Raw genomic sequence first — 57671 nt, forward strand, 5'->3', positions numbered from 1 at the left:
CGCCCCCGACGGCTTCCGCGATCCGCCCGCACGCCTCGATGTCCGCGTCCGGGCCGATGCCGATCGCGATCAGGCCCACCGGCCGCTCCGGGTCCGCGGTCTTCCGCAGCCGCGCGGCGAGATCCGCCGCGGAGATGCTGCCCGGGTCCTCGTTGGTGCCGTCGGTGAGCAGTACGACCGCGTTGAAGCGGCCCGGCGCGTACTCCTTGACCTGCCGCTCGTACGCCGCAAGCGCCGTGTCGTACAGGCCCGTCGCGCCGTCCGGCACCGGCTGGAGGCTGCCGAAGGCGCTCGCGAGAAGCTCGCGGTGGCTGGCGCCGTCGTCGGTGCGCTGGGCCAGCCGCGTGGTGCCGGTGACCTCCTCGTAGTCCTGCTCGCCTTCGAGCCGGGTGGAGAACCGCCACAGGCCGATCTCGTCCTCGCCGGTGAACTGGGAGAGCGCCTGGATGAGTGCGTTCTTCGTGACGTCCATCCTGGTCTGCCCGGCCTCGCCCGGGACCAGCTCGCCCATCGAGCCGGAGACGTCGACGACCGTCGTCAGCCGGGCGCTCTGCACCGTGACCGTCCACATGCCGAGGACCGAGGCGACCTCGTCGGGGGCCGGCGCTTCGGCGGGCGGGGCGTCGAAGGGCTGCGGGGCGGCGCCGCCTGCGGCCATCGCCAGGTCCGCGTCGAGGCGGCCGTCGGGGGCGCGGAAGCCCTGGCGGCGCAGCTGGTCGGTGGTCTTGCCATCGGTGAGGAGCCGCTGGAAGCGGCTGGCGGCGCGGACCCGGTCCATCGCCATGGCGTCGTTGTCGACGATCGTGTACGGGTAGTCGAGCGCGACCGTGCCGCCCTCCGGGTAGAACATGTCGAGCCGCCCGCCGGTGCTCGCGCCCGCGTTGTGGCGGAAGGCGGCCTGCTCGGAGAGGAAGAGCGCGTCGTTGTCCTTCGGGTCGTCCAGACCGGAGTCCGGGAGGGACGCCAGCACCGCCGCGTCGCCGGGCTCGACGCGCTCGGAGAGCAGCTTGGCGGTCGCGGCGGTACGGGTGTCCGCGTCCTTGCCGCCGGCCCGGTGCATCGCCGTCAGCGCGAGCGCGCCGGTGGCGCTCACCGCCGGGTCCGCGGTGCCGAGGCGCAGGCCGGCGCCGTCGCCCAGCGCGGCGTCCGTCAGCTCGGCCCAGCCGTACGTCTTCTCCGGCCAGCCCAGTTTGCGGGCGCCGTCCTGGAGGGTCGCCATCCCGACGGGTGAGCTGGCCAGCCGGGTCACCTCGTCGATGCTCGCGCCCCCGCCGCCTGCGGTGACCATGCCCGTCCAGATGCTGGAGTCGGGTATCCAGACCTGGAAGCCGGGCCGGGTGTCCTTGCCGCGTAGCGCCTGCGCGACCTCGGCGGCGGGCCGCGCGCTCACCTCGACGTCCAGGCAGCGGCCGTCCGTCTTCACCCCCGTGGCGCGGGCCCGCTGTGCGGTCCTGCGGACGACGGGGGCGATGTCGGGCGAGGCGACGACGGCGAGTTCGAGGTCCGCACCCGCGCACGGGTCGTCCTGCGGCAGCAGCCCGGTCTGCACGGCGACCACCGCTCCGGCCCCGATCGCCAGGACGAGGGCGGTCGCGATGACCACCGTGCGGCCCCGTACGCTGCGCCGCAGCACGGCTTCGTCCGTTCCGTACGCATCGGGCAAGCTGTGTCGTCCCATGGTCGTCCCCCCGGACAGCCGCATATTGGTCATGTGTTTTTGCGTGACCCTAGCGACACGGTGGGTCCCATGGGGAGGGATTGACCAATTGGAGGAGCGAGTGCAGGACCAGTCCCGCCGGATGCTGAGCAGCGAAACGCTGCTGGTGCTGGCGCTGTCCCTGGGCGCGAGCGCGGTCTCGGCCCTGATCAGCTTCATCGGCTCGGTGACCAGGTCCGGCGGGCTGAAGGAACAGTCCGCCAACCTCAACTCCTCGGCCGCGCCTGGGCGTCCGTGGCTGGATCTCGCGTGGCAGCTCTTCGGGATCACGACCGCGCTGGTGCCGGTGGCGCTCGTGGCGTACCTGCTGGTGCGCGAGCGCGCGGGCGGGCTGGGCGCGGTGGGCCTCGACGGCCGGCGGCCGGGCTTCGACCTGGGCTGGGGCGCGGCCGTGGCGGCGGTGGTCGGCGGTACGGGACTGGCGTTCTACCTGGGCGCGCGGGCGGCGGGGTTCAACCTGACCGTCGTACCGGAGTCGCTGCCGGACGTCTGGTGGAAGATCCCGGTCCTGATCCTCTCCGCGGTGCAGAACTCCGTGGTGGAGGAGGTCATCGTCGTCGGCTATCTGCTGCGCCGGCTGGACCAGCTGGGCTGGACCCCGAAGGCGTCGCTGGCGGCCAGCTCGCTGCTGCGCGGCACGTACCACCTGTACCAGGGGATCGGCGGCTTCATCGGCAACGCGGTGATGGGCGTGCTGTTCGTCCTGCTGTACCGGCGGTGGGGGCGGGTCGGGCCGCTGGTGGCGGCGCACGCCTTCATCGACATCGTGGCGTTCGTGGGGTACGCGCTGCTGGCGGGGAAGGTGGGGTGGCTGCCTACGGAATGAACGGCTCCGGCCCGGTGGGCCGGTGCCGGCGGCCAATTCTCCCTGCTCCACGGTCTTGACGGTGGTCTGACAATGGATAAAGTCTAGACCAATGCCCCCCATGCAGGGAGAGACAAGATGCGCAGTCTCAAAAAGCGTGCAGCGATCGTCGCCGCGACCGTGACCCCGCTGGTCGTGCTCGCCCTCCCGGCCCCGCAGGCGAGCGCACACGGCTGGATCACCTCGCCCCCGAGCCGGCAGCAGCAGTGCAAAGCGGGCACGGTCTCGTGCGGCCAGATCCAGTGGGAGCCGCAGAGCGTCGAGGGCCCCAAGGGCCTGACGAGCTGTCACGGCGGCAACAGCCGCTTCGCCGAGCTCAACGACGACAGCAAGGGCTGGGCGGTCACCGACATCAACAGGACCCAGTCGTTCAACTGGCAGATCACCGCCAACCACCGCACGAGCACGTGGCAGTACTTCGTCGGCGGCCAGAAGGTCGCGGAGTTCAACGACGGCGGCGCGCAGCCGCCCTCGCAGTTCAGCCACACGGTCAACTTCGGCAACATCACCGGCCGTCAGAAGGTCCTGGCCGTGTGGAACGTGTACGACACGGCAAACGCCTTCTACGCCTGCATCGACGTCAACATCCGCTGACGCCGAGCAGTCCCGTAACGGCAGCAGCAGACCCCCGGGGAGCGACCGGCCCCCGGGGGTTCGGTGTGTCCGGGGTGAGCTGACCGTGACAGGGGTCGACATCCCTGGACGCAGGGCGAAGCCGGGACCTTTCCCGGCTTCGAGCCCTTCGGTCCCCTCTTCATGCGGGCCCTCGACGAGTGGGCGGGTGCAGTCCGACGCAGGTGCCGTGTGCGCGATGAGCCGGGCCGGTGGCGGCTTGCCTTGCGAGTAGTAGCGATATATCGTTGACGTGTCGCAATCGATCGTAGAAGGAATCCGGAAGAGGTGATGACCATGGGAGGGCATGGACACGGATACGGCCCGCGTGGCGGGCGGCGTTCGGCCTTCGGGGGGTTCGGGCCGCCGTTCGGGCCGCCCTTCGGGCGGGGGCGTGGGGGGCCGCGGGGGCGGGCTCGGCGGGGGGATGTGCGGGCTTCGATCCTGGCGTTGCTCAAGGACCGGGACATGCACGGGTACGAGATGATCCAGGAGATCTCCGAGCGCAGTGGCGGGGCCTGGAAACCCAGCCCAGGGTCGGTCTATCCGACGCTGCAACTGCTGGAGGACGAGGGGCTGATCGTCAGCGCCACCGAGGGCGGGAAGAAGCTGTTCTCGCTCACCGACGCCGGCCGCGAGGAGGCCGAGTCCGGGCCCGAGGCGCCCTGGGAGGACGCCGGGCGCGGGGTCGACTGGGAGGCGCTGCAGGAGGTCCGGCAGTCGGGCTTCGCGCTTGCCGAGGCGTTTCGGCAGGTGTACACCACTGGCACGCCCGAGCAGCGCCAGGAGGCGCTGGCCGTCGTCAACGACGCCCGGAAGAAGCTCTACCTGATCCTCGCCGAGGAGAGCTGAGCCCCGGCGCCCGGCCGGCCGGACCGGGCGGGCGCCGCGGCTCGGCCGCGCGCAGAGCCGTCAGCGCGCCGGGCCCGCTCCCTTCGCCAGCGGCAGGGACTCGATGCGGCCCGCGTCGCAGACCTCGCCCAGCGGCCACGCGGTGTCCGTGTGGTGGTACGTATCCGGCGGGATGACCTGCAGCTCCGCCGGCTTCGGGCGGCAGGCGCCGTTCACGTTGTCCGAGCCGCTGGCCACCACGGTCCAGTGCAGCCGGCTCCACGCCGAGGCGCCGGGTGCGAGTGTCTGCATCGACGGTGTGCGGCTGCGGTCCCGTACCACCGTGGTCGGAACCTTCGTGCCGTCGGCCCTGACGAGTTGCAGGCCGGTCCAGCCGCGGGTGCGGCAGGTGGTGTCCGAGTCGTTGGTGAGGACGAGCGCCGCGTAGCGGTTGCCCGCCGCCGAGTTGAGCGGCCGTACGGAGGCCGCCAGGTCGCCCGTACGGCACCAAGGAGCCGCCGCCGAATCGTCGGCCGCCGTCTTCGGTTCCGTCTTCGGCTCCGCCTTCAGCGGCTCCACGGCCGCGTCCTCGTCCGTCTTGCCGTCCGCCTCCGTGCCGGCTGCCTTCTCCGGTTCTGCGGCGTCCTTCGCGGGCGCGTCCTGCTCCGCCCCGTCCCCGTTCCGCGCGCTGTCGTTCCCGTCGGCGCTCTGCGCCGGCAGGGGCTTGGAGTCGCCCGCGTTGTCCGTGTTGCCGGCTGCTCCGCCGGAACTCGCGCCGCAGCCTGCGGCCAGCAGCCCCGCCGCCGCGAGGGCGGCGAGGGCGATGCGGGTGCGGGCGCGGCCGGGCTGTCGTCTCATGTCTTCCCCCTGGCTGCTCGGAGTGACCAGATCGTGGGGTGTCGGTCGTTGGACCCGTGCGGGGAGCGATCGGTTCCACCGAGTGGATGCCCGCGGGCGGAGGGCGGGATGCGCGCTCTGCGCCCGCGCGCCTCATGTCAGTAGCAACAAAGGATGACACTCATGTACGGCCGCTGACATAATCGCCCGCATGCAGCAGTCATTCGACAGGCGCGCCGGGCTCGGGCTCGCGCTGGCCTCCGCGCTCGCGTTCGGCGGTTCCGGGGTGGCGGCGAAGCCGCTCATCGAGCAGGGCGTGGACTCGCTGCACGTGGTGTGGCTGCGTATCGCGGGGGCCGCGCTGGTGCTGCTTCCGCTCGCCTGGCGGCACCGCGCGCTGGTACGGGAGCGCCCCGCGCTGCTCGCCGGGTTCGGCGTGCTCGCGGTCGCCGGCGTGCAGGCGTTCTACTTCGCGGCGATCGCCCGGATCCCGGTCGGGGTGGGGCTGCTCATCGAGTTCTTCGGTCCCGCGCTGGTGCTGGGCTGGGTGCGGTTCGTCCAGCGGCGGCCGGTCACCCGGCAGGCCGCGGTCGGGGTGCTGTTCGCGGTCACCGGGCTGGCCTGCGTCGTCGAGGTCTGGGCCGGCCTCGGCTTCGACGCGCTCGGGCTGCTCCTCGCCTTCGGCGCGGCCTGCTGCCAGTGCGCGTACTTCGTCCTCGCCGGACACGGCACCGACTCCGCCGACGGCAAGGCGCCGAACCCGCTGGGCGTCATCGCGTACGGGCTGATCGTCGGCGCCGTCGTGCTCACCCTCGTCTCCCGGCCCTGGAACCTGGAGTGGTCGCTGCTCGGCGAGCGCGCGGAACTCGGCGGCATGCGGCCGCCTGCCTGGACGCTGATCGTCTGGATCGTCCTGGTCACGACCGTGCTGGCGTATCTGTTCGGCGTCCTCGCGGTGCGCCGGCTCTCGCCGCCGGTGGCGGGGGTCGTCGCGTGTCTGGAGGCGGTCGTCGCGTCGGTGCTGGCGTGGGTGCTGCTGTCGGAGCACCTGGGCGCGGCGCAGATCGTGGGCGGCGCGCTGGTGCTGATCGGCGCGTTCACGGCGCAACTGGCGGCGCCCGCGCCGGGTCCCGGCGAGCGCGGCGAGCCGGTCGCCGGGAACGTACCGCGGCCGCGCGAGGGCGGCGAGGAGCCGTCCGGCGGCGCGCCCGCGGCATCCGCCGCCGACGCGCCGCCGCCCGGTCAGTCCGCGGGCAGATAGCCCGGCGGCTCGACGCCCGGGGCGAGGTCGGCGGCCGGTACGGGCGCGCCGTACACGGGCGCGACCGGCACCACTCCCGTCCAGTACGGCAGTTCCAGGTCCTCCGGCTCGTCCTCGGGGCCCCCGGTGCGCGTCTTCACCGACACCTCCTCGATGGCGAGCCGGAGCACCGCCGTCTTGGCCAGCTCCTTGGCGTTCGCGCGCCGGGAGTCGTCGGCCCGGCCGGGGACGATGTGGTCGACGATCGCGTCGAGGGCCATGGTCCGCTCGTCGTGGTCGGTCACGGCGTACGCGTCGCCGTGCAGCATCGCGGAGCGGTAGTTGATCGAGTGGTGGAACGCGGAGCGGGCCAGCACCAGTCCGTCCACGTGCGTGACCGTCAGGCACACCGGCAGCCCGGCGTCCTCGGCCCGCCCGGCGGTGCGCAGCGGGCGGGAGCCGGTGGAGCCGTGCACGTACACCTGCTCGCCGACGCGCGCGTAAAGCGTGGGCAGGACGACGGGGCGGCCCTCGCGGAGGAAGCCGAGGTGGCAGACGTAGCCGGCGTCGAGCACGGAGTGCACCACTGCGCGGTCGTACGACGCGCGCTCGCGGGAGCGCGTCGGCACGGTGCGGTCGGTGGGGCGGTAGGCGGCGGGGGGCGTGGCGGACACGGGCGGCTCCCTCTCTGCTCGGCGGTGCTCGGTGGTACGTGCCGCCGGCTGCGCGGCGGCGGTGTCGAGTTGCGATCCTCATTGCACTAGTGCAATATATTCTTTGTGCTAGGAGAGTATCGGATCGAAGGCCGGGGCGCAGCAGAGATCTCCGCCAGCATCGAGCGCGGCATCGGCGCCGGTGCGCTGCAGCCCGGCGCCCCGCTGCCGCCGCTGCGTGCGCTGGCGGCGGAGCTGGCGGTCAACCCGAACACGGTGGCCGCCGCGTACCGCATGCTGCGCGAGCGCGGCGTCGTCGAGACCGCGGGGCGGCGCGGCACCCGCGTGCGCGCCCGCCCCGCCACCTCGCCCCGCGAGCAGATCAGCGTCGCGGTGCCGCCCGGCGCCCGCGACCTGTCCACCGGCAACCCCGATCCCGCCCTGCTGCCCCCGCTCGCCGGCGCCCTCGCCGCCGCGGCCGCCCGGCACGCCGCGGCCCCCGTGCTCTACGGCGACGAGGGCGTCGCCCCCGAGCTGGCCCGCCTGGCCCGCGCCGACTTCGACGCCGACGGTGTCCCGCCGGGACCCGTCGCCGTCACCTCCGGCTCGCTCGATGCGATCGAGCGCGCGCTCGCCGCCCACCTGCGCCCCGGCGACGCCGTCGCGGTCGAGGACCCCGCCTGGGGCAGCCTGCTCGACCTCGTGCCCGCGCTCGGCCTGCGGCCGGTGCCGGTCGAGCTGGACGACGAAGGGCCCCTGCCGGAGCGTGCCGCGGCGGCGCTGGCCTCCGGCTCGCGCGCCCTCGTCGTGACCTCCCGCGCCCAGAACCCGACCGGCGCCGCGCTCACCCCGGCGCGCGCCGACGAACTGCGCGCCGTCCTCGCCCGGCACCCGGACGTGCTGCTCGTCGAGGACGACCACGGGCACGCGATCGTCGACCTGCCGTTCCAGCCGCTGGCCGGCGCCGCGCGGCACTGGCTCGCGGTGCGCTCCGCCGCCAAGGCGTACGGCCCCGACCTGCGGCTCGCGGTGCTCACCGGGGACCGGGTGACCGTGGACCGCGTCGAGGGCCGCCAGCGCCTCGGCCCCGGCTGGGTCAGCCGGCTGCTCCAGGACACGGTCGTCCACCTGCGCAGCAGCGGGGTCCTCGACCCGGCGGCGGTCGCCCGCTCGTACGGCGAGCGGCGCGAGGCACTGCTGGCGGCGCTGCGGGGGCGCGGGGTCGAGGCCACCGGGCGCAGCGGCATGAACGTGTGGCTGCCCGTCCCCGACGAGACCTCCGCGGTCACCCAGCTCCTGCGCTCCGGCTGGGCGGCGGCACCCGGGGCCCGCTTCCGCCTCGCCTCGCCGCCCGGGATCCGGCTGACCGTCTCGCCGCTGGCGGGCGAGGACGTGGAGCCGCTGGCGGATGCGGTGGCGGAGGCGGTTCGGCCCGGGCCCGGACGGCGGTGGGTCTGAGGGGAGTACGGCCGCCCGTCCGGCGGGCGTACGCAACGCCCGTACGGAGAACGCGCAGGCCGCTACCTCCGCTCCTCCCGCGGGCGGCTGCGCGAGAGCGCCGCGCCCGCCAGCACCACCGCCGCGCCCACCGGCGTGTTCCACGTCAGCTCCTCGCCGAGCAGCGCCACCCCCGCGGCGGTGGCGATGACGGGGATGACATACGTGACCGTGTGCGCCGTCGTCGGCCCCACGTCCGCCACCAGCCCGTGCTGCACGAGCACCGCCAGCCCCGTGCCCAGCACCCCCAGCGTCACGACCGCCAGCAGCGGTCCGGCCGGGAGCGCGGTCGGCACCGAGGTGAAGAGCACGGTGGCCACGGCCAACTGGGCGGTGCCGAGAAGCAGTTGCGTGCCCGCGACCGACAGGTGGGAGTGCCCGAGGCCGGCGAGCGTGCGGCGGACGTAGATCCAGCCCACGGCGTAGCAGGCGGCGGCGAGCAGCGCGAGCACGGTGCCCAGGGGGTCCTGGCCGGTGAACCCCCGCCACGCGCCGAGGACGGTCAGCACCCCGGCGAACCCGAGCGCGAGCCCCGCGACCCGGCGGCGCGTCGGCCGGTCCTCCCGCAGCGCGAGGAGGGCGAGCAGCATCGCCCACAGCGGCGAGGTGGCGTTGCAGATCCCGGCGAGCGAGGAGCTGATGTGCAGCTCGGCGTAGGCGAAGAGCGAGAAGGGCAGCGCGTTGATGAAGAACGCGGCCACCGCGATGTGGCCCCACGTACGGGCGCCGCGCGGCAGCGGCTCCCGGCGTATCGCGAGCGCGGCGACGAGGACGGCGGAGCCGAAGGCCATCCGGCCGAGCGTCACTTGCAGCGGGGCGAAGCCGTCGGTGCCGACCTTGATGAGCAGGAAGCTGAAGCCCCAGACGACCGACAGGGCGGCGAAGCGGACGCGCCAGTCGAGGAACGCGCGCCGCGGCGCCCGGGCCGTGCCGGCTGCCGTGTCGGTGGCTGCTGCCTGTGCCGTGGTCATGGAGCTACGGTGCGCCACGCGTTCCTCGTAGCACAAGCGAGACTTTATGGCCCCTGTCTCGTAGCATCACTTACATGTTGAACCTGGAACGCCTGCGCACCCTGGCCGCCGTCGCCCGGCACGGCTCCGTGAGCGCGGCGGCCGGAGGGCTGCACATCACCACCTCCGCCGTCTCCCAGCAACTCGCCAAGCTGGAGCGGGAGACCGGGCAGCAGTTGCTCGCCAAGAACGGCCGCGGCATCCGCCTCACCGACGCGGGCCGGCTGCTCGCCGAGCACGCCACCCGGATCCTGTCGCAGGTCGAGGCGGCGCAGTCCGAGCTGGAGGCGCACCGCGGGCGGCCCGTCGGGGAGCTGGGGCTCGCGGCCTTTCCGACCGCCGCCCGCGGGCTGTTCCCCGCCGCGCTGGCGGCGCTGCGCCGCGACCATCCCGAGCTGCGCGTACGGCTGCGGGAGCAGGAGCCGGACGAGACGGTGCCCGGCGTCATGCGCGGCGACCACGACCTCGGCGTCGTCCTGGACTGGTACAACAAGCCCCTCCCGCTGCCGCCGGGGCTCTCCCGGGCGCCGCTGCTCGACGACCTCGCGGACGTCGCCGTCCCGGAGGGGCACCCCCTCGCGGACCGCGCGGACGTAGTCCTGGAGGACTTCGCGGCCGACGACTGGATCTCCTGGCCGGAGAGCGAGTTCTGCCACGACTGGCTGGTGTTCACCCTGCGCGCCAAGGGCATCGAACCGCACATCGCGCACACCGCGGAGGAGCACCACACGCAGCTCGCGCTCATCGCCGCCGGGCTCGGCGTGGCCGTCGCGCCGCGGCTGGGCCGCGGGGCGGTGCCCGCGGGCGTACGCATCCTGCCCGTACGCGGCGCGATGCAGCGGCACATCTACGCGATCTGGCGCTCCGACGCCGACCGCCGGCCGTCCATCAGGGAGGCCGTACGTGCGCTGCAGGCGGCGGGCCGCGCCCTCTGAGCGCGGCCCGCGGGACGCCGGGAGCAGGGCGGCGCGAGCCGGGGCCCCGGGACCGGTGGCCGCCCCACCCGCGGCCGCCCGTCCCCGTACGCCCCCTGCGTTCTGCCCTCTGCCGGTGCGCCGTCAGCCCTGGCGCAGGACGTCTCCGTCCACCCGCACGTCCTCAGCCGGCAGCGGCTGCGTGGCCGGGCCCTGCGCGACGCTGCCGTCCGCGAGGGCGAACCTGCTGCCGTGGCACGCGCAGTTGATCGTGCCGTCCTCGACGCTGCTGACCAGGCAGCCCTGGTGCGTGCAGACCGCCGAGAACGCCCTGAACTCGCCCGGCTCCGGCTGCGTCACGACCACCTTCCGGTCCTTGAAGATCTTGCCGCCGCCCTCGGGCACCTCGTCCGTGGTGCCGAGCTGCGCGCCGTCGTCCTTGCCGCCTTCCTGCGGGCGCACCTCCGTGCTGCCGGAGTCGCCGGAACCGCCGTCGCCCGAGTCGTCGCCGCAGGCGGCGAGCGCGGCGGTGAGGCCGCCGGCGCCGACGGCGGCCACGACGGTGCGGCGGGCGGTGAGCCGGGCCGGATGGGGGGATCGCGTCATGGTGGGGCCCTTTCCTGGTGCGCCGGTCGTCCGCCCTGGGCCGGCGGGCCCGGCGTTCTGTTCGTGTGCCTCAGGCCCCTCATACGTATGCCGGAGGGCCGGCGTTCAGCTCCCGCCGCAGGAACTCCAGCTCAAGCCAGAGGAGATTCTCGGCGATCGCGTCGTCGGAGATCATGTGCGACGCGCCGGGCACCGGAAGGACGCTGTGCGGCTTGCCCGCGGCCAGCAGCTCGCCGGACAGCCGCAGGGTGTGGGCCGCGACGACGTTGTCGTCCGCGAGGCCGTGGACGAACAGCAGGGGCCTGCGCAGCCGGTCGCCGAGCCCCACCAGCGACGAACGGTCGTAGTTCTCCGGGTACTTCTCGGGGTGGCCGAGGAAGCGCTCCTGGTAGTGAGTGTCGTAGAGCCGGGCGTCGGTGACGGGCGCGCCCGCGATGGCGGCGTGGAAGACGTCGGGCCGGGTGAGGACCGCCGCCGCGGCGAGGAAGCCGCCGAACGACCAGCCGCGGATGCCGACCCGGTCCAGATCGAGGTCCGGATTGCCGGCCGCCGCCGCCTGCAGCCCCCGCACCTGGTCCGCGACGGCCTTGTCCCGCTTGTCCCCGGTGTTCAGCCGCTCCCACGACGGCGCCCCGGGCGTGGCCCGCCCGTCGGTGACCAGCACCGCGAAGCCCTGCTCCGCGAACCACTGCGAGACCAGCGTCCACCATCCGCGCGCCGGCACCGCCAGCCGCAGCCCCGGCCCGCCGTACGGGTTGCACAGCACCGGCAGCGGGCCGTCGCCCGGGCTGTGCCACGACGGCAGGAACAGGTCGCTGCGCAGCCCTTCCGGCCCGTCGAGGCGCTGCGGGCGCGGCCGGATCCCCGGCTCCTCGGCGCGGGAGGCCAGCGCCGCGGCCGGGCGGCCCGCGGCCAGCACCCACGTCGCCGGACCCGCGGGCGTCACGCTCTCCAGCACCGTCGTCCCGCCGCCGGCGGCCGCCGTGTGGTGGCCCTGCTCCTCGGTGAGCGGCGCGCAGCCCGGCCCCGGTTCGTACGACCACACGTGCCGCTCCGCCGGGTCCTCTGCGGCCGTGAAGAGCACCCGCTCGCCCGCGACCCCCAGCACCGCGCGCACCTGGAGCCCGGCGGGCGAGACGGGCTCACCGTCGCGCAGCAGGCGGTACGTGTCCGTGGCGGTGTCGTTCTCGACCTGGAGCAGCGCGCCGGACGCGGTCCTGGCCGGGGTCCCCGGCACCAGCCGGGTCCAGTGCGCGTCGCGCGTCTCGGCGAGCACGCGGGTGGCGCCCGTGTCCGGGTCGGCGGCGAGTGTGAGCAGGGTGCGCTGGTCGCGGCTCTGCACGCCGAGGAGCGGGCCGTGGGCGTCCCAGCGGACGGTGGCCAGATACTCGTACGCCGCCCGGTCCCACCGCACCTCCGTACGGCGGCCGTCGAGCGTGACCACGTGCAGCGAGACGTCCGCGTTGGCCGTGCCGGCGACGGGGTAGCGCACGGTCCGCGGCTCGGCCGCCGGGTCCGCGGGGTCGGAGAGGTGCCAGCGCCGCACCCCGGACTCGTCCACGCGCGCGACGAGCAGCGCGCCGCCGTCCGGTGCCCACCAGTGGCCGCGGTCGCGGTGCATCGATTCGGCGGCGACGTGCTCGGGCAGCCCGTACGTCACGTCGGGCCCCTCCGGCGCCGCCAGCAGCCGGCCGGCGCCGTCCGCGACCGCGGCGACGTGGAGCGCGCCGCCGGTGACGTACGCGACGTGCGTGCCGTCGGGGGAGAGGCGCGGGTCGACGGCGGCCCCGGCGGCCGGCACCCGGAACGGCGCCGAGCCGTCGGTTCGTACCGCCCACAGCTCGCCGCCGAGCGCGAAGACCGCGAGCCGCACGGCGGCGTCCGTGGTGTACGAGGTCACCCCCGTGGTCCGCGTCCGCGCCCGCTCCCGCCTGACCCGCTCCGCCACGGGGTCCGCCCCGCCCGGCACGAGCCCCCCAGGATCCGCCAACTCCCGCTCCGCATCCCCCTCGTACAGCCACAGCCGCGCCACGGGATCCGTGCCGCTCCCGGTGCGCAGGAACAGCACGCGCTCGCCGTCCGGCGAGACGGTCACGCCGTGCGGCAGGCCGAGCGTGAACTTGCGGGTGCGGGCGAGGTGGCGGGGGAACTCGGGCGTGGGGTTTGCGTTCATGCCGAGACCATGCCCATAGATCAGCCGCGACCACCAGGGGTTTGCCCTTTGCGGCCGCACCTCACCGCGGGCCCGGCGGGCACCCGCGGGGCGGACGGCGGCGCCGCGCGCGGCGTTCACGCCCTCCGGGGCGGGGCGGCGGGTGCGAGGAGGGTGCGGAGACGGCCCGGGGGGAGTCCGGACTCGGCGCGTACGACATGCGTCATGTGCGCCTGGTCGGCGAAGCCGAGTGCGGCCGCGAGGCCGCCGAGATCGCGCTCGCCCGCGGCCAGGCACTCCAGCGCCCGCGCGGCGCGGAGCCGGTTGCGGTAGCGGCTCAGCGTGGCGCCGGTCACCGCCCGGAACACCCGGCTCAGGTGGTGCGGCGAGCAGCCCAGTTCTGCGGCGAGGGTGAGCAGCCCGAGCCGCGGGTCCGCGGCCAGCGCCTCCCGGGCGCTGTCGGCGAGCCGCCGCCGGGCCGCGGCTGTTGCCGGAGCGCCGCTCGCCACCCGGCGCGCGTCGAGCTGCGCGAGCGCCGCGGCGGTCAGGGCGACGGCCGACTCGGCGGCGCCGAAGGCGTCCCGGGGGCCGCGGCCCGCGGACGCGCACAGCAGGCGGTGCCGCAGCGCCATCGCGGGCGTGGTGAACACCAGCCCCTCGGGTACGGCGGGATCGCCGCCCAGCAGCGAGGCGAGCAGCGGTTCCGAGGGCACCAGCTCGGTGTACCGGTCGGCGCCGCGCGGATGCGCGAACTGCTGCTCGCTGCCGAGCCGTTCGACGTACACCGACGCCGGGTCCATCGTCTGTTCCACCCCGTCCACCCGCGCCCGTACGACACCGTCGCGTACGAGGACGAGCCCGAAGACGTCCGCGGCGCGCAGGGGCGTCCACCCGGCGGGCGGATCGTCGCAGCGCACGTCGGCGACGCAGAGGTCGTCGGCGGTGAGGAGCGGGTGCCGGATCACGGCCATGCGCTTGAGCCTTGCACACGGGGGCGGGGATCGCGCACGAATTTACAAGCGCGGGCGGGCGATGGGCGGGAGGGTTGCCGCCACAGGGCCCGAGGGGCGGCCGGCGGAGGAGGGAGCGGAGATGGGACGGACGTACGACGGGGGCGCGGGACCCGGGGCCCGGGCGGACGCGGGGGCCGGTGGGGGAAGGCCCGTACCGGGCGGCGAGGCGGCCGGTGGCGCGGGGGACCCGACCGGCGACGTGCCCCGCGGGGCGGGGGGCTCGCGGGGAGGAGCGGCCGCCGCGGGCGGGTGGGGGCGCCGGCGGATGCTGCGGGGGGTGGGGGCGGTGGCCGCGGGGGCGGTCGCCGCATCGGCGACCGGGGCGGCCGCCGCCGCGCCCCGGTCGCGCCGCGTGCCTGCGGGCGGCCCGGCAGCCGGTTCCGGTGCGTCCGATGCCGCGTCGGACGACCCCGCGTCGGACGGCCCGGACAGGTCCCGCGCAGCGGCGCCCGCCTGGCCGGAGGTGGCCGGGGTGGCCGTGTGCCGGGCCGGGCAGTTCGAGGTGGTGGCGCTGCTCGACGCACACGGGACGTTCCCCCTGTCCCGTACGGACGCCTTCCCCGGCGCCTCCGCCGGTGCGTGGGCGGACGCGCGGCGCGTCGACCCGCGGGCGTTCGGGCCCGGCGACTCCTGGGAGCTGGACTTCCGCTGCTTCGCCGTACGGCGGCCCGGCGGCCGGGTCGTGCTCGTCGACTCCGGGATCGGCGCGGCCGGCAGCCCCGCCGCGAGCTGGGCGCCGGTGCCGGGACTGCTCCCCGGGCGGCTGGCCGCCGCCGGCATCGCGCCCGGGGACGTGGACGCCGTCGTCCTCAGCCACCTTCACGAGGACCACTACGGCTGGTCCGTCACCCCCGACGGCCGGCCCGCCTTCCCCCGCGCCCGCTACGTCGTCCAGGCCGCGGAACTCGCGGCCCTCGCCCCCGGCGACTCCGCGGTGAGGTACGCCGTCGACCCGCTGCGCGCCGCCGGGCGGCTCCACGTCGTCGACGGCGGCACCCGGCTGGCCGGCGACCGCGGTGGCGCGGTGACGCTCGTACCGACGCCGGGACACACCCCCGGGCACCAGTCGGTGGTCGTGGACGGCGGCCGCCGGCAGATCGTCATCGCCGGCGACGTCCTCGTCCACGCGGTGCAGCTCGCGGATCCGGCCGTACGGTACTTCTTCGAAGAAGATCCCGGCCTCGCCCACCGCACCCGGCGCCTGCTGCTGGAACGGGCCCGCGAGCGCGGCGCGGTGCTCGCCACGGCGCACCTGAACCTGCCGTTCGTCCCGCTGGGCCGACCGGGTGCGGACGGTCGCCCGCCTGCCTTCAGCCGGGGGTGACGGTGCCGTCCGCGTCCATGGTCGGATGGATCCTGCTCGGCCCGTAGTCGTCCACGTCCGAGGGGCGCGGCGTCTCAGGACCGTCGGCTCCGACGCGCATCGTCCGCTCCACCCGCGCGATCACGAACCGCCGCCCGCACACGTCGGCTTCGTTGCCCCGGCGGCGCCGGCGGTAGGCGTTCGCGGCCCGCCGGCAGGCCGCCGCATCCGCCGCGGGCGGGCCCATCGGCGGCGGGAGGCCGTGCTCGTTGGTGAGGAAGTCGGCCAGCAGGCGCCGCGCCTGCTGGGGCGTGGCGTGCTGGTTGCCGATCATCTCCCACGACGTCTCGTGCTGTTCCAGAACCCGGAACGCCGGGGGGAGCATCACCACGTCCGGGTGGGAGACGACGGCCGCCGCGGAGTCGTCGAGCACCTGGCGGGGAAAGCGGGGGGACGAGTACGCGTAGTCCTTCAGCGCCATCCGCAGCAGCGCTGCCGCCGGGCCGGTCGCGGCGTCGGGGTCGATGACGAAGCCCTCGGTGCGCGAGGGGGTGCCGTCGTCCTCCCAGCCGTCCGAGTCCGGGTCCGTCGGGCGCGGCGGCTCGGGGCGCCGGCCGTCGGTACGGGTGAACTCGTCGGCGCGCACGATGCGGTGGCGGACGTCGCCGACCCTGACCTCGTCGACCGGCTCCCGCTCCAGCACCGCCACCGCGTCCAGCAGCCGGCGGCGCTGCTCGCGGTCGCCGGCCTTGTCCCGGGCGGTGAACCACAACCGCGAGTTGAGCGCGTCGCGGGCGTCCTGCGGCATACCGGAGTCCATGTCGGAGCAGAGCCGCCAGCGCGGCGCGTCCCCGGGGCGCTGCTCGGCGACGCCGAACAGCGGGCCGCGTACCACCATGTACGGATAGCGCATCGCGTACCGCGCGGCGTCCGTTTCGGTGACGCGGCCGACCGGGTCGTCCGGGTCGGGAAGGCGGATGGTCACCCGCCGGGGCTCGCGGTCGGTGCTGTCGGGCATGTACCTCAGTGTGCCCCGCCCATCACCACAGAGTGACGATTTTCGCCCGGGCGGCCCCCAAGGAGTGCGGCCGGCTGTAGGCTTCGCGCGGCATCCGCGACGGCGCACCCTCCCGCGCAGCGAGTCCGGCGGCCCGCGGCGCCGCGGCGCGGACATGATCGTCTGCATGGACCGACTGGACGTCATCGACACCTGCACCCGGATGGCCTGGTACGCCGACCAACGTGACGGGGACCGCCTGGCCGGCGTCTTCGCCGACAACGTCACCCTCGACTACACCAGCCTCGACGGCGGCGAGCCGGCCGTCATGACCCCCGGCCAGATCGCCGACGGCTGGCGGGAGCTGCTCGGCGCGTACGAGACCACCCAGCACCTGCTCGGCAACCACCTGGTCACCGTCACCGGCGCCTCGGCCGTGTGCACCGCGTCCTTCCAGGCGACGCACCGCAGGGCGGAGGCGTACGGCGGCTCGCTGTGGACGCTGGGCGGCACCTACCGCTTCGACCTCGTACGCACCGCCGGCGGCTGGCGGATCAGCGGGATCGTCATGACCGCCCTGTGGGGCGACGGGAACCGCGGGCTGCTGTCGTGAGGGAGCCGGGCGGCCGCCTCAGCCGGGTTCCGCCGAGGCGGAGAGTATGGCGTGCACCTTCACCGCCAGGTGTGTCTGCAGCCTGTGGTCCCCGTGCCGCCACTGCGGGCCGAGCAGCGAGGTGATGCGGTCGATGCGCTGGTAGAGGGTGTTGACGTGGACGTAGAGGGCGGCCGCGGTGCGGGTGAGGTTGGCGTCGCAGGCGAAGTAGGTCGTCATGGTGCGGGCCAGGTCGCCGCTGCGGCGCTCGTCGTAGTCGAGCACCGGACCGAGCGTCCGGCGTACGAAACGGCGCAGCTCGTCGCGGCCGGTCTGGTGGAAGAGCAGGCCGTAGACGCCGAGTTCGTCGGGTGACGCGCCCTCGCCGTCGCGGTCCAGGGCGAGCAGGACGTCCAGGCAGCGCACCGCGTCCGGGTGGGCCTCCACGATCGCCTCGAGCCCGGCGGCCGCGGCCGCGGCACCGACGGTCACCGCCGCGTCCAGCGTGCGCCGCAGGTGCTCCGCGAGGGCACGGGCCTGCGCCCCCGGGTCCGTGTCGCCGTCCAGCAGCACCACGACGTCGCCGTGGTGCTCCCCGGCCAGGCCGCCGTGACGGGCCGCGTAGGGCGCCGCGGCGTCCGCGATGCGCCGGCGGGACGCGCCGTCCCGGGAGCGGGCGGTGAGCACGGTGTGCGGACGGCCGTGGGCGATGCCCATCAGGGCGGCCCTGCGGTGCAGTCCCTCCGGGTCGCGGTGGGGGGACGACAGCAGGTCGTCGAGGAACTCGCCACGCAGCCGGTGCTCCGCCTCCGCCACCGTCCGCTCGCCGAGCAGCAGCAGCGCGGTGACCATCGCCGCCCGCTCCAGCAGCCGTACGTCGTCGGCGCCGATGCGGCGGCAGAGCAGCAGCAGGACGCCCTGCACCTCGCCGCCGGCGACCACCGGGGTGGCGCAGGCGGCACCGCCGCCGTCCGCGGCCGGCAACCGGCGCGTCCTGCGCGCGTCGGTGCTCAGCACGCGTGCCTCGCGTACGGCGCGCGCCGCCGGACAGGAGTCGGGCAGCGCGCCTTCGGCGCGGGCCTGCTCGACGACCGGGTCGGTGCCGGCCGCCGCCATGGTGCGGCCGCGCGGGTCGAGCACCAGGAGGCTGCCGCCGAGCACTTCTGCGAGTGTCTCGGCCACGTCCGCGAGGCCGCCGCCGTCCAGGACGATCGTGGTCAGCCGCTCGTGCAGGGCCGCGGCCCGCTCGATGGACCGGCTGTGCGCCTGGATGACCGCGTTGGCCTCGGTCAGCTCGTCGACGGTGCGGCGCACGTCCTGGAAGAGGGTGGCGTTCTCGATGGCGATGGCCGCGTGGTTGGCCAGGGACACCAGCAGCGCCACCTCGGCCTGCGAGAAGGGGCGGGCCCTGCGGTTCGCGGCGAAGAGCACGCCGATGACCCGGTCGCCCAGCGACAGGGGCACGCCCTGGATCGCCGTGACCCCTTCGCCGCCCACGGCGTCGTCGATGGTGTGGTCGAAGCGCGGGTCGTTGAGGTAGTCGGGGGTGTGGTAGGGCACGCCCGTCTTGGCGACGAGGCCGCCGAGCCCCGCGCCCATCGCGAGCCGCACCTGCTTGAAGGAATCGGTGCGGATGCCGTCGGTGACGCGCATGTACGTGTCGCCGCGGTCGTCGTCGTTGAGCATGAGGTAGGCGGCGTCGGTGCCGATGAGCTGGCGTACGCGGCGGACGATCGCCTGCAGCACGGCCTCCAGGTCGCGCAGCGAGGACAGGTCGCCCGCCGTCTCGTACAGCGCGGCCAGCTCCGCCTCGCGCCGGCGGCGCTCCTCCAACTGCGCGCGCACCGCCAGCGCGTCGTCGACCAGGGGGCGCAGCGCCACGGCGGCCTCGCCCTGCGCGCCGGCGAGCAGCTCCTCGTACTCGCGCCTGGAGGCGCCGTCGCGCAGGAGCCGAAGCAGGCGCTCGGCCGCCATTCCTGCCGTGCCCGCGGCATGGGCGGTGGCGGGCAGGTCCGTGCCCATCGCTGCCTCCTCCCTCACGGCTCCCTTACCAGGGAGCGCTCCGGCCGGTCGCCGGCGGCGGGGTCACGCACCGTACCGTTCCCGGAGTCGGCGGACTGCATGCTCGCGGTGTCGCCGCGGGGCTGGAGCAGATGCGACACGGTGCCCCAGATGCCGCGGCGGAAGAGGAGGACGACGAGGATGAACAGGCTGCCGGTGACGATCCCGACCTCGTCGAACCCGGACGTCGACAGCCAGTCCTCCAGCCGTACGACGGCCGCCGCCCCCAGCAGGCTGCCCCACAGGGTGCCGATGCCGCCGAGCACCGTCATGACGACCACCTTCCCCGAGGTCGTCCAGTACACCTCCTGGAGCGAGGCGAACCCGTGGTTGACGGCGTACAGCCCGCCGGCGAGCCCGGAGAGGAACGCGGAGACGGTGAAGACGACCACCTTGTAGCGGTCGACGGAGTAGCCGAGCGCCCGGGCGCGGGCCGGGTTGTCCCGTACCGCGGCGACGACGCGGCCGAACGGCGAGTGCACGATGCGCCAGGCGGCAGCCAGGCCGGCGAGGACCAGGGGCAGCGCCGCGTAGTAGTAGACGAAGGAGTCCGACAGGTCGAGGCCCGGCAGTTCGCGCGGGATGCCCTGCAGCCCGTTCTCGCCGCCCGTGAGGTCACCCCACTGGTTGGCGATGAAGTAGATCATCTGCGCGAAGGCGAGGGTGACCATGGCGAAGTAGATGCCGCTGCGGCGGACCGCGAGCAGCCCGATGGGCACGGCGACGACGGCGGCGGCCACCGCGCCGCCGGCCACCGCCAGCGGGAACGGCACGCCGGCGTGGATGGCGATGAGCCCGGTGGTGTACGCCGAGGTGCCCCAGAACGCGGCGTGTCCGAAGGACAGCAGCCCGGCGTGCCCCAGCAGCAGGTCGAAGGCGACGGCGAACAGCCCCCAGCAGAGGATGTCGGCGGCCACCGGGGGATAGAGGACCCACGGCAGTCCGAGGACGGAGACGAGGCCGGCGGCCAGCAGCCCCCAGCGCAGCCAGGCGCGCCTGGCGCCGAGCCGGTCGAGCAGGGCGAGGATCATAGGGCGTGTTCCTCCTTGCCGAAGAGTCCGGCCGGCTGGACCAGCAGCACCACGGCCATCAGCAGGAAGACCGACGTCTGCGAGAGGACGGGGACGTAGAGGTTGCCGAGGGCCTGGAGCATCCCGATGGCGAAGCCGGCGAACACCGCGCCGGGGATGGAGCCGAGGCCGCCGATGACGACGACGGCGAAGACCACGATGATCAGGTCAGCGCCCATGCCCGAGTTGACCGCGCGCATCGGCGCGGCGAGCACGCCTGCCAGCGCGGCGAGCGCGACGCCGAAGCCGAACACGGGCATGACCCAGCGGGCGGTGTCGATGCCCAGCGCCCGGGTCAGCTCCGGCCGTTCGGTGGCGGCGCGCACCACCGTGCCGACGCGGGTGCGGGTCAGCAGCAGCCAGACGGCCAGGCAGACGACGGCCGCGGCGCCGAGGACGAAGACCTGGTACGCGGGGTAGTCGAAGAGCCCGAGGTCGAGGGTGCCCGGGAAAGGGCCCTCGTCGTACGGGGTGGACTGGGCGCCGTACTTCATGCGCAGCAGGTCCTGGCAGACCAGCGCGATGCCGAAGGTGAGCAGGAAGTTGTAGAGCGGGTCGAGGGCGGCGAGCCGGTGGATGAGCAGCCGCTCCAGCAGCATGCCGGCCAGCGCGGCGGCGAGCGGCACCAGCAGCAGCGCCCACCAGAACCCGAGACCCGCGGAGTCCTGCAGGGCCACCGCGCCGAACGCGCCGAGCATGTAGACGGCGCCGTGCGCGAAGTTGACGACGTGGAGCATGCCGAAGATGACGGCGAGGCCGAGGGCGAGCAGCGCGTAGAAGCCGCCGGAGACCAGGCCGTTGAACGCCTGTTGCAGGAAGGAGGTCATCGTGGTCCCGTCCGTCCGCCGCGGCCCGGGCTGGAGTTCCGCGGGCCGCGGCCGTGGGTGCGCCGGTCAGTTCATCGAGCAGTCGGGTGAGACCGGGCCGAACGCCTCGGCGGCGGGGATGGTCTCCACCTTCTCGGTGAAGTCGCCCTCGGTCTCGCTGTCGGCGGGGTCCTTCACCCGGGCCAGGTACGCGTCGTGCACGACACGGTGGTCGGCCGCGCGCACCTCGGCGTTGCGGGCGAAGAAGTCGTCGAACTTCATGCCCTCCAGCTCCTTGTTGACCTCGTCCGCGTCATCGGTCCCGGCCCGCTGCACGGCTTCGAGGTAGTGCGTGGCGGCGGAGTAGTTGGCGGCGTGGTCGAACGTCGGCCACGTGCCCGCCTTCTCCCTGAACCGCTCGGCCCACTTCCTCGACTCCTCGTCGACGTTCCAGAACCAGGGGGAGGTGAACATCGTCCCGGCGAGCTTGTCCTGCCCGATCGCCTTGATGTCGGTGTCGAACATCAGGCCGATGGCGAGCTGGATGTCCTTGTCCTTCAGTTTGAACTGCTGGTACTGCTTGACGACGTTGACCAGGTCGCCGCCCGCCTGGAGCGTGCCGAGCACGTCCGGGGCCGGCTTCTTCGCGGACGCCTTGAGCAGGAACGTGGAGAAGTTGTCGTTGGGGAACGGGGTCGGGTCCTTGCCCACCACCTCACCGCCGGCCTCCTCGATGGCGGTGCTGAACTCCTTCTCCATGTCCTGGCCGAAGGCGTAGTCCGGATAGATGAGATACCAGCTCTCGCCGCCCTGCTTCGTCACCTCGGTGCCGGTCCCGTTGGCCAGCATGTAGGTGTCGTAGGCCCAGGCGTACGTGTACGGGTTGCAGGACTCGCCGGCCAGCTCCGTGGTCGCGGCGCCGATGTTGAAGTAGAGCTTCTTCGACTGCGCGGCGACGTTCGCCACGGCGAGCGCAGCCGACGACGTCGGCACGTCGAAGACGGCGTCGGCCTTCTCGCGGTCGTACATGTCCCGCGCCTGGGTGTTGGCGACGTCCGGCTTGTTCTGGTGGTCCGCCGAGATGACCTCGATGTCGTCGGTGACCGCGTCGCCGCCGTGCTTCTTCTCGAAGTCCGCCACGGCCATCTCCACCGCCGTGACCGCGTCCTCGCCGGCCAGCTCGGCGTACACGCCGGAGAGGTCGGTGAGCACGCCGAGGGTGATCCCGCCGTCGCTGATCTTCCCGCCGCCGGACCCCGGTCCGCCGCCGCCGCAACCCGCCAGCAGCGATCCCGCCACCACCGTGGCCGTGGCGACCGCGGCTTTCGACCATGGGTGTCCCATGCTTCCTCCTTGAAGTGGTCGACGTTGCCGTGAGGGCCCTTGCGATGGCCGGGCTACAGGCCCAGGTAGCCCAGGAGTTCGTGTTCGCGCTCGCGCACGTCGTCGTTGGCCAGCGACTCGGCGATCCGGCCGCGGTCGAGCAGGTAGTGGCGGTCGGCGACGGTGGTGGCGAAGCGCAGGTTCTGCTCCACCAGCAGCACCGCGGTGCCGTGCCGCTTGGCCTCGCGCAGGATCTCGCCGATGCGCTCGACGACGATCGGCGCCAGCCCCTCGGTCGGCTCGTCGCAGAGCAGCACCCCGGCGCCGGTGCGGAGCACCCGGGCGAGGGCGAGCATCTGCTGCTCGCCGCCGGAGAGCTTGCCGCCCGCACTGCGGCGGCGCTCGGCGAGCGCCGGGAACTCCTCGTACACGCGCGCCAGCGGCCAGGCCGAATCCGCCTTCGCCGGCGGCAGGGTGAGGTTCTCCTCCACGCTGAGACCCGCGTAGATGCCGCGGTCGTCCGGGACGTAGCCGAGGCCCCGGCGGGCCCTGCGGTGCGGCGGCACCGCACCCAGGTCCCGGCCCGCCAGGCGGATCGTCCCGGTGGTGCGCCTGTGCAGGCCCATCACACAGCGCAGGAGTGTGGTCTTCCCCGCTCCGTTGCGGCCCACGAGGGTCACGACCTCGCCGGCGCCGACGGTCAGCGACACCTCGCGCAGCACCTCGGCCTCGTCGTAGTGGGCGGTCACGCCCTGCACCTCAAGCAACGCCGGCCCCCAGGTACGCCTCGACGACCCGCGGGTCGGAACGGACGGTCCGGTACGCGCCCTCGACGAGCACCCGGCCGTGCTGCAGCACCGTGACGGTGTCGGCCAGCGAGCCGACGACGCTCATGTTGTGCTCGACCAGCACCACCGTGCGGCCGGCACGGATACGGTCCACCAGCGCGACGGTGCGGTCCACGTCCTCGAGACCCATGCCGGCCGTGGGCTCGTCGAGCAGGAGCACCCGGGGGTCGAGGGCGAGGGCGAGCGCCAGTTCCAGCGCCCGCTTCTGCCCGTACGGCAGGCTGCCCGCCGGCGACTCGGCCCGCTCGGCCAGGCCCACCTGGTCCAGCAGTTCCCGCGCCCGCTCGGTGAACCGGGCCAGCAGCTTGTCCGACCGCCAGAACCGGCGTCCCAGGTCCGTGCCCGCCTGCAGCGCGAGTTCCAGATGCGCGCGTGCCGTCACGCCGGGGAAGAGGCTGGTGACCTGGAAGGAGCGGGCCACACCGAGACGCGCCACCCGCTCCGGCGGCAGCCCGGTGATGTCCTGCCCCGCCAGCTCGATCCGCCCCGCAGACGGCGGCAGGAAGCCGGTCAGCAGGTTGAACAGGGTGGTCTTCCCGGCCCCGTTGGGGCCGACAAGGGCGTGGACGGTGCCTTCCGCGACGTCCAGGTCCACGCCGTCGACGGCGCGGAAGCCCTGGAACGCCTTCGTCAGGCCACGGGTGGACAGGATGGCGCGCGGGAGCGCGGTGGTGTCACCGCTCGTCGTTCTCGTCGTGCTCGTCATGCCGACCTCGGATGCCGCGGGGTGAGTGCCGACAGGGCGTCGGCGTCGGGGAGAACGTAGAAGCGGACGGCACGCGCGACTACAGAGAAGGTCTCCACAAGAAGGCGGTCCGGAGTGTGGTCTTCCTCCGTGGTCCGGGTCCCGGACCCCGGTCAACATGTCCGCCATGGCGATGATGGACATCCCGCTCAACAGTTGGCTGCTGTTCGACCACGGGCCGCGCTACTTCCACGACACCGAGGTCGTCACCCGCTTCCCGGACGGCAGCCGGCACCGCTACACCTACGCGGACTTCGGGCGCCGGGCGCAGCAGCTCATGCACGCGCTCGACTCCCTGGCGCTGCCGCCCGGCGCCAGGGTGGCCACGCTGGCCTGGAACGGCTACCGGCACCTGGAGGCGTACTGGGCGGTGCCCTGCACCGGACGGGTGCTGCACACCCTGAACGTACGGCTGTCCGCGGACGAACTCGCCTACATCGTCAAGCACGCCGACGACCGGGTCGTGCTCGTGGACGCCGACCTGCTGCCGCTGCTGGAGCAGGTCGCGGAGCGCGGCGGCCTCGCGGGCGTCGACCACGTGGTGGTCCTCGCCGACCGGGTGCCCGCCGGCACCACGCTGCCCGGCACCCTGGCCTACGAAGAGCTCATCGCCGCGCAGCCCGTGACGTACGAGCCGCGCGAGATCGACGAGCGGGCGCCGCTCGGCCTCTGCTACACCTCCGGAACCACGGGCCGGCCCAAGGGCGTGGTCTACACCCACCGCTCGACCATGCTGCACGCCCTCGCAGGATCCTCCCGAGCCGCGATGTCCATCGGCCCCGGCGACGCCGTCCTCCCGGTGGTGCCGATGTTCCACGCCAACGCCTGGGGCCTGCCCTACACCGCCACCCCGTACGGCGCCAAGCAGGTGTTCTACGGCGGGCCGCTGGACGAGGCGGCGCTCGTGGAGCTGATGGCCGAGGAGCGCGTGACCGTCGCCGCCGGCGTGCCGACCGTGTGGATGGCCGTGGCGGATGCCCTCGCCGCCCGCGGCGGCGGGCTGCCGGACGTGCGGCACCTGCTGTGCGGCGGGGCGCGTCCTGCGCGCGCGCTCATCGACCGCTACCGCACCGAGTTCGGCATCCCGCTGGTGCAGATCTGGGGGATGACGGAGACGTCGCCGCTCGCCAGCTTCGCCTGGCCGAAGGAGCGCATGCGCGGCTGGGACGAGGAACGGCTCGCGGACGCCGTACGCGGCATGGCGGGGCTGCCCCTGCCGGGGGTGCAGACGCAGATCCGGGACGGGAACGGGCGCCCGCTGCCCTGGGACGGCGCGTCGATGGGCGAACTGCTGGTGCGCGGGCCCTGGGTGGCCGACGCGTACCTGGGGGAGGAGGGCGGCGGGCAGTTCACCGAGGACGGCTGGTTCGTCACGGGCGACATCGCGACCGGCACGCCCGACGGCTACTTCGTCATCACCGACCGCGCCAAGGACCTCGTGAAGTCGGGCGGGGAGTGGATCTCCTCGGTCGACATGGAGTCGGCGGTGATGGCGATGGACGCCGTCGCCGAGGCGGCCGTGGTCGCGGTGCCGGACGAGAGGTGGTCGGAGCGGCCGCTGGTGTGCGTCGTCGTCCGCCACGGCGCGACGGTGACCCTGGACGAGGTGCGTACGCACCTGGAGCGGAGCGGTTTCGCGCGCTGGCAACTGCCGGACCGCGTCGAACTCGTGGACGCGGTGCCCCGCACCGGCACCGGAAAGTTCGACAAGAAGGCGCTGCGCGCCCGCTTCGCGTCCTGAGCGCCGGCCGGGCACGGCGCTCTGCTACGGCACCTCCTGCCGCGGGTCCGCGGCGGCGGGGGGTGCCGCCAGCCGGATGCCCGGCCAGCGGTCCGCGGCAGCGGCTCGTAGCGGTCCGTGGCGGTGAGCACGGCGACGTGCCGGCGGAGCGCCGGGGCCACGATGTGCCGCACGCCGAGCCGGCGCGGGTCGTGGTCCGCGACCACCGGGCGCGGCAGGATCGTGCACGCCTCGCCGCCGCCATTGACGGAAATCGCGGTGGAATGCGAAGCGCCTCAGTGCTGGCCGGAACCGGGGTCGCCGTAGCGCACGACCTTCGTGGGAACGACGATACGCAGCGGTGCCGCGTCGTCCGGATCGGCATCGGACTCGTTCATGCGGCGCAGCAGCAGTTCCGCCGCCCGCCGGCCGAGTTCGCGCGGGTCGTACGCCACGATCAGCGGCACCCCGAGCACGTCGGCCAGCTCGAAGTCGTCGAAACCGGCCAGGCTGACGGGGCGCCCGAGACGGCTCGTGGCGCGGAAGGCGCCGAGGGTGTTGCGGCTGTTGGCGCAGAAGAGCGCCGTCGGGGGCCGGGGGAGTTCGAGCAGTTCCCGGGCGGCGGCCTCGGCGGCCGGGATGGTGCGCTGCCGCAGCCGCACGTACCGCTCGTCCAGCGCGACGCCCGCCTCCTCCAGCGCGACGCAGAAGCCGCGGAACCGCTCGGAACTGGTCCAGACGGACGGGGGCAGGCCCAGGAAGCCGAGCCGGGTGTGGCCGGCTGCCAGGAGGCCGGCCGTCGCCTCGCGGGCGCCGCCGAAGTCGTCCACCAGCACGCAGTCCAGCGGCACGCCGGACGGGGGGCGGGCACCCAGGACGATGGGCACCGAGCCCGGCTGTGCGGCGAGGTGGGAGTGGTCGTTGCCGGCGGGCACGACGATCATGCCGTCGACGCGGCGGGCCGTCAGCTCCTCCACGAGCCGCCGCTCGCGTTCGACGTCCTCGTCCGTGTTCGTGAGGACGACCTTCAGGCCCTGCCGGCTGACGCCCGACTCCACGCCCAGGGCGAACTGGGAGTAGAAGGGGTTCGCGAGGTTCGTGACCACGAGGCCGATCAGCCCGCTGGTCCGCCCCAGCCGGAGGTTGCGGGCGACCTCGTTGCGCCGGTAGCCGAGGGAGTCGACGGCGGCGAGCACGCGCGCCCGGGTCGCCTTGCTCACCCCGGGGTCGTCGTGCAGCACGCGGGACACCGTCATGGGACTCACCGACGCGTGCTCGGCCACGTCCCGCATCGTCGGAGGGCGACGAGATGGAGAATCCTCGGTCACCGTCTTCTCCCCCGCTGTGTCACGTCGAGGCGCCCCCGCGCCCGGCCCGCCGCACGACGACGGACGAGGAGATTCCGCGATCCTGCCGTCGACCTGCCGGGCAGCACCACGCTAGCACCGAACCCCCATGGACTGAGGCCGGAGAGCGACGCCGGGAGCACGGAACGTGTGAGGAAGCGTATCGATCTGGGTTCGACAGGGCGATGGTAACGCTATCTTCGTGCTGAGCGCGATGCCGGCGCACCGTTGAAACGCGCTCGGCGGCGGGGAGTTCGGCGGGTGCGGCGCATCGATCTTCTTGCATGCCAGGTCAGGCGAGTGCGGCTCAATCAGGAGGAGCGTACCCCCTTGACGCCGGCGCATCCGGCCCTTACGTTCCAACCGCACTGCCGCATGGTAACGATAACTCACCCAGAGCTCCGTCACTTGAAGGACCGGCGCGCCGGGCCCTTCGGCCCCGGAAACGTGCTCGCAGTCCGCTCTCCGGCGATGCTCCGTGCCGGGCCCCGAGCCGGCCGGACTGCCAGAGGCGCTGGAGCACCGGCACCACCAGGATCATCGACGCCGCAGGCGCACGGCACCGGACGGTTCCGTAGCTCCGCAATCAAAGACAAGGCAGAGACATGTCGCAGCCCGATCCGTCCACTCCGGCCCCGTCCCGCCGCCGCTTCCTGGCCTCCACCAGCGGGCTGCTCGCCGTGAGCACCCTGGGCGCGGGCGCCCGCGGAGCCACCGCCGCCGCGGCGGTGGCGGGGGATGCGCCCTCGGCCGGGCCCGCCCGCGACTACGTACGCCTGGTCGACCCGTGGGTGGAGGCAGACGTCGGCCGGTTCTTCTTCTTCCAGTCGGCGAGCAACCCCTTCGGCCTGGTCAAGCTGCGCCCCGATACCAGCACCCACTCGGTCTGGGGCACCGGTTACCGCAGGAGCGAGTCCCACGTGAAGGGCTTCAGCCATCTGCACTGCTGGCAGATCGCCGGAGTCCAGGTGATGCCGACGTCCGGGGAGGGGGTGCCGAAGCTGGAGGGTGACACCGGCTGGCAGTCGTACGTGAATCACGAAGTCGGTGAGGTGGCGGAACCGGGTTACCACAGGCTGCACTTGGACCGGTACGGCATCACGGCCGAGCTGACCTGCACCGATCGGGTCGGTCTGCACCGCTACACGTACGACGAACCGGGTCCGGGCGAGATCGTCGTCAACCTCGGCGGCGTCCTCGGTGAGGCCGAGATGCGGGACGCCCGTGTCACCAGGGTGAGCGACCGGGTGATCGAGGGATACGTGGCGCAGGTCGGCACGCTCACCGACGGCTACTACTACGGCCGGAGCGACAACAAGCACACGAAGCTCTTCTTCAGCATCCGGTTCGACCGGGCCTTCGACTCCCTGCACGGCTGGGCGGACGGTGAACTGGTCGACGGCGGGGCGGCCGTCGGCGAGGTCGAGGGTGAGGGCGCGGGCTTCTATGTCCGGTACGGCCGTCTCGACGCGGGGGATCGGGTGCAGGTGAAGGTCGCGTTGTCCTTCACGGGGGTCGCCGGGGCGAGGAAGAACCTGGAGGCGGAGCTGCCGGGCTGGGACTTCGACGCGGTGAAGGCGGCGTCGCAGGAGCACTGGAACCGGCTGCTCGGCCGTATCGACGTCGAGGGAGGCAGCGACCAGCAGCAGGTGAAGTTCTACACCGACCTGTTCCATGTGCTGTGCGGCCGCAGCGTGATCAGCGACGCCGACGGCACGTACCTGGACGACACCTGGAGCCGCGGTCGGATCGGCCGGCTGCCGGTCGACAGGTCGGGTCGGCCGAGGTTCGCGATGTACAACTACGACGCGTTGTGGCTGACGCAGTGGAACCTCAACACGCTGCTGGGGCTGGCCTATCCGGAGATCTACTCCAGCATGGTGAAGTCGCAGCTCCGGATGTACGAGGACGGAGGGCTGCTGCCGCGAGGCCCCGTGGCCGGCAACTACTCGTTCGTCATGACCAGCTCCCCGGCCACCTCGTTCATCAGCGGTGCCTGGAACAAGGGGATCCGGGACTTCGACATCGACCTCGCCTACGAGGCCATGCTCGACGCCCACTCCCTCGGCGGCCTCTTCGACAAGGCCCCGTACGAATACGCCACCTGGGGCGAGAACCAGGGCGGCGGCCGCGCCTACCTCGACATCGGGTACGTACCCCACGACCTGCACACCGGATGGCGCAGCCGCGGCGCAGGGGAAACCGTCGAGTACGCGTTCCAGGACTGGACGCTGGGCCAGTTGGCGCGGCGGCTGGGCAAGTCGGGCCTCAACGTGGCGCAGTTCGCCGAGGTGTCGGTGTCGTCGGAGGTGAACGACTCGACGCAGGCGGGCGTGCGGGCGGTCGACGGGCGGCCGCCGCGGTCCAGCGTGACCGGGCCTGGGCACGCCGGGTGGGTCTCGACGGAGCGGAAGCCGTGGATCAGGCTGGACTGGGCGGAGAAGAAGCGCGTCCGCAAGGTGGTGCTCAGCGACCGCATCGCGGGTGACTCGCGGGTGAACTCCGGTGTGCTGTGGTTCAGCGACGGGTCGTCGGTGAAGGTGAGCGGCATTCCCGCCGGGGGCCGGAAGGCGGTGGAGTTCCGGCCCAGGCGGGTGAGCTGGGTGAGGTTCGAGGCGACCGGCGGCACCGGCGAGAACGTGGGGCTCGACGAGTTCGAGGCGTGGGACGACACCGATGCCGGCGCCTTCCTCATCGAAAGATCGGGGAGCTGGCGCAACCTCTTCGACCGCTCCACCGGGTTCGTCCGGCCCAGGGACGCGAACGGCCGCTGGAAGGACCCCTTCGACCCGCTGTCCCCTGACGACTTCGTCGAGGCCAGCTCCTGGCAGGCCACCTGGTACGCCTCGTACGACGTCCTCGGGCTGGCCAACAGGCTCGGCGGCAGGACCGCCTACGCCGACAAGCTCAACGGCGCCTTCGAGCGGTCCGAGGAGGCCGAGTTCACGGGGGCGGGGCAGAACGGCGACGAGGACGCGTACGTCAACTACGGCAACCAGCCCGGCCTCCAGATGGCGCACCTCTTCAACTACGTCGGTCATCCCTGGCTGAGCCAGTACTGGGTGCGCAAGGTCAAGGAGATCACGTACGGCGGTACGACCACGACGAAGGGATACGGGGGACACGACGAGGATCAGGGCCAGATGGGGTCGATGAGTGCGCTGATGGCGATGGGGTTGTTCGAGGTGACGGGGGCGAGTCTGTCCCGGCCGGTGTACGACATCACGTCGCCGGTCTTCGACGCCGTGACCATTCGACTGCACCCGGATTACTACGCGGGCGGGCGGTTCCGGATCGTCACTCACGACAACTCCGCCGAGCATATGTACATCCAGCGGGCGACTTTGAACGGGCGCCGGCAGGACAACGCCTGGTTTCACCACGACCGGCTCGCCGCGGGCGGCACGCTGGAGTTGTGGATGGGCCCGGAGCCCAACAAGGACTGGGGCGTGGCGGAACTGCCGCCCTCGAAGTCACCGGAGGCACCCGCGGTGCTCTACACCACCCGTGACACCGTACGGGTCGACGCGGGGGAGAGCGGCACCGTCACGCTGGCCGCGCGCAACCTCACGAACCGTCCGGTCAAAGCCACCTGGCGCGCCCACGCTCCCGCCGGCATCACCCTCCAGCCCGAGAGCGGAAGCCTCACCGCACCCGCCGACGACGCCGGGGAACACGACCTCACCCTGCGAGTCGCCGACGGCACCGCGGCAGGACTGCACCGCGTCGTGATCACCGGCCGGGCCGCCGACGGCACCGAGCTACCCGACGCCCTCACGTACGTCCACGTCGCACCCGCGCTCTCGATCGAGACCGAGCCGGCGGAACTGCACTTGCTGGAATCCGCCCCCGTCACCTTCCAGGTGCGGTTCACCGGCCACGATGACCAGGACCTCGGCGCGGATGTCTCCCTGCGGACCCCCGAAGGCTGGCGCGTCGAGCCGGAGACCCGAGCCGTGCAGGTCGCCGCCGGGAAGAGCGCGACCACCACCTTCACCGTCACCCCGCCGCAGGGCGCCGCCGGACCGCAGACCCTCACGCTGCTCGCCGAGGGCGGATGGGGCAGCGCCGGGCACCAGCCCTCCGCCACCGTCCACCGGGCCGTCGCCCGCCTCGGCGACGCCGACCTGGCCACGGGGGAGTTCGCGCTGGCGCCGAACCGCTACGGCGACTACCCCGCCGCCTTCCCCGACGACGTCGACTTCACCATCGGCAGCAGCGACCCCGCCACCGCCTGGAGCTACATCCACCCCGGCCCCAGCGACGCCTGGGCGGGCGCCAAGCCGCACACCTTCACCCTCCGCTTCGACCTCGACGAGCCGCCCGCCGCCGATCTGGCCCTCACCGCCTGGCTCGTCGACACCCAGCAGTCCGGGCCGTCCCTGCGGGTCGCCCTCAACGACGGACCGGCCACCACCGTCAACCTGCCCGGCGGCGGCGGTGACGGCTTCCACTGGGGCGACGGCACCGGCGGAGCCATCCGCCCCGCCACCCTCGACGTCACCCTCCCCGCGGCCCGGCTCCGCGCCGGCCGGAACACCGTCACGCTCACCAACACAGCCGGTTCCTGGATCGTCTACGACGCCGTCGCCATCCGAGAGACGTCGTAGCCCCGGTCCACCGTGTGCGACCGCGCAAATAGCTCGTCAACCGTGTCCAAACGATCGACAGGGGATTGCCCATGCCTGCACGGAAAGCCCTCGGTGGAATGTCTCGCCGCCGCCTCCTGCTGTCCACCGGCGGCATGCTCGGCGCCGGTGTGGTGGGCGCGTACGGCCCCGGGAGCGCCTGGGCGGCGACGCCGGGAGCCGCGGGGGAGGCGGGCCGGGACTACGTGAAGCTCGTGAACCCCTGGGTGGAGGCGGACCGGGGCCGGTTCTTCTTCTTCCAGTCGGCGAGCAACCCCTTCGGCCTGGTCAAGCTGCGCCCGGACACCAGCACCCACGCGACGTGGGGGACTGGCTACATGCGCAAGGAGAACCAGGTCAAGGGCTTCAGCCATCTGCACTGCTGGCAGATCTCCGGGGTGCAGGTGATGCCCACGACCGGAGAGGGGGTGCCGAAGCTGGAGGGTGACACCGGCTGGCAGTCGTACGTGAATCACGACGTCGGTGAGGTGGCGGAACCGGGTTACCACAGGCTGCACTTGGACCGGTACGGCATCACGGCCGAGCTGACCTGCACCGATCGGGTCGGTCTGCACCGCTACACGTACGACGCCGCCGGCGCGAGCGAGATCGTCGTCAACCTCGGCGGGACGCTGGGCGAAGCGATCATGAAGAACGCCCGCATCACCAGGCGGGGTGACCGCGAGGTGGAGGGGTACGTCTTCCAGCGCGGCACCAGTTACCCCGATCACCACAACCAGCTCTTCTTCAGCATCCGGTTCGACCGGGCCTTCGACTCCCTGCACGGCTGGGCGGACGGCGAGCTGGTCGACGGCGGGGCCGCGGTCGACGAGGTCGAGGGCGGTGGCGCGGGCTTCTACGTCCGGTACGGCCGTCTCGACGCGGGGGAGCAGGTGCAGGTGAAGGTCGCGTTGTCCTTCACGGGGATCGCCGGGGCGAGGAAGAACCTGGAGGCGGAGCTGCCGGGCTGGGACTTCGACGCGGTGAAGACGGCCGCACAGGAGCACTGGAACCGGCTGCTCGGCCGTATCGACGTCGAAGGGGGCAGCGACCAGCAGCAGGTGAAGTTCTACACCGACCTGTTCCACGTGCTGTGCGGCCGCAGCGTGATCAGCGACGCCGACGGCACGTACCTCGACAACACCTGGCAGCACCGCAAGGTGCAGAAGATCCCGTCCGACGCCCGCGGTGTGCCGCGGTACGCGATGTACAACTACGACGCGCTGTGGCTGACGCAGTGGAACCTCAACACCGTGCTGGGGCTGGCCTATCCGGAGATCTACTCCAGCATCGTGAAGTCGCAGCTCCGGATGTACCAGGACGGCGGGCTACTGCCGCGAGGCCCGGTGGCCGGGGACTACTCGTGGGTGATGACCGGATCGCCCGTGACGTCGTTCATCAGCGGCGCCTGGAACAAGGGGATCCGGGACTTCGACATCGACCTCGCCTACGAGGCCATGCTCGACGCCCACTCCCTCGGCGGCCTCTTCGAGGCCGGCTCGTTCGAGTACGGGCGGTGGGGGAGCTGCGGCGGCGCCCGCTACTACTTCGACCTCGGATACGTACCGAACGAGATCTGCGGCGGACCGCTCGAGGGCGGTGCGGGGCAGACGCTGGAGTACGCGTTCCAGGACTGGACGCTGGGCCAGTTGGCGCGGCGGCTGGGGAAGTCCGGTCTGAACGTGGCGCAGTTCGCCGAGGTGTCGGTGTCGTCGGAGGTGAACGACTCGACGCAGGCGGGCGTGCGGGCGGTCGACGGGCGGCCGCCGCGGTCCAGCGTGACCGAGCCGGTGAACGTGGAGTGGGCCTCCAGGGAGCAGAAGCCGTGGATCAAGCTGAGCTGGGCGGAGAAGAAGCGCGTCCACAAGGTGGTGCTCAGCGACCGCACCGAGGGTGACTCGCGGGTGAACTCCGGTGTGCTGCTGTTCAGCGACGGGTCGTCCGTGAAGGTGGACGGCATTCCCGGTGACGGGCGGAACAAGGTGGTGGAGTTCCGGCCCAAGCGGGTGAACTGGGTGAGGTTCGAGGCGACCGGCGGCACCGGCGAGAACGTGGGGCTGGGCGAGTTCGAGGTGTGGGACGACACCGATATGGGCGCTTTCCTCATCGAAAGGTCGGGGAGCTGGCGCAACCTCTTCGACCGCTCGACCGGATTCATCCGGCCGCGTGCCATGAACGGCCGCTGGCAGGAACCGTTCGACCCGCTGTCGCACGAGGACTTCGTTGAGGCGAATTCATGGCAGGCGACCTGGTTCACCTCTCACGACGTCATCGCCCTCGCCAACAGGCTCGGCGGGCGGAAGGCGTACGCCGACAAGCTCAACTACGCCTTCGAGCAGTCCGCCGACGCGAACTTCATCGCCGAGTACGGGAAGGGCCACGTCAGCTACGGCAACCAGCCGGGACTGCAGGTGGCGCATCTCTTCAACTACGTGGGACATCCGTGGCTGACCCAGTACTGGGTACGGCAGGTGAAGGAGAAGACCTACGGCGCGATCTCGACCACCGACGGCTACGGCCACTTCGACGAGGACCAGGGCCAGATGGGGTCGATGAGTGCGCTGATGGCGATGGGGTTGTTCGAGGTGACGGGGGCGAGTCTGTCCCGGCCGGTGTACGACATCACGTCGCCGGTCTTCGACGCGGTCACGATTCGACTGCACCCGGATTACTACGCGGGCGGGCGGTTCCGGATCGTCACCCATGACAACTCCGCCGAGCATATGTACATCCAGCGGGCGACTTTGAACGGGCGCCGGCAGGACAACGCCTGGTTTCACCACGACCGGCTCGCCGCGGGCGGCACGCTGGAGTTGTGGATGGGCCCGGAGCCCAACAAGGACTGGGGCGTGGCGGAACTGCCGCCGTCGAAGTCTCCCGAGGCGCCCGCGGTGCTCTACGCCACGCGCGACACCGTGCGCCTCGACGCCGGAGAAAGCGGCATGCTGACGCTGGCCGCACGCAACCTCACGAACCGTCCGGTCAAAGCCACCTGGCGCGTCCACACCCCCGCCGGCATCACCCTCCAGCCCGAGAGCGGAAGCCTCACCGCACCCGCCGACGACACCGCCGAACGCGACCTCACCCTCCGCGCAGGCCCCGACGCCGCGCCGGGACTGCACCGCGTCGTCATCTCCGGAAAGGCCGCCGACGGCACCGAACTACCCGACGCCATCACGTACGTCCACATCGCACCGGTGCTCGCGATCGAGACCGTCCCGGAGCGGCTGATCCTGCTGCAAAACACCCCCTCGACCTTCCGGGTCCAGGTGAACAGCAACGACGTCGACCGGGCACACGCCGTCGACGTCGGCCTGAAGGCGCCGGACGGCTGGACCGTCGAGCCCGCGAAGCGCTCGCTCGACGTCCCCGCCGGCGACAAAGCCACGACCACGTTCACCCTCACCCCGCCGGCGGAGGCGTCCGGCGAGGAGTCCCTGACGCTCACCGCCGCATGGGAGGAGGGCGGCGTCGACCGCGAGCTGCCCGCGACCGTGAGCCGCAAGGTGGCACTGGTCGGCAAGAACGACCTGGCCACGGGGGAGTTCGCGCTCTCGCCCGCCCGCTACGGCGACTACCCCAAGGCATTCCCCGACGATGTCGACTTCACGATCGGCAGCAGCGACCCCGCGACCGCCTGGAGCTACATCCACCCCGGCCCCAGCGACGGCTGGGCGGGCGCCAAGCCGCACACCTTCACCCTGCGCTTCGACCTCGACGAGGCACCCGCCGCCGATCTGGCCCTCACCGCCTGGCTCATCGACACCCACGAATCCGGACCGCCGACCCTGCAGCTCTCCCTCAACGACGGCCCGGCCACGAACGTCACCGCCCCCAAGGGCGGCGGCCAGGGCTACCACTGGGGCGACGGAAAGGACGGAGCCATCCGCCCCAGCACCCTCGACGTCACGCTCCCCGCCAGCCGGCTCCGCGCCGGCCGGAACGTCCTCACGCTCACCAACGCCACCGGCTCCTGGCTGGTCTACGACGCGATCGCCCTCCGGGAACGCCCGTAAGCGACGGCCGCCGACCGGAGCCCGAGCCGTCACCGGCACGGGCTCCGGTCCGCTTCCCCGTACGCGGTGCCGGCTGGCGTCCCGGTCCGGCGGTGGTCACTGGGCGGTGTAGCCGCCGTCGACCGGCAGGGCGACGCCGACCACGAAACCGGCTCCGGGGCTGCACAGCCGGAGGACGGCCTGGGCGATTTCCCCGGCGGTGCCGAGCCGGTTGACGGGCTGGTCGGCCTCGGCCCCGGCGCGGTCGAGTTCGCCCTTGGCGATCATGTCGCTGACCATCGGGGTGCCGATGGTGCGGGGGCAGACGGCGTTGATGCGGATACCGCGCGGTGCGTACGCGAGGGCGGCGCTCGTCGTCAGGCCGATCACGCCGTGCTTGCAGGAGTGCGGCCCCGGAGGCGGCGAAGCCCGGGCGGCGGCGAGGCCCATGCCGGAGCCGGCGCCGGTGACGAAGGCGACCTGTCCGGTGAAGTCATAGGTGGGGTTCATGACCGTGGCGCCGAGCAGTGGTGTGCGGACGTCCCGCGGAAGGGGAAGGTCATGGGCTGCCGTCCTGCGGTTCGGGCATGGGCTCTGCGTAGTGCCGGAAGGTGCCGCGCTCGGTGTGGATGGTGTAAAGGCGCTCGGCCAGCGCCGTCGGGCTGGAGTACTCGGCGTCGGGGCGGATGGCCCCGGGGATGATCAGTTGGGCGGCGTGGATGCCGTCCGGGGCGAGTGCGTCGTGGAGCATCGCCGCGTAGGCGCTCTCCGCCGCGAACGCGATCGAGGTGCCGGCCCGGTCGGGGCGGGGGCGTACCGCGGTGCCGCCGTTGACGAAGAGCAGCGTGCCGCGTCCCAGATCACGCATACCGGGCAGGACCGCGTTCACGCAGGCGACCGGGCCCTTGACGGAGAAGGCGAGCGGGGCGTCCAGGTCGGTGGTGGTGGTGTCCAGGACCGGCTTCATGAAATCGGCGTGGGGTACGGGGCTGTATTGCAGGACTTCGATCACGCCGAGCGTGGCGGTCGCGGCGTCGAGGGCAGCGGTCAGGCTCCGGTGCTCGCGTACGTCGGCCGTGAAGCCGCGGGCGCGGACACCGTCCCGGTCCAGTTCGGCGGCGAGGGCGTCGAGGCGGTCCTGGCTGCGGGAGATGAGGGCGATGTCGAAGCCTTCGCGGCCGAAGCGGCGGGCGGTCGCCAGCCCCAGACCGGGGCCGGCACCGACGAGGGCGAGAGTGGTCACGGTGCGCCTTTCGCGGGAAGACGGTGGACAGGAAGGCCGTGGGGCGGTGGCCGGGTTAGTCGGTGGCGGCGTCGATGGCGAGGGAGAGCGCGAGGCGGTCCTCGGTGTCGTGCGGGCCGAGGTGTTCGGCCGGGGTGTCGGTGAGGTCTGCCATGGTGTGGCGCAGAGTGATGCCGTGCTGGCCGTACCCCCGCAGCAGCTCGTTGACCCGGGCGGTCGGGGTGAGTGCGAAGAGGGCGTCGGCGGCGGTGCCGTCGTTGATGCAGGTGCTGCGGTAGAGCAGGTCGTCGATCGCGATGCGGGCGGGGCGGCGGAAGCGCGCCAGGCCGGTGGGGCCCGGGTGCTGCTGCGGCCGGGCGGCACGTCGACGGGGGTGGCGCCGTCGAGTTCGCCGCGGCGGATCCGCTCGGCGGTGGCCAGCGCCAGCGGGACCTCGCCGAGCGGGCGCCAGGCCAGCCCGAGTTCGCGGGCCTGAGCCGGGGAACAGAGCAGCAGGCCCCCGGAGCCGAGCGCCTCCGCCGCGGCGGTCGGCAGGTCGGGTGCGGCGGCGAGCTGCGCGGGCAGCAGCCCCGCGGCGTCGCGCAGCCGGGTCAGCGGGTCGCGGACGTGCGGTACGTCGTCCTCGGGCTGCAGCCAGATGCGCCGCGGCGGCCCGGTGCTGCCGCGCCCCGGGCGGAGGGTGTCGAGGTGGACCCGCCTGATGCCCGGGTCGTGGTGGTCGGCGAGGCCGAGCGGGAGCGTCCAGGCGGCCTCGTCGGGCGGCACCGCCTGCAGGGCTGCCCGCACCTGCTGGGTGCGCGGCAATTCGGTGCGGCCCGCCGGGTCCGCGGGGTGCACCTCCAGGGTGATGCCCAACTCCCTGGCGTCGGTGACCAGGCGGGCCAGGGCGAGGGTCGGCGGTATCGCGGGCACGGCGAGCCGCCAGGGGCGCAGGCCGGCGATCCGGGCCTCGTGCTCCAGCGCGTCGGCGGCCTCCAGGAGCCGGCGGGCAGCGGGCAGGAGGTCGCGGCCGGAGGCGGTGAGCTCGGTGCGGCGGGTGGCGCGCTCGAAGAGCGGTTGCCCCAGGTGCTTTTCGAGGGCGGCGATGCGGCGGCTGGCCACGGGATGGGACAGGCCGGCGGCCGCCGCGCCGGCCGTGAAGCTCTCCCGCGTGCCGACGCCGGCGAAGGCGCGGCAGGCTCCGACGAGGTCCATGACCAGAGGGTATGTGGAAAGTGCATCGAACAGCACAAGAGCGTATTGGACGGTATGAGTGCTGGTGGCGAGGATGACGCGGTATGCAGCCACTCACGAACCGATTGCTGGGCCTCACGGCGGCGACCCTCGTGGCGATGACGTCGGCGGCGTGCTCGGACGGCAGCCGTACGACGGCCGCCCCGGACCACCGGGCCGCACCGTCCGCCCCCGCCGCCGGGGCCGCGCAGCAGCGCGCGACGCGGGAGTTCAAGGATCTGGAGCGCGCCCACGACGCCCGCCTCGGGGTGTACGCCGTGGACACCATGACCGGCCAGGAGGTGGCGTACCGCGAAGGGGAGCGGTTCGCGTTCGCGTCCACCGTCAAGGCGTTCGAGGCCGGGGCGGTGCTGCGGAAGCGGAAGCTGGCCGGCCTGAAGAAGGAGATCACGTACGACAGGAGCGACCTCGTCGCGAACTCCCCCATCACCGAGAAGCACGTGGACGATGGGATGACGCTGGGCGAGCTCTGTGACGCCGCCGTGCGCTACAGCGACAACGCCGCCGCCAACCTCCTCTTCGAGGAGATCGGCGGACCGAGGGCGCTGCAGTCGTTCCTGCGGGAGACCACCGGTGACGACACCTCGCGGATGGAGCGGATCGAGCCCGCGCTCAGCGACTGGGAGCCGGATGCGGTCCGGGACACCAGCACCCCGCGAGCGCTCGCCGGGAACCTGCGCGCCTTCGTGCTGGGGGACGTGCTCGACGCGCCGGAGCGGGCGCGGCTGGCCGAGTGGCTCCGCACCAACACCACCGGGGACGCGTCGATCCGGGCCGGCGTGCCGAAGGACTGGAAGGTCGGCGACAAGACCGGCACAGCAGCCACCTTCGGCGGCCGCAACGACATCGCCGTCGTCTGGCGCCCGGATGCCGCGCCGCTGGTAGTGGCGGTGCTCTCCCACGGCACCGACCGGGACGCCGAGCCCGACGACGAACTCATCGCCAAGGCCGCCGCCGTGGTCTCGGACGCGATGGGGGCGCCGTGAACGGACGATCCGCCGGGAGCCTCACCATGACGCCACTGCAGATGGCGACGGTCACGGCCGCACTCGCCAACGACGGCACGCTCATGTTGGCGACGGGCGGTCGGTCGGGAGCAGGCACACCGACTGTTGCACTCGGCCGGCGACGGTCTTTCCGGCACCGCCGGCCAACGCGTTGACGTGCGGTGCAGTCCCGCGTTCCGGCCGCGGCCGGACCTGCCCCGGACGGCTGGAGAGCTGCGGTACCCTGAATGCGCTTCCATTTGTCAGTCCCGCAGGCCGAGGATGGGCTCTCCATGGGCGGTCCCACCGTGTATGACGTCGCCGAACGCGTCGGCGTGTCCATCGCGACGGTGTCACGTGTGTACCGGAGCCCCGAAAGCGTCCGCTCGGAAACCCGCGAAAGGGTCCTGTCCGCCGCCCGTGAGCTCGGGTACGTGCCGAGCGCGAGCGCGCGCGGGCTGGCGAGCCGGGTCACCGGCGTGCTCGGGCTGTGCTTCCCCGACTTCGCCGAACCCGCGGCCGACGATGCCTCAGACGCCCAGGGTACGGAGCTGAGCCTCTACGGCGACGAGGTGATACGGGGCATGGAGCGAGCCGCCCGGCGGCGGGGCTACGCCCTGCTGATCTCGGCGTCACCGGCCGGCCGGGCGGGAGAGTCGATGGCGGAGATCGCCGGCCGCGTCGACGGGCTGGCGTTGCTCGCCCAGCAGTGGCCCGCCGCCGAGCTCGACGTCGTCTCGCGCCGGCTGCCCCTGGTGGTGCTCGCCGGGCAGCGGCATCCCGGACTCGACCGGGTCGAAGTGGCCAACTTCGACGGCCAGTTGGCGCTCACCCGGCACCTGCTCTCCGAGCACGGGCGCCACCGGCTCGCCTTCCTCGGCGGCCCCGAGGACTCCCCGGACGCGGAGGCCCGGTTCCGCGGCTTCCAGGCCGCCCTCCTGGAGGAGGGTCTGGAGGTGCCCGAGCGGCCGGACACGCGGGGAGACCTGACCCTGGCCGCCGGCCGCAAGGCGGTGGCGGAACTGCTGGACCGGGACGGGCCCCGCCCCCAGGGTCTGGTGTGCGCCAACGACCAGATGGCCGTGGGCGCCCTGCAGGCGCTGGCCGAGCGGTCGATCGCGGTCCCGGGGGACATGAGCGTCACGGGTTTCGACGGGATCCCGCTGAGCGGGGCGGTCAGCCCTCCGCTCACCACGGTCCGGCAGCCGATGGGACGCCTGGGTGAGGAGGCGGTGGAGGTGCTGCTCGCCAGGCTGGCGGACCGCACCCTGCCCGTCGAGTCCCGCACCCTGCCCACGGTCCTGGTCCGCCGGGCGAGCTGCGGCTGCCCTGCCTGACCTGCCGAGGGGTCCGCGGCAGGAATCCGGCCCGGTTTTACTTCACCGTTACTGAAGCGTTACGGGAGCGACCCTTGTGAGGGGCGACGGGTTTCCGCCAGGGTCATGTATGCGCTTACAAACCCGCGTGTGCCCTCGATAGGAGCTCCTCATGGCCCGCAGAGCCCGGATCGCCACTGCCCTTGCCGTCGTCTCAGCGCTGGGACTGGCCGCCTGCGGCGACGGCGGGGGCGGCGAGGTGAGCGCCGACGCCGAACAGACCCTCACCGTCTGGGCCATGGGGGAGGAGGGCACGCGCATCCAGGAAATAGCGAAGCAGTTCAACGAGGACCACCCGAACATCACGATCAAGGTGACCCCCATCGGCTGGGACGTCGCCCATCAGAAGCTGGTCTCCGCCGCGGCCGCGGGCAAGCTGCCGGACATGGCGCAGCTCGGCTCGACCTGGGTCGGTGAGTTCATCGACCTCGGGGTCCTGGAGCCGGTCGACACGGGCACCTTCTCCGCCGACGACTTCTTCGCCGCCGCCTGGGAGGGCAACGAACGGGACGGCGAGGTCTACGGCGTCCCGTGGTACGTCGACACCCGGGTTCTCTACTACCGCACCGATCTGGCCGCGAAGGCCGGTGTCGACGAGGCCCCCGAGACCTGGGCCGACCAGCTCGCACTTGCCGAGGCGTACAAGGGGCTGGAGAGCACGAAGTGGGGCTTCTCCCTCCCGGCCGGAGGCGTCGGCGCCTGGCAGAACTGGATGCCGTACCTGTTCTCGGCGGGCGGCTCGCTGCTGGACGACGACGGCAACCTCACCCTGGACTCGCCCGAGGCGGTCGAGTCCTTCACCGAGTACCGGAAGTACTTCGACAAGGGCCTGTCCAAGAGCACTCCCGAAGCCCCCGGCTACGACGTGATCAAGGACTTCGGGGCGGACCGCGTGCCGATGTTCGCCTCCGGGCCCTGGATGGTCCAGAACATCACGGACCAGGCCCCGCAGTTGAAGGGCAAGTGGGACGTCGTGCCGCTGCCGGCCGGCGACGAGCCCGCCTCCATCATCGGCGGAGCCTCCCTGGTCACCTTCGGCGACAGCGAGCACAAGGCGGCGGCGAAGGAGTTCACGTCGTTCCTCACCGACCCGAAGACGCAGGCGGACTGGTACGAGATGGCCAAGTCACTGCCGGCCAACACGGCCGCCTGGGACGAGCCGGCGCTCCAGAACGCCGACGTCGGCGCCTTCCAGGAGGCCCTGGACACCGCCGGTACGATTCCGCCGCTGGCGAAGTGGGAGGAGATCGCCCACGAGATCGACCTCACCCTCGAGGAGCTGGGCAAGGGCGGCGACCCCGCCGAACTCGCCAAGCAGCTCCAGGAGAATACTGAGGGTCTGGCGGGCTGAGGCATGACCTCCGCCACCGCCAAGCCCGGCGTCGCCGAGCGGCCGGCCTCCCCGGCGGTCGGCCCGGCAGGGGACGGCGGCCAGGCGCCGCCGTCCCGGGCGTCCCTGCGCCGCGACCGGCTGTCCCGGCACAACCTCTCCGGCTGGCTGTTCTCCACCCCGTTCCTGGCCTTCTTCTTCACCTTCATGGCGTTCCCGATCGTCGCGACGCTCCTGATGAGCTTCACCGACTTCGGGCTGCGCAACGTCACCGACCCGCTCTCCGCCGACTTCACGGGCCTGGAGAACTACAGCAAGCTCTTCGGCGACGAGAAGTTCGTGCGGGCGCTGCTCAACACCGGCTATTTCGTCGTCCTCGGCGTGCCGCTCACCATCGGCAGCGGTCTCGTCGCAGCGGTGCTGCTGAACTCCGGCATCGACCGGCTGCGCACCTTCTTCCGGGTCGGCTTCTACGCCCCCGTGGTCACCGCCATCGTCGCGGTCGCCGTCGTCTGGCGCTTCGTGCTCGACCCGACCGAGGGCCTGATCGCCGGGCTGGCGGCCCAGGTCGGACTCACCGCTCCGGACTTCCTGGCGTCCGAGACACTCGCCATGCCCTCGCTGATCGTGATGGCGGTCTGGCGCAACATGGGCACCGCCATGGTGCTCTTCCTCGCCGGGCTGCAGTCCATCCCGACCGAGGTGCGCGAGGCCGCGCGCATCGACGGAGCGGGCGCCTTCCAGGAGTTCCGCCGGATCACGCTGCCGCTGCTGCGGCCCACCATGCTCTACGTCGCCATCATGACCAGCATCGGTTTCCTCAACGTCTTCGAGGAACCGTTCGTGATGACCAACGGCGGTCCCTCGGACAGCACCCTGACCGTCTCGCTGTACATGTACCGCGAAGGCTTCAACTTCTTCCACATGGGCTACGCCAGCGCGATGGCGTACACGCTGTTCGTGATCATTCTGGCCGTCACGCTGCTGCAGCTCAGGCTGCTGAAGGACAGGACGAAATGAGCACCACGAGCGCATCGCACCACAGCCATGCGAAACGCGACGCCCGGATCCGGCGGCGCAAGGTCCTCACCTACGTGCTCCTCGGTCTCGGTCTGCTGATCACGGCGGCTCCGTTCCTGTGGATGGCCCTGTCCGCCTTCAAGACCGAGCAGGAGCTCTCCGCCAGCCCGCCCCGGTGGATTCCCCGGGAGTGGACGCTCGACAACTTCCGCACCCTGCTGGACCTGCTGGACGCGCCCCTGTACTTCTTCAACTCGACCGTGGTCGCGGTCTGCGTGACCCTGTGCAACCTGCTGTTCTGCTCGATGCTCGGGTACGCGCTGGCCAAACTGAACTTCGCCGGCAAGAAGCTCGTGTTCGGCATCGTGATGGCCGCCCTGATGGTGCCCGGCAATCTCATGCTCATGCCGAAGTTCGTGATGATGAGCAAGCTGGGGCTGATCGACACCTTCGCGGCGCTCATCCTGCCGTTCGCCGCGGGAGCCTTCGGCGTCTTCCTGATGCGGCAGTTCATGTCGGCTGTCCCCGACGAACTGCTGGAGGCCGCCCGGGTGGACGGCGCACGCGAGTGGTACATCTTCTGGCGCATCGTGATCCCCCAGGTCAAGCCCGCACTCGCCACCCTCTCGATCTTCGTGTTCCTGGGCTCCTGGAACAACTTCCTGTGGCCCCTGGTCGCGACGAACGATGCCGACAAGTACACCCTGCCCGTGGCGCTCGCCACCTTCGCCACCGACCCCACCAAGGCTGACGGCTCCAACGGCGTCCTGATGGCCGGCGCCTTCCTCGTGGTGCTGCCGGTGCTGGTCGTCTTCATCGTGCTGCAGCGGTTCTTCACCCAGAGCATCGCCACCGCGGGGCTGAAGTAGGCCGCTGCCCGGGCCGTAAGGGGCCGCCGACAGCCTGACGGCCCGCGGTCTCTTACGGCCCGCCCACCGCAGAGCACACACCGATCAGTGCACCCCATGCATCTGCCTGCACACAGACACCTGCTGTCAAGGGAGTTGGATCGCTCATGGACCGCCGCACGTTCCTCGCAGCCGCCGCCGTCACCGCCGGAGCCGCGGGCTCCGCCGGTCTCGGCGCTGCCCCCGGGCACGCCGCCGTGCGCTCCCCGCAGGACCCGGAGCCGGTGCTCACCGGCTGGTTCAGGGACACCTACCGCTCGCTCGACGCGATGGTCGCCGACAACGGGCTGCCCGCCGACAACATCGACCTGAGCGGCGGCGAGCCCGTCCTCACCGAGAACACCTCGGTGACCAACATCGGCTGCTGGATCTGGTCCACCGTGGCCGCCGCCGGCCTCGGCGTCATCAGCGAGCGCGAGATGCACGCCCGCCTGGCGCGCACGGTGTCCACCATTGAGCGGATGAAGCGTATCCACGGCTTCTGGTTCAACTGGTACCACACCTTCACCGGCGAGGTGCTCGACGAGTGGCCCGGCAGCGGCGCCCCCGTCGACCACCTGCTCTCCACCGTCGACAACGGCTGGCTGGACGTGGCCCTCCGCATCGCCGAGGACGCCGACCCCCTGCTGCGCGGGCGTATCCGCAAGCTCCGCAAGGACATCGACTGGTCCTTCATGTACGTCCCCTACGACCCGGCCGACCCCGTCGCCCGCCCCGGCCACATGTCCACCGGCTTCCGGGTCGCCGACGACGCGCTCACCCCCCACTTCTACGGAGCCCTCGTCTCCGAGACCCGCATCGCGGGCTACCTCGGCATCGCCGACGGCACCGTTCCCGGCGACCACTACTGGCACATGCTGCGTACCTTCACCCCCGACCAGGCACAGGAGATGCCACCCGGCGGCGACTGGGTCGTGCGCGACGGAGTGCGGTACTTCAACGGCCACTACACGTACCGTGGCCGCCGTCACGCGCCGGGCTGGGGCGGCTCGATGTTCGGTGCCCTGATGCCGGAGCTGTTCGTGCCCTCCGCCCAGTGGTCCCCCTCGTGGCGCACGAACCTCACCCACCACGTCCAGGGGCACCGCGACCACGGTCTGCTCGACGCCGAATACGGCTACTGGGGCTTCTCGCCGGCCAACGTGCCCGAGGGCGGCTACCAGGAGTACGGGGTGCAGTACTTCGGTATCTCGCCCGAGGGCTACTGCTCCAACACCGACCGCACCTACGTGCCGTACGGCGAGCCGAAGCCGGACCCCTCTGCCTACACCAACGGGGTCGTCACCCCGCACGCCGCCGCGATGGCGCTCATGGTCGCGCCGCGGTACGCCTTCGACAACCTCAGGCGCATCGCCCGCGACTTCGACGCCTACGAGGACGGCTACGGCTTCTACGACTCCGTCAACGTCGGCACGGGCAGGGTCAGCGACCGGATGCTCTCCCTGGACCAGGGCATGTTCGCCGCCGCGCTCGCCCAGGTGCTCAGGCCCGGCCTGCTCCAGCGCCCGTTCCGCACCGGCGGTTTCCGCCGCACCCTCAAGCCGCTGCTGGCCAAGGAGGACTTCGGGATATGAGCACCCCGCCGGCCATCACCCCCAGCCGCAGAACGGTCCTCGGCGGCCTCGGCGCCGCCGCCGTGACCACGCCCGGCGTCCTCGGCGGCGCCCCGGAGGCGTCGGCCGCCGCCGCCTCGTCGCCCGCGCCCGCCGCCGCGGCCGGTACGCGGCGTGCGGCCGGCCCCGTCACGTACCGGAACAAGCAGATCCACATCGACGGCGGGCCCGCGCTCGTCCTGGGCGGGGAGATCCCCCACTTCCGGCTCAAGTGCGGCGACTGGCGGTCCCGGCTCGACAAGGCCAAGACGGCCGGGCTCAACGCCATCGCCACGTACATCCCCTGGATGTGGCACGAGACACCGGACGGCCGCATCGACGTCACCGGACGCACCCGGCCCGAGCGCGACCTCGGCGCCTTCCCCGACCTGTGCATCGAGAACGGCTTCGACGCCGTCGTCCGGCCCGGCCCGTTCACCATGGCCGAGCTGAAGGGCGGGGGAGTGCCGGAACGGGTGCGCAGGGAGCACCCGGAGATCAACCCCAAGGGCTGGCACGGCGCTGACGCCACCACGCCCGCCGTCGACCACCTCGCGCCCGCGTTCCTGGAGGAAGCCCGCCGCTGGTACGACGCCGTCATGCCGGTCATCGCCCGGCGGCTGCGCGCCGACGGCCGGCCGGGCATCATCGCCTGCCAGCTCGACAACGAGATTGGAATGCGGGCGGAGTACGACGACCTCGCGCTCGGCTTCGTACCGGACCACTACCTGACCGAGTACCACCCCGACACCGACGCTGTGCGGGCCGTGGTGAGCGACGTCGAACCCGTACGGGGCTCCGGCCCCCGCGGCGCGCCCATCCGCGGCATGCTGCTGGGCGGCTACCGCTACCGCAGCGTCGACCTGCAGGCCGGTGATCTCGACCCCGCCCGCACACCCGTCCCCGGGCCGGCCACCGGCGAGTACCTGGACACCGTGGTCCAGCGGCGCCTGGTGCGCTATCTCCGGGCGGGCGGCAAGCTGCTGCTCTCCGGTCTGCTGCCGGGCAAGGACATGTCCGGCCGCCCGTCGACCGGCCTGCGTGCCGCGCTCGGTCTGACGCCCGGCAGGACCCTGACGGACGCGAACCGGTTCTCCCCCTCGGTGACCGCGCACGGAAGGGCCGCACCGCGCGCCGAGATCCGGGTACCCAAGGCGCAACTGTGCACGGCGAGTCCCGGGAGCGGCGCCGACGCCGTGCTGCGTGAGCTGTCCACGGGCCAGGGCTGCGGATTCGACATTCCCGTCGGGGCGGGCCGGGCGGTCGTCGTCACCAGCACGTACCGCTGCGACCTCGGGTTCTGGACGGCGGCGCTGCGCAGGCTCGGCGCGGAGCCGCGCTTCACGCACGACGCGAAGCTGCCCGGCGTCTTCCTGCTCACCACGGCCGACGGCGACCGCGGGCGGCTGCTGCACGCCTTCAACATCTCCCCCGGATACGGGCAGGACGTCACCGCCGCCGAGCGCGGCAAGCCCCTCTTCGGCGGTGAGCGGCTGCACCTGCCGGGGCGCGGCGCGGCGATGCTGCCGCTCGGGGTCCGGGCGGGCGGCCTGCGGATCGCGTACGCCACCGCGGAGATCAGCGAGATCGCGGACGGGCGGGTGGCTTCCCGGGCGCTCGGAGACGAGGCGGTCGTGGCCGTCGACGGACCCGCCCGCTGCACGGGGGCGAAGGTCTCGGTGGAAGGCGGCCGGACGCTGCTGCGCGTGGGACGGCGGGAGTTCACCGTGCACCGGGGCTGACGGGCCCCGTGGGCCCGCGGCATCCAGATGCGCGGGCCCACGGGGGCGCCACGACTTCCGTATGTATGCGCTCGCAACCCCGCGGTGACCCCGCGGGGGCGCGTCACCAAGGCAAGAGGACTTCGGATTCACATGCTCGGACCGCACGAAGGCAAGGTCAAGGACCTGATCAGCAGGATGACCGTCGAGGAGAAACTGGGCCAGCTCCAGCAGTTGACCTGGACCGGGGCGACCGGCCCCGGCGGCGGCCAGACGGAGGAGGTCGAGCGGGCGGCCCGGGCCGGCCTGCTCGGCTCGGTGCTCAACCTGCACGGGGCACGGCACACCAACTCCCTGCAGCGGATGGCCGTGGAGGAGTCCAGGCTGGGGATCCCGCTGCTGTTCGCCCAGGACATCATCCACGGCTTCTGGACCACCTTTCCCATCCCGCTCGCGCAGGCCGCCGCGTTCGATCCCGCGGTCGTCGAGCGCGACGCCGTGGTTTCGGCGAAGGAGGCCCGCTCCAACGGAGTGCGCTGGACCTTCTCGCCGATGATGGACGTCACCCACGATCCCCGCTGGGGCCGGATCGCCGAGAGCTGCGGCGAGGACCCGTACCTGAACGGTGAGCTCGCCGCCGCCAAGGTCCGCGGCTACCAGGGCGACGACCTGGCCGCCGACGGCAGCCTGGCGGCCTGCGCCAAGCACTTCGTGGCGTACGGCGGTGCCGAGGGCGGGCGCGACTACAACACGGTGGACGTATCCGAACAACGGCTGCGCAACCACTACCTGCCGCCGTTCAAGGCGGCCGTGGACGCCGGCGTGGCCACCGTCATGGCGGCCTTCAACACCGTCAGCGGCGTCCCCGCGCACGGCAACTCGCACACCCTCACCGGCATCCTCAAGGAGGAGTGGGGCTTCGACGGACTCGTCGTCAGCGACTACACCGGCGTCGAGGAGCTGATCGCGCACGGGTACGCCGCTGACGGCGCCGACGCCGGGCGGCTGGCCCTGACGGCGGGCATCGACATGGAGATGGTCAGCACCCGTATCGCCACCCACGGCGCGCAACTGCTCGCGGCCGGACGGATCAGGGAGGACCGGATCGACGACGCGGTCGCGCGCGTGCTGCACCTGAAGTTCACGCTCGGCCTCTTCGACGACCCGTACACGGACGAGGACGCGGCCATCGACGGGCCGACCCCCGAGGCACGCGCCGCGGCGCGCGAGACCGCCACCCGCTCCATGGTGCTGATGAAGAACGACGGCGTCCTGCCCCTGGACCGCGGCCTCCGCTCCCTCGCCGTGGTCGGCCCGTTCGCGGACTCCACCGACCTGCACGGCACCTGGGCCGGTCCCGGCTGCCGGCGGTTCCCTTCCGTCAGCGTCCTCGACGCGGTACGTGCCGCTGCCCCCGGCGCGGAGGTCGCCCACGCCGGTGCGGACCCCGCGGAGGCCGCTGCCGCGGCCGGGGCCGCCGACGCCACCGTCGTCGTGGTCGGCGAGGCCGCGGAACTGAGCGGCGAGGCCGCCGTGCGCAGCGACATCTCGCTGCCCGCCGGGCAGCGGGAGCTCATCGCCGCGGTCGCGGCCACCGGCAAGCCGTTCGCGGTCGTCCTGGTCAACGGACGGCCATTGACGATCGGCGACTGGTCCGGCGAGGTCCCGGCCCTGCTGGAGGCATGGCACCCGGGCATCGAGGCGGGCAACGCCGTCGCCGACGTGCTCTTCGGCGCGGTGAACCCCGGCGGCAAGCTCCCGGTGACCTTCCCCCGCTCCGTCGGGCAGATCCCTCTCTACTACAACCGGGAGAGCACCGGGCGTCCGTACGACCCGGCGGAGAAGTACACCTCGAAGTACCTCGACGTGGCCGACGGGCCGCAGTTCCCCTTCGGCCACGGCCTCAGCTACACCGTTTTCCGCACCGGGCAGCCCCGGCCCGTCCGGGACACGGTCACCACCGGGGCCCTCGAACGGGGCGAGCGCATCGGGATCGAGGTCGACGTCACCAACACCGGCGAGCGCGCCGGTGACGAGGTGGTGCAGCTCTACGTGCACGACCCGGTGGCGAGCATCGCCCAGCCGGTGCGCCGGCTGCGCGGCTTCTCCCGTGTCACCCTGGGCCCCGGGGAGAAGCGCACCGTGCGCTTCACACTCGGCGCAGAGGACCTCGGCTTCTGGACCAACGACACGGCCGGACGGTACGTCGTGGAGCCGGGCCGGATCGACGTGTACGCGGGCAGCAGCTCCCTGGCCGAAGCGCGCTGCACGCTCACGATCGCCTGAGGCACCCGCGTCCGCCCCTGCACCCACGGAGGTTCGCCAGCATGACCCCGCCCCGGCGGCCGAACATCATCCTCTTCATGACCGACGACCACGCGTCGGCGGCCATCAGCGCGTACGGCAGCGTGATCAACAAGACCCCGGCGGTCGACCGCCTCGCCGCCGAGGGCACCGTCTTCGAGAACGCCTACTGCACCAACGCCATCTGCTCCCCGGCCCGCGCCACCCTGCTGACGGGCACCTACAGCCACGTCAACGGCATGACCTCGCTGGAGAGTCCCACCCACAGATTCGACGCGGCCCAGCCGTCGTTCCCCGGGATGCTCCAGCACGCCGGCTACCAGACGGCCATCGTCGGCAAGTGGCACCTGGGCCACGGCGCGGGCCACGACCCGCGGGGTTTCGACTACTGGGAGATCCTGCCCGAGCACGGTGTCTACCACGACCCCGAGTTCCTCACCGCCGGGGGCCGCAGGACCTACCCCGGCTACGTCACCGACATCATCACCGACCTCGCCCTGAACTGGCTGGACAAGCGGGACCCGGACAAGCCGTTCTGCCTGCTCGTCCAGCACAAGGCGCCCCACCGGGCGTTCGAGCCCGCAGAGCGGCACGCCTGTCTGTACGAGCACGAGGACGTCCCCGCGCCCCCCACGCTCCACGACGACCTGGCCGGCCGTGCCCCCGCGGCCCGCGAGGCCAGGATGAGCATGGAGGACCTCACCTCCGAGGACCTCAAGGGCGTGCCGGTGCCGCCGGGTATGCCGCCGCCTGAAGAGCGCGAGTGGCGCTACCAGCGCTACATCAAGGACTACCTGCGGGTCATCGCGGCCCTCGACGAGAACGTCGGCCGCGTCCTGCACTACCTCGACGTCAGCGGCCTGGACGGCGCCACCGCCGTCGCCTACACCTCCGACCACGGCTTCTTCCTCGGTGAACACGGCTGGTTCGACAAGCGCTTCATGTACGAGGAGGGCATACGCATCCCGCTCGTGGTCCGCTGGCCGGGCCGTACGGCAGCGGGATCGCGCAGGCGGGAGCTGGTGGCGAACGTCGACTTCGCCCCCACCCTGCTGGACCTGGCCGGCGTGGCCCCGCACCCGCGGATGCAGGGCGAGTCGCTGGTGCCGCTGCTGCGGGGGGAGGAACCCGCGCGCTGGCGGGACGCCGTCTACTACCGCTACTACATGCATCTGGACGACTGCCACAACGTCCAGGCCAGTTACGGCCTCCGTACGGCGACGCACAAGCTGATCCACTACCCCGGCCACGGCTCCGGCGCCGCCGGCGCCGAGGACGACCCGCGCCCCGCGGCCTGGGAACTCTTCGACCTCACGACGGACCCCCACGAGCTGCACAACCTCTACGACGATCCGCGCTGCGCCGATGTCGTACGCGACCTCACCGTCCGGCTCGCGACCCTGCAACGCGACGTCGGCGACACCCCGGACGGGCACCTGCCCGAAGGAGCGGCCGCATGACCCCCTCCCCGCCGGCCTGGCTGGCCGACGCCGTCCTTTACCAGATCTACCCCCAGAGCTTCGCCGACTCCGACGGCGACGGCATCGGCGATTTCGCCGGCATCGAGCAGAAGCTTGACCACCTGGCGTGGCTGGGCATCAACACCGTCTGGATCAACCCGTGCTTCGCCTCGCCGTTCCACGACGCCGGCTACGACGTGGCCGACTTCCTCACCGTCGCACCCCGCTACGGCACCAACGACGACCTGGCCGCTCTCGTCGGCAGCGCCCGCCGGCGGGGCATCCGGGTGCTGCTCGACCTGGTCGCGGGCCATACCTCCGACCAGCACCCCTGGTTCACCGCCTCCGCAGGCGACCCCGGCGACCACCGCTACATCTGGGCCCCTGAGGACCTGCGCCCGCCGGGCTTCCAGCCGTCACCCGGCAGCCGCCCCGGCTGGTACAGACCGAACTTCTTCCCCAGCCAGCCGGCCCTCAACTTCGGCTACGCACGCCCCGACCCCGCCGAACCGTGGCGCCTTCCGGTCGACGCCGACGGCCCGCGCGCCAACCGGCAGGCCCTGCGCGACATCATGGACCACTGGCTGGCCCTGGGCCTGGCCGGATTCCGCGTCGACATGGCGGCCTCCCTGGTCAAAGACGACCCCGGGCACGCCGAGACGGCGAAGCTCTGGACCGAACTGCGCGGCTGGCTGGACGGCGCGCACCCGCGGGCCGTGCTGCTCTCCGAGTGGGGCGATCCCGGGACCGCGGTCCCGGCCGGCTTCCACGGCGACTTCTTCCTGCAGTTCGGCGGAGACGACGACGGCCTGCCCCTGCGCTCGCTGTGGAACAACGACGCGGGCACGGTCAACGAGGAATGGGCCCCGGCCAGGCCCTACTTCGACGCCGAGGGCGCCGGCACCCCCCGGACCTTCCTCACCGCCTGGCGGGCGGCGGCCGACGCGATCGGCGATGCCGGCTTCGCCGTCCTGCCGTCGTCCAACCACGACTTCTCCCGGCTGGCCTGCGGCCCGCGTACGGCGGAGCAGTTGCCGGCCGCGTTCGTCTTCCAGCTCACCTGGCCGACCCTGCCGGCGATCCACTACGGCGACGAGATCGGCATGCGCTATCTCCCCGGACTGCCCGACCATGAGGGCAGCGCCCTGGGCCCGCGCTACAACCGGGCCGGTTCACGTACCCCGATGCAGTGGGACAGCAGCGCGAACGCCGGCTTCTCCACCGCCGCCGCCGACCGGCTGTACCTCCCGCTCGACCCGGACCCCGACCGTCCCACCGTGGCCGCGCAGCAGGCCGACGAGAAGTCCCTGATGCACCTGGTGCGGCGCCTGATCGCCCTGCGCAAGGCCGCCCCGGAACTGGGCGTCTCCGGCGGGGTGGAGGTGCTCTACGCCGGGTATCCGCTGGTCTACGTCCGCGGCGGTCGCTACCTGGTCGTGGTCAACCCGGGCCGGACGCCCGCCACAGCCGCGCTTCCGGCGGGAGTCCGCTGCACCGCACTGGAGGTATCCGGTGTCACCCTCTCCGACGCCGGGGAGATCGGAGCGGCGGGCTTCGGCTACGGGGTGTTCAGGGTGAACTAGTTGCAGACGCTGATTATTGTGTGCAAGCGTATACAGCTCATACAATCAGCCTGAGGGACGGTGGCCGTGCGCATATTCATCACCGGAGCGAGCGGATACATCGGCGGATCCGTCTCCGCCCGCCTGCTCCAGGCCCGGCATGAGGTGATCGGACTGGCACGGACCGAGGACCGCGCGAAGGCGCTCCGGGCAGGCGGGATCACCCCTGTGCTCGGGACCCTCGACGACCACGAGGTGCTGGCCAGGGCCGCGCACGAGGCCGACGCGGTGATCAACGCCGCCGACAGCGACCACCGGGGCGCGGTCGAAGCCCTCACCGATGCGCTCGCCGGAACCGGGAAACCCTTCCTGCACGCCAGCGGCTCCAGCATCGTCGGAGACGACGCCCGTGGCGAGGCAGCCGAACAGACCTTCACCGAGGCCGCCGTTTCCCCCGCCGGCCCGTGGCGGCCCGCGCCGGACAAGGCCCCCCGCGTGGCCATCGACCGGCTCGTCCTGGCCGCGGCGGAGCGCGGCGTTCGCTCGACCGTGCTGTGCAGCAGCCTGATCTACGGGCACGGGTACGGGATCGCGCGCGACAGCGTGCAGCTTCCCCGCCTGGTCGACCAGGCCCGCAAGAGCGGCGTCGTCCGGTACATCGGTACAGGCGGCAACATCTGGTCGACGGTCCACATCGACGACGTCGTCGATCTGTACGTCCTGGCGCTCGAATCGGCGCCGCCCGGATCGTTCTACTTCGCCGAGAACGGCGAGGCGCCGTTCGCCGCGATGGCCCAGGCCATCGCCGACACCCTGGGGCTCGGCACCGCCCAGCCCTGGGACATCGACGCGGCGATCCAGGAGTGGGGATACGAGCCGGCGGTCTACGCCCTCGGCTCGAACAGCCGGGTGCGCGGCACCAGGGCCCGCGACCAGTTGGGCTGGAAGCCCGCACACGATTCCGTCACCGACTGGATCCGCCGCCGGCTGACGGCGAGCGAACCAGGCTGAGCCCGTCACACCGATTCGGCTCCCTGGCCGACCGTGATCCGGCGCGTCGTCAGTCCTGGCAGGGAGGCGCTGTGTGACATAGAGCCTGCCTCACCCGGTCCGCGTTCAGCGGTCGTGCCCCATCCGCCCGCTGACGCTCCAGTCACGTCCGCCAACGCGCGGTCAGCAGCCGCTCCCCGGGAGGGGGGGGCCGGGCAGATCGTCCCGCGGCTCGGCCGCAAGGCCGCCCAACGCCAGCGCGATCATGCGGCGTCGGGCGGCCCGTGCCTGCGCGGTCAGCTCGGCATCCCCCGGCTCTTGGGCCTGCTCGACCAGCGGTGAGCGCCCCAACTGCTCGATCAGCAGCAGGATGTCGGTGGCCGTCACGCCCCCCGCGCAGCCCTCCGCTGTGGTGCGCGCGATCCACCAGCGCCTCGAACGCCCGGTCTGCCGCGGCCGCCTGATCGGCCTGCGCCGGCGGCAGCGCGGCCAGCCTGCCCGGCGGGCGAGGGCGCCTACGGGGTGTTCAGCGTGCAGCCCCCGGCCGTCACCGACACCGAACTCGATGTCGAGGTCAGGCAGGCTATAGCGGCCCGGATGAGCAGGCCGGTGTCCGCGACCGCGGCGGCGTGGCTCCGGCGGATACCGCCCGGTCGCCGGCAGAGGTTCTTCCAACGATCACTTTCTCTTGGGAATCGAGGCAACGGTTCGTTCCTAGGCTGACCGGCGGCCCCCCGCGCCCCGGTCCGTTGCATCGAGAGGACTTCCCCATGACAGGCACGCCCGCTGAAAGACCCAACGGTTCCGGTTTCGAACGACGGACGCTCCTGCGCGGAGCGGCGGTGGCCGCCGGCGCTTCCGTCCCCTTCCAGGCCCTCGCCGCGCGCACCGCGGCGGCCGCCCCGGTCAAGTTCGACTTCGACGCCGGATACGGCCCGTTGAGCCCGGTGAAGGACCAGGCGACCGGCCTGGAACTGCTGGAGCTGCCGCGCGGGTTCGAGTACATCTCCTTCGGCTGGACCAACGACGTCATGGACGACGGCGTGCGCACCCCGAGCGCGCACGACGGCATGGCGGCCTTCCGCTACGGCGACAAGGTGCATCTCGTCCGCAACCATGAGCGCGGTGCCGGGCCCGCCTTCACCGCCCCGGCCTACAACCCCGAGGCCGGTGGCGGGACCACCACCCTGGTCTTCGATCCGGACGCCGGCCAGTGGCTGGAGTCCTACGGCAGCCTGGGCGGCACCATCCGCAACTGCGCCGGCGGGCCCACTCCGTGGAAGACCTGGCTGTCCTGCGAGGAGACCTTCTCCACGACGGCCGGCAAGCGCCACGGCTACATCTTCGAGGTGGCCTCGGAGGGCAAGGGCAATCCCGAGCCGTACAAGGCCATGGGCCGCTTCAACCACGAGGCGATCGCCGTCGACCCGGCGACCGGCTACGTGTACGAGACGGAGGACCGCGGCGACGCATCCCTGTACCGCTTCGTCCCGGCCGTGCGCGGCGATCTGTCCAAGGGCGGCCGGCTGGAGGCTCTGCGTATCGGCAGCACGTCGTACGACACCCGCCTCGACGGGGAGAGGGAGTACGGGACCGTCTCCTGGGTCCCCGTTGAGGACGTCGACCCGGCGGCGGACACGGTGCGACTCCAGGCGCAGGCGAACGGCGCAGCCGTGTTCAGCCGCCTGGAGGGTGCCTGGTACGGCAACGACCGCATCTACGTGATCACGACCGACGGCGGTCCCGCCCGCCAGGGTCAGGTCTTCGAACTCGACCCGGCCACCGACGGGTTGCGGGTCCTCTTCGCCTCGCCCGGCGCCGAGGTCCTCAACGCACCGGACAACATGTGCGTCAGCCCGCGCGGCGGCCTGGTGCTCTGCGAGGACGGCGGCGGCACCGAGTACGTCCATGGTCTCACCACCGGCGGCGAGATCTTCCGCTTCGCCGCCAACAACGTGGACCTCCGGGGCGGCACCGCGGGCAAGAACGTCGCCGCCGACGACCACCGGGGCTCGGAGTGGGCAGGTTCGGTGTTCGAACCGAAGAACGGCAACTGGCTGTTCGTGAACATCCAGACTCCGGGCATCACGTTCGCGATCACCGGGCCCTGGCGCCAGGGCGCCCTCTGAGCGGTCGGGCCTGACACCCGTCGACGCGACGAGGCCGCCGTATCCCCAGCCGAGCATGACCGGAGGGGGAGTGGCGGCGGCCTTGCCGCGTTCCCGCAACGCCGGGAGTCCCGACGTCGAATACGCCGAGCCTGACCCCGTCTCCCTCGCTCCGGGGCGAGGGGATGCCGTGTTCCGGGTAAGTTGTCGAGGCGGCCGGGCCAGTTGCCGAGGATCATGGTGCCGTCGAACCGGTTCTGGTCGTACAGACCCGTCCAGGTGCGCTGCTCCGTCAGCACGCCGAGGTGGCGCAGCCGGTGGGTCAGGGCGGGCGCGACACTGCGGGCGTCGTACGAGGAATCGGCGGTGAAGTCCTCGCCGCCCGGGTGGCCGAGTTCGACCAGCCCCGCCGAAAGGCCGGACAAGTGAGGGTGGACGGCCAAGCCGTCCACGTCCTTGACGAAGGGCAGATGGCCGAGGTCCGCAGAGGTCTCGACGTCGTGCTCATGCCGGCGCATGGGCTCGATCGGCAGCCGCATGTGCAACCGTGCCGCCAACTCCGGTGCCCGGATGCCGGCAGCGTTCACGACCGCGTCGGCAGCCAGGACGCGGCCCGGGGCCAGGGTGACGAAGCGGACTGCGGTGCCGGTGAGATCGAAGTCCTCCACGCGGTCGGTGACGAAGTCCGCACGCAGACCGGCAGCCTTGGCGCGGACGGTGGCGAAGAACGCCTTCGGGTCGAGCCACCCGTCCCGCACCGAGAGCACCGCGCCGGCCAGGTCGGCGACGTGCACCTGCGGGTAGCGCTCGGCAAGCCGCGTGGGCTCAAGCCACTCGGCGTCGACGTCGCGGCGCTGCCGGGTGTCGAGATCGGCGGCGAGATCGCGTACGTCGCGCGCGCCGGCGACGAACAGATAGCCGTGGGGACGCCAGTTCAGCCGCGATGCCGGGTGGCCGGCCCACTCCTGCCATCCCTCGACGCCAGCCCCTCCGGCGGGGGCCTGTGCGGCGCCCTGGAACTCGTCGCCGTTGCCGCCGATGGCCTGCGGCTCGCCGGCCGGGTCGACACCTCTGTCATGTCTGGACGGCCGGGCCGACATATGCGTAGACGTGCCGGTGGACGTGGATCCTCCGCCAGTCGCGGGCGAAGGACGGCGGCGGCGTCCTGCGGGTCGTCAGCACCGCTACCGGGATCCGGCCCGCCTCACGAGCCAGCGCCGCCGCAGTGGTGTTGCCGTTGTGGCCGTCGGTGTCGGCCGACGAGCAGGCGGCGGCGAAGGCGATCGGGATGTGCGGTGCGATCACCTCGTCACCGGTGAGCACGCACGGCGGCCGGACTCCCGCGGTGTGCAGTGCGGCGGCGGTCCTGGCCCAGTCGCGGTGGCCTTCGGTGGCGCGACCGACGAGCTGGTGCAGCACGGACAACTGCACCGCCAGATGCCCGGCGAGGGTGACAGCGGCCAGCGCCACCGCAGGCGCCCGCCAGGCACCGCCAGGGGTGGCCCGCACCAGGGAGACGAGGCCGTGGGCGACCGGAATCGCCAGCAGGGCGTACGCCGGCAGCAGGAACCGGGGAGCGGCATAGCCGATCAGGAACAGGTACGGGAACGCCGCCGCCGCCGCGCAGCCAAGCGGCAACGCGGTGGCGCCGACGGCGCGTCGGGCCCGGACCGCCCGCACGAGCCCGCCCGCGGCCAGCACGGAGAAGACGAGCCACCAGGCGAACACCACCGGATTCGGCATCTCACCCGTGCACGGCCGGCAAAGTGTGCGACCGATCTGACTGCGCATCTGGTCGTCAACGGCGACGTTCCAGCTCAGTCCGCCCTGGATGAGCGAGGCGTCGTGGAGCCGCCGGCCCAGACCGCCGTAACCGGTGTACGCCTCGATCACCCATTCGGCCGCACCGGCCGCGAGCCCCGCGGCGAGGGCGAGCGACAGCCGTCTGTACCGCCATCGGCGGACGACGGCACTTGCCACGAGCAGCGGCAGGCCCACCCACGCCGCGTCCATCGGCCTCATCAACGCCATCAGCGCCGCGGCCGCCGCGAGCCCCCACACCGGAGCGCGGCGGGTCCGGTCCGCCTGGGCGCGCAGGAAGCAGCCGACACCGGCCAGTGCCCCGATCGCCACCCAGTAGTTGGGCATTGCCTGCGGGCCGTAGTAGAGCGTCACCCACAGCGAGGCGAACAGGGCACCGCTCAGTGCGAGCACCTTCGCGGGGAGCAGACCGCGCCAGGCGCGCAGGGCCAGCCAGAGCCCGATGCCGGAGAGGACGGCGAGGTAGACCCGCAGCAGCGGAGTCGACGACGACCAGGCCGCGATCGGCGCCACCAGCAGAGAGACGCCGCGAGCGCGCGGGGCGCTGAAGAAGGCAGCCGGGGCGTGCCCGCTGACCTGGCTGACGTACACCGACTCGTCCCAGCCGAGCCCCATCCCCGGGCGTACGAGGGCCAG

At 72.6% G+C, this 57671-nt stretch carries 41 protein-coding genes and 5 pseudogenes (2 of these 46 cut by a window edge); 24 read left to right on the forward strand and 22 right to left on the reverse strand.

Annotation, left to right across the window (positions count from 1 at the left end; translation table 11 throughout):
- Positions 1-1678, reverse strand: partial view of a substrate-binding domain-containing protein gene (locus FB457_RS06695; RefSeq protein ID WP_253911116.1) — the 5' portion only. 89 nt of this gene lie to the left of the window's left edge; 1678 of the gene's 1767 nt are visible here — the first part of the coding sequence; it begins with the start codon at positions 1676-1678; its stop codon lies off the left edge, out of view.
- Positions 1679-1799: 121 nt separating this feature from the next.
- On the opposite strand from FB457_RS06695, the gene FB457_RS06700 reads away from it, so the two are divergent.
- The 3 genes from FB457_RS06700 to FB457_RS06710 all read left to right on the forward strand — a co-directional run bounded on the left by FB457_RS06700 (position 1800) and on the right by FB457_RS06710 (position 4046).
- Positions 1800-2543 (forward strand): CPBP family intramembrane glutamic endopeptidase, encoded by a 744-nt coding sequence (locus FB457_RS06700; protein WP_047019708.1) that lies wholly within the window; start codon positions 1800-1802, stop codon positions 2541-2543.
- Positions 2544-2660: 117 nt separating this feature from the next.
- The gene (locus FB457_RS06705) at positions 2661-3176 is read left to right on the forward strand and encodes a lytic polysaccharide monooxygenase auxiliary activity family 9 protein (protein WP_047014422.1); all 516 of its coding nucleotides are present in this window, start codon (positions 2661-2663) and stop codon (positions 3174-3176) included.
- A gap of 309 nt (positions 3177-3485) precedes the next feature.
- Complete coding sequence (locus FB457_RS06710) at positions 3486-4046, forward strand: PadR family transcriptional regulator (protein WP_078898595.1); 561 nt, start codon at positions 3486-3488, stop codon at positions 4044-4046.
- A 60-nt stretch (positions 4047-4106) separates the two neighbouring features.
- On the opposite strand, the gene FB457_RS06715 is transcribed toward FB457_RS06710, so the two are convergent.
- Positions 4107-4883, reverse strand: a complete 777-nt coding sequence (locus FB457_RS06715; protein ID WP_145781156.1) for a DUF4232 domain-containing protein — start codon at positions 4881-4883, stop codon at positions 4107-4109.
- A gap of 190 nt (positions 4884-5073) precedes the next feature.
- Here FB457_RS06715 and FB457_RS06720 point away from each other — a divergent pair, with 190 nt between their 5' ends.
- On the forward strand, positions 5074-6123 hold the full coding sequence (locus FB457_RS06720) for an EamA family transporter (RefSeq protein WP_047014419.1): 1050 nt from the start codon (positions 5074-5076) through the stop codon (positions 6121-6123).
- On the opposite strand, the gene FB457_RS06725 is transcribed toward FB457_RS06720, so the two are convergent.
- Entirely contained in the window at positions 6105-6776 is a 672-nt protein-coding gene (locus FB457_RS06725) for a pyridoxamine 5'-phosphate oxidase family protein (protein WP_047014418.1), read from the reverse strand. The genes FB457_RS06720 and FB457_RS06725 overlap by 19 nt on opposite strands.
- Positions 6777-6881: 105 nt before the next feature.
- On the opposite strand from FB457_RS06725, the gene FB457_RS06730 reads away from it, so the two are divergent.
- On the forward strand, positions 6882-8213 hold the full coding sequence (locus tag FB457_RS06730; protein ID WP_047014417.1) for an aminotransferase class I/II-fold pyridoxal phosphate-dependent enzyme: 1332 nt from the start codon (positions 6882-6884) through the stop codon (positions 8211-8213).
- Between the two features lie 62 nt (positions 8214-8275).
- Here FB457_RS06730 and FB457_RS06735 read toward each other — a convergent pair whose 3' ends face one another.
- Positions 8276-9223, reverse strand: a complete 948-nt coding sequence (locus FB457_RS06735; RefSeq protein WP_047014416.1) for a DMT family transporter — start codon at positions 9221-9223, stop codon at positions 8276-8278.
- 74 nt (positions 9224-9297) lie between these two features.
- Between FB457_RS06735 and FB457_RS06740 the strand changes: the two genes are divergently transcribed.
- Entirely contained in the window at positions 9298-10197 is a 900-nt protein-coding gene (locus tag FB457_RS06740; protein ID WP_047014415.1) for a LysR family transcriptional regulator, read from the forward strand.
- Positions 10198-10320: 123 nt separating this feature from the next.
- On the opposite strand, the gene FB457_RS06745 is transcribed toward FB457_RS06740, so the two are convergent.
- The 3 genes from FB457_RS06745 to FB457_RS06755 form a co-directional block, all read right to left on the reverse strand.
- Entirely contained in the window at positions 10321-10782 is a 462-nt protein-coding gene (locus tag FB457_RS06745) for a Rieske (2Fe-2S) protein (protein ID WP_047014414.1), read from the reverse strand.
- A 79-nt stretch (positions 10783-10861) separates the two neighbouring features.
- On the reverse strand, positions 10862-12955 hold the full coding sequence (locus FB457_RS06750) for a S9 family peptidase (protein WP_047014413.1): 2094 nt from the start codon (positions 12953-12955) through the stop codon (positions 10862-10864).
- A gap of 116 nt (positions 12956-13071) precedes the next feature.
- Entirely contained in the window at positions 13072-13905 is an 834-nt protein-coding gene (locus tag FB457_RS06755; protein ID WP_047014412.1) for a helix-turn-helix domain-containing protein, read from the reverse strand.
- Positions 13906-14419: 514 nt separating this feature from the next.
- On the opposite strand from FB457_RS06755, the gene FB457_RS06760 reads away from it, so the two are divergent.
- Positions 14420-15271, forward strand: coding sequence for an MBL fold metallo-hydrolase (locus FB457_RS06760; protein ID WP_486588939.1), 852 nt, complete (start codon positions 14420-14422; stop codon positions 15269-15271).
- Here the strand turns inward: FB457_RS06760 and FB457_RS06765 are convergent.
- Complete coding sequence (locus FB457_RS06765; protein WP_145781158.1) at positions 15258-16268, reverse strand: DUF5954 family protein; 1011 nt, start codon at positions 16266-16268, stop codon at positions 15258-15260. The two genes, FB457_RS06760 and FB457_RS06765, sit on opposite strands and share 14 nt — an antisense overlap.
- Positions 16269-16434: 166 nt before the next feature.
- On the opposite strand from FB457_RS06765, the gene FB457_RS06770 reads away from it, so the two are divergent.
- Positions 16435-16860, forward strand: coding sequence for a nuclear transport factor 2 family protein (locus tag FB457_RS06770; protein WP_047019706.1), 426 nt, complete (start codon positions 16435-16437; stop codon positions 16858-16860).
- A gap of 18 nt (positions 16861-16878) precedes the next feature.
- On the opposite strand, the gene FB457_RS06775 is transcribed toward FB457_RS06770, so the two are convergent.
- The 6 genes from FB457_RS06775 to FB457_RS06800 all read right to left on the reverse strand — a co-directional run bounded on the left by FB457_RS06775 (position 16879) and on the right by FB457_RS06800 (position 23653).
- Positions 16879-18861 carry a GAF domain-containing protein gene (locus tag FB457_RS06775; RefSeq protein WP_145781308.1) on the reverse strand — a complete coding sequence of 661 codons (1983 nt, stop codon included), beginning with the start codon at positions 18859-18861 and terminating at the stop codon, positions 16879-16881.
- Between the two features lie 14 nt (positions 18862-18875).
- Positions 18876-19931, reverse strand: coding sequence for a branched-chain amino acid ABC transporter permease (locus FB457_RS06780; protein WP_047014409.1), 1056 nt, complete (start codon positions 19929-19931; stop codon positions 18876-18878).
- The gene (locus FB457_RS06785) at positions 19928-20797 is read right to left on the reverse strand and encodes a branched-chain amino acid ABC transporter permease (protein WP_145781159.1); all 870 of its coding nucleotides are present in this window, start codon (positions 20795-20797) and stop codon (positions 19928-19930) included. Before FB457_RS06785 ends, FB457_RS06780 begins: the two co-directional genes overlap by 4 nt.
- 66 nt (positions 20798-20863) lie before the next feature.
- Positions 20864-22120, reverse strand: a complete 1257-nt coding sequence (locus tag FB457_RS06790; protein WP_047014407.1) for an ABC transporter substrate-binding protein — start codon at positions 22118-22120, stop codon at positions 20864-20866.
- Between the two features lie 53 nt (positions 22121-22173).
- Entirely contained in the window at positions 22174-22848 is a 675-nt protein-coding gene (locus FB457_RS06795) for an ABC transporter ATP-binding protein (RefSeq protein ID WP_078898116.1), read from the reverse strand.
- Positions 22849-22858: 10 nt separating this feature from the next.
- Positions 22859-23653 (reverse strand): ABC transporter ATP-binding protein, encoded by a 795-nt coding sequence (locus FB457_RS06800; protein ID WP_047014405.1) that lies wholly within the window; start codon positions 23651-23653, stop codon positions 22859-22861.
- A gap of 166 nt (positions 23654-23819) precedes the next feature.
- On the opposite strand from FB457_RS06800, the gene FB457_RS06805 reads away from it, so the two are divergent.
- Complete coding sequence (locus FB457_RS06805) at positions 23820-25433, forward strand: long-chain fatty acid--CoA ligase (protein WP_047019705.1); 1614 nt, start codon at positions 23820-23822, stop codon at positions 25431-25433.
- 275 nt (positions 25434-25708) lie between these two features.
- Here FB457_RS06805 and FB457_RS06810 read toward each other — a convergent pair whose 3' ends face one another.
- Positions 25709-26704: a LacI family DNA-binding transcriptional regulator gene (locus FB457_RS06810; RefSeq protein WP_047014404.1), complete on the reverse strand. Its 996-nt coding sequence runs from the start codon at positions 26702-26704 to the stop codon at positions 25709-25711.
- A 659-nt stretch (positions 26705-27363) separates the two neighbouring features.
- On the opposite strand from FB457_RS06810, the gene FB457_RS06815 reads away from it, so the two are divergent.
- Positions 27364-31368: a glycoside hydrolase domain-containing protein gene (locus FB457_RS06815; RefSeq protein WP_145781161.1), complete on the forward strand. Its 4005-nt coding sequence runs from the start codon at positions 27364-27366 to the stop codon at positions 31366-31368.
- Positions 31369-31439: 71 nt separating this feature from the next.
- The gene (locus FB457_RS06820) at positions 31440-35402 is read left to right on the forward strand and encodes a glycoside hydrolase domain-containing protein (RefSeq protein ID WP_486588940.1); all 3963 of its coding nucleotides are present in this window, start codon (positions 31440-31442) and stop codon (positions 35400-35402) included.
- Positions 35403-35498: 96 nt separating this feature from the next.
- Here the strand turns inward: FB457_RS06820 and FB457_RS06825 are convergent.
- The 4 genes and pseudogenes from FB457_RS06825 to FB457_RS35915 all read right to left on the reverse strand — a co-directional run.
- A pseudogene (locus FB457_RS06825) lies at positions 35499-35789 on the reverse strand (SDR family oxidoreductase); the annotation flags it as partial.
- Positions 35790-35940: 151 nt separating this feature from the next.
- Positions 35941-36624: an SDR family NAD(P)-dependent oxidoreductase gene (locus tag FB457_RS06830; protein ID WP_047019704.1), complete on the reverse strand. Its 684-nt coding sequence runs from the start codon at positions 36622-36624 to the stop codon at positions 35941-35943.
- Between the two features lie 61 nt (positions 36625-36685).
- Positions 36686-37119, reverse strand: a pseudogene (locus tag FB457_RS35910) (serine hydrolase); the annotation flags it as partial.
- Positions 37120-37689: 570 nt separating this feature from the next.
- Positions 37690-37818: pseudogene (locus FB457_RS35915) on the reverse strand (helix-turn-helix domain-containing protein); the annotation flags it as partial.
- A gap of 83 nt (positions 37819-37901) precedes the next feature.
- Here FB457_RS35915 and bla point away from each other — a divergent pair.
- The 12 genes and pseudogenes from bla (at position 37902) to FB457_RS06895 (ending at position 53127) form a co-directional block, all read left to right on the forward strand.
- Positions 37902-38843, forward strand: a complete 942-nt coding sequence (bla, locus tag FB457_RS06840; RefSeq protein WP_052770200.1) for a class A beta-lactamase — start codon at positions 37902-37904, stop codon at positions 38841-38843.
- Between the two features lie 8 nt (positions 38844-38851).
- Positions 38852-38929, forward strand: a pseudogene (locus FB457_RS35920) (penicillin-binding transpeptidase domain-containing protein); the annotation flags it as partial.
- A 207-nt stretch (positions 38930-39136) separates the two neighbouring features.
- Positions 39137-40180 (forward strand): LacI family DNA-binding transcriptional regulator, encoded by a 1044-nt coding sequence (locus tag FB457_RS06850; RefSeq protein WP_047014400.1) that lies wholly within the window; start codon positions 39137-39139, stop codon positions 40178-40180.
- 151 nt (positions 40181-40331) lie between these two features.
- A complete protein-coding gene (locus FB457_RS06855) occupies positions 40332-41570 on the forward strand; it encodes an extracellular solute-binding protein (protein WP_145781166.1) in 1239 nt (412 codons plus the stop codon).
- A gap of 3 nt (positions 41571-41573) precedes the next feature.
- On the forward strand, positions 41574-42569 hold the full coding sequence (locus tag FB457_RS06860) for a carbohydrate ABC transporter permease (protein WP_047014398.1): 996 nt from the start codon (positions 41574-41576) through the stop codon (positions 42567-42569).
- A complete protein-coding gene (locus FB457_RS06865) occupies positions 42566-43438 on the forward strand; it encodes an ABC transporter permease subunit (protein WP_145781168.1) in 873 nt (290 codons plus the stop codon). Before FB457_RS06860 ends, FB457_RS06865 begins: the two co-directional genes overlap by 4 nt.
- A gap of 146 nt (positions 43439-43584) precedes the next feature.
- The gene (locus FB457_RS06870) at positions 43585-45051 is read left to right on the forward strand and encodes a glucoamylase family protein (RefSeq protein WP_047014396.1); all 1467 of its coding nucleotides are present in this window, start codon (positions 43585-43587) and stop codon (positions 45049-45051) included.
- On the forward strand, positions 45048-46811 hold the full coding sequence (locus FB457_RS06875; RefSeq protein WP_145781170.1) for a beta-galactosidase: 1764 nt from the start codon (positions 45048-45050) through the stop codon (positions 46809-46811). Before FB457_RS06870 ends, FB457_RS06875 begins: the two co-directional genes overlap by 4 nt.
- Before the next feature lie 132 nt (positions 46812-46943).
- A complete protein-coding gene (locus tag FB457_RS06880; protein ID WP_047014394.1) occupies positions 46944-49076 on the forward strand; it encodes a glycoside hydrolase family 3 N-terminal domain-containing protein in 2133 nt (710 codons plus the stop codon).
- A gap of 41 nt (positions 49077-49117) precedes the next feature.
- The gene (locus FB457_RS06885; RefSeq protein ID WP_145781172.1) at positions 49118-50554 is read left to right on the forward strand and encodes a sulfatase family protein; all 1437 of its coding nucleotides are present in this window, start codon (positions 49118-49120) and stop codon (positions 50552-50554) included.
- Entirely contained in the window at positions 50551-52137 is a 1587-nt protein-coding gene (locus FB457_RS06890) for an alpha-amylase family glycosyl hydrolase (RefSeq protein ID WP_145781174.1), read from the forward strand. The genes FB457_RS06885 and FB457_RS06890 overlap by 4 nt, the downstream gene beginning before the upstream one ends.
- A gap of 60 nt (positions 52138-52197) precedes the next feature.
- Positions 52198-53127, forward strand: a complete 930-nt coding sequence (locus tag FB457_RS06895) for an NAD-dependent epimerase/dehydratase family protein (RefSeq protein ID WP_222439487.1) — start codon at positions 52198-52200, stop codon at positions 53125-53127.
- 162 nt (positions 53128-53289) lie between these two features.
- On the opposite strand, the gene FB457_RS06900 is transcribed toward FB457_RS06895, so the two are convergent.
- Positions 53290-53493 (reverse strand): hypothetical protein, encoded by a 204-nt coding sequence (locus FB457_RS06900; RefSeq protein WP_145781176.1) that lies wholly within the window; start codon positions 53491-53493, stop codon positions 53290-53292.
- 455 nt (positions 53494-53948) lie between these two features.
- On the opposite strand from FB457_RS06900, the gene FB457_RS06905 reads away from it, so the two are divergent.
- Positions 53949-55235 (forward strand): alkaline phosphatase PhoX, encoded by a 1287-nt coding sequence (locus FB457_RS06905; protein WP_486588941.1) that lies wholly within the window; start codon positions 53949-53951, stop codon positions 55233-55235.
- Between the two features lie 215 nt (positions 55236-55450).
- Here the strand turns inward: FB457_RS06905 and FB457_RS35610 are convergent.
- Positions 55451-56314: pseudogene (locus FB457_RS35610) on the reverse strand (NAD(P)/FAD-dependent oxidoreductase); the annotation flags it as partial.
- Positions 56289-57671: the 3' portion of a hypothetical protein gene (locus FB457_RS06915; RefSeq protein ID WP_145781312.1), read on the reverse strand. The gene runs 27 nt beyond the window's last position; the window shows 1383 of its 1410 coding nt (coding positions 28-1410); the start codon falls outside the window, past its right edge — the gene reads right to left on this strand; it ends in the stop codon at positions 56289-56291. The pseudogene FB457_RS35610 and the gene FB457_RS06915, both read right to left, overlap by 26 nt.

This window comes from Streptomyces sp. CNZ287 (assembly GCF_007827615.1).

Coding starts and splice junctions, on each gene's coding strand:
- FB457_RS06700 (WP_047019708.1), top strand. CDS start 1,800: ATGCTGAGCAGCGAAACGCTGCTGGTGCTGGCGCTGTCCCTGGGCGCG.
- FB457_RS06705 (WP_047014422.1), top strand. CDS start 2,661: ATGCGCAGTCTCAAAAAGCGTGCAGCGATCGTCGCCGCGACCGTGACC.
- FB457_RS06710 (WP_078898595.1), top strand. CDS start 3,486: ATGACCATGGGAGGGCATGGACACGGATACGGCCCGCGTGGCGGGCGG.
- FB457_RS06715 (WP_145781156.1), bottom strand. CDS start 4,883: ATGAGACGACAGCCCGGCCGCGCCCGCACCCGCATCGCCCTCGCCGCC.
- FB457_RS06720 (WP_047014419.1), top strand. CDS start 5,074: ATGCAGCAGTCATTCGACAGGCGCGCCGGGCTCGGGCTCGCGCTGGCC.
- FB457_RS06735 (WP_047014416.1), bottom strand. CDS start 9,223: ATGACCACGGCACAGGCAGCAGCCACCGACACGGCAGCCGGCACGGCC.
- FB457_RS06740 (WP_047014415.1), top strand. CDS start 9,298: ATGTTGAACCTGGAACGCCTGCGCACCCTGGCCGCCGTCGCCCGGCAC.
- FB457_RS06745 (WP_047014414.1), bottom strand. CDS start 10,782: ATGACGCGATCCCCCCATCCGGCCCGGCTCACCGCCCGCCGCACCGTC.
- FB457_RS06750 (WP_047014413.1), bottom strand. CDS start 12,955: ATGAACGCAAACCCCACGCCCGAGTTCCCCCGCCACCTCGCCCGCACC.
- FB457_RS06755 (WP_047014412.1), bottom strand. CDS start 13,905: ATGGCCGTGATCCGGCACCCGCTCCTCACCGCCGACGACCTCTGCGTC.
- FB457_RS06765 (WP_145781158.1), bottom strand. CDS start 16,268: ATGCCCGACAGCACCGACCGCGAGCCCCGGCGGGTGACCATCCGCCTT.
- FB457_RS06770 (WP_047019706.1), top strand. CDS start 16,435: ATGGACCGACTGGACGTCATCGACACCTGCACCCGGATGGCCTGGTAC.
- FB457_RS06775 (WP_145781308.1), bottom strand. CDS start 18,861: ATGGGCACGGACCTGCCCGCCACCGCCCATGCCGCGGGCACGGCAGGA.
- FB457_RS06780 (WP_047014409.1), bottom strand. CDS start 19,931: ATGATCCTCGCCCTGCTCGACCGGCTCGGCGCCAGGCGCGCCTGGCTG.
- FB457_RS06785 (WP_145781159.1), bottom strand. CDS start 20,797: ATGACCTCCTTCCTGCAACAGGCGTTCAACGGCCTGGTCTCCGGCGGC.
- FB457_RS06790 (WP_047014407.1), bottom strand. CDS start 22,120: ATGGGACACCCATGGTCGAAAGCCGCGGTCGCCACGGCCACGGTGGTG.
- FB457_RS06800 (WP_047014405.1), bottom strand. CDS start 23,653: ATGACGAGCACGACGAGAACGACGAGCGGTGACACCACCGCGCTCCCG.
- FB457_RS06805 (WP_047019705.1), top strand. CDS start 23,820: ATGGCGATGATGGACATCCCGCTCAACAGTTGGCTGCTGTTCGACCAC.
- FB457_RS06810 (WP_047014404.1), bottom strand. CDS start 26,704: ATGCGGGACGTGGCCGAGCACGCGTCGGTGAGTCCCATGACGGTGTCC.
- FB457_RS06815 (WP_145781161.1), top strand. CDS start 27,364: ATGTCGCAGCCCGATCCGTCCACTCCGGCCCCGTCCCGCCGCCGCTTC.
- FB457_RS06820 (WP_486588940.1), top strand. CDS start 31,440: ATGCCTGCACGGAAAGCCCTCGGTGGAATGTCTCGCCGCCGCCTCCTG.
- bla (WP_052770200.1), top strand. CDS start 37,902: ATGCAGCCACTCACGAACCGATTGCTGGGCCTCACGGCGGCGACCCTC.
- FB457_RS06850 (WP_047014400.1), top strand. CDS start 39,137: ATGGGCGGTCCCACCGTGTATGACGTCGCCGAACGCGTCGGCGTGTCC.
- FB457_RS06855 (WP_145781166.1), top strand. CDS start 40,332: ATGGCCCGCAGAGCCCGGATCGCCACTGCCCTTGCCGTCGTCTCAGCG.
- FB457_RS06860 (WP_047014398.1), top strand. CDS start 41,574: ATGACCTCCGCCACCGCCAAGCCCGGCGTCGCCGAGCGGCCGGCCTCC.
- FB457_RS06865 (WP_145781168.1), top strand. CDS start 42,566: ATGAGCACCACGAGCGCATCGCACCACAGCCATGCGAAACGCGACGCC.
- FB457_RS06870 (WP_047014396.1), top strand. CDS start 43,585: ATGGACCGCCGCACGTTCCTCGCAGCCGCCGCCGTCACCGCCGGAGCC.
- FB457_RS06875 (WP_145781170.1), top strand. CDS start 45,048: ATGAGCACCCCGCCGGCCATCACCCCCAGCCGCAGAACGGTCCTCGGC.
- FB457_RS06880 (WP_047014394.1), top strand. CDS start 46,944: ATGCTCGGACCGCACGAAGGCAAGGTCAAGGACCTGATCAGCAGGATG.
- FB457_RS06885 (WP_145781172.1), top strand. CDS start 49,118: ATGACCCCGCCCCGGCGGCCGAACATCATCCTCTTCATGACCGACGAC.
- FB457_RS06890 (WP_145781174.1), top strand. CDS start 50,551: ATGACCCCCTCCCCGCCGGCCTGGCTGGCCGACGCCGTCCTTTACCAG.